The organism is Gymnodinialimonas sp. JB5-7 (assembly GCF_055693405.1).
On record NZ_JBVFUX010000012.1, the window covers coordinates 1,170,580 to 1,225,701 of the forward strand.

The following is a 55,122-nucleotide window of genomic DNA, read 5'->3' on the forward strand; positions in this document are numbered from 1 at the left end:
GGCGGCGACCCGGTCGGCCGTGACGATACCATTTGCGACTGATTGGTCTGAGGCTTCAACGACCTGAGACGCGGCATGGCCAGCGGCCAATGCAGCACCGGTCATCATCAAAAGGGCAACGGCGGAGGAAGCAGCGATAATCTTCATGGGTCAGTCCTTTGGATTCAATCATGTGAAAAGCCCGCCGATCGGCCGGCTTGTTCACAGTCACGCAAGGACAGCACCAAAGGTTTCACCACTCGTTGAAAAAGTGTCAGAGCGTTGCGGCCAGTCGAACGCCTTGGTTGATCGCGCGCTTGGCATCAAGTTCCGCCGCAACATCCGCCCCGCCGATTACATGGGGCGTCATGCCTTGGGCGATCAGAGCATCAGCCAGCGACCGTTCCACCACCTGACCGGCGCACAGCACGATGGTGTCGCACGCGATCAGTGTCGGGTTTTCGCGCGCCTCGCCGAAGCTGACATGCAAGCCCACCGCGTCGATCTTTTCGTAGTTCACGCCGGTGACCATCTTCACGTTTTTCATCTTCAGGCTGGCCCGGTGTATCCACCCGGTCGTCTTGCCCAGGCCTTTCCCCATCTTCTGCGCCTTGCGTTGCAACAGCGTCACCTCTCGGGCAGCGGGTTCCGGCAACGGCCCTTCGGGGGCCAAACCCCGCGATGCTCGGCTGGGTCCGCCACACCCCATTCCTTGCGCCACAGCTCCGGCACCTCCGTCGGGCTCGCGCCCTCATGGGTCAGGTATTCGGACACGTCAAATCCGATACCGCCCGCGCCGATCACCGCCACGCGCGGCCCAACCAGGGCCTTGCCCGCCAGCACATCCACATAGGACAGCACATTCGGCCCGTCCTGCCCGGCAATCTCCGGATCGCGCGGGCGCACGCCCGTGGCGATGACAACCTCATCATAGCCCGCCAGATCATCGGCAGAGGCTTTTTGCCCCAAGCGCAGGTCTATCTGGTGCCGCGCCATCATCGTGGCGAACCAGTCGACAAGACCCACGAACTCTTCCTTGCCAGGAATCCGCTTGGCCATATTCAGTTGCCCGCCCACCTCGGCGGCTTTATCGAAAAGCGTCACCTGATGCCCGCGCTCCGCCGCTGTCATCGCCACTGCCATCCCCGCAGCACCTGCGCCGACAATGGCGATGCGCTTGGGCGCATCCGCCGGGCCGTAATCCAGTTCCACCTCATGGCAGGCGCGGGGGTTCACAAGGCAGGAGGTCAGCTTGCCGCTGAACGTGTGGTCCAGGCACGCCTGGTTGCACGCGATGCACGGCGCGATCTCGTCCGCCCGACCCGCCTCGGCTTTGGCGACAAAATCCGCATCCGCAAGAAATGGCCGCGCCATCGAAACCATGTCCGCGCAGCCCTCGGCCAGCACCTCTTCGGCGACATCAGGCATGTTGATCCGGTTCGAGGTGATGACCGGAATACCCACCTTGCCCATCAGCTTCTTCGTGACCCAGGCAAATGCCTTGCGCGGCACGCTTGTGGCAATCGTGGGAATCCGCGCCTCGTGCCAACCGATGCCGGTGTTCAGGATCGTGGCGCCTGCCGCCTCAACGGCCTGAGCAAGCTGCACAACCTCCTCATGGGTCGATCCGCCGGGCACCAGATCAATCATCGAAAGCCGATAGATGATAATGAAATCCGCACCCACTGCCTCACGGCACCGGCGCACAACCTCCACCGGCAGGCGCATGCGGTTTTCATAGGGGCCGCCCCAGCGATCCTCGCGCTTGTTAGTATGGGTGACGAGGAACTGGTTCAGGAAATACCCTTCAGATCCCATGATCTCCACGCCGTCATAGCCCGCCTCGCGCGCCCGGACCGCCGCCGTCACGATATCGGCGATCTGTTTCTCGATCCCCTCTTCGTCCAATTCTTTCGGCGGAAAGGGGAGATCGGGGATTTCACGGGCGAGGCACTTACGCAATCGGGCGAATAGGCATAGCGCCCGGCGTGCAGGATCTGCATCGCGATCTTGCCACCAGCGCCGTGGACCGCATCCGTCACCACCCGGTGGTTCGCAATGTCCTGATCGGTGTAAAGCCCGGCTGCGCCCGGAAACACGCCGCCTTCTTTGTTTGGCGCCATGCCCCCCGTCACGATCAGCGCAACACCACCCGCCGCGCGATCCGCATAGAAGCGGGCCACGCGCGGCCAATCCTTGGTCTCTTCCAGACCGGTATGCATCGATCCCATCAGCACTCGGTTCTTCAACGTGGTGAAGCCCAGATCGAGTGGAGCCAACAGGTGCGGATACTGCGCGTGCGTCATGACGGAAAACTCCCTTGCTTGCCGCGGAGGTAATCCGATCACGCCAGCAAGGTCACGCGAAACCCCGCGTCACACGCCCTGTTTTCCTTGTTTCAGAAATACCTTGGGGAGTCCGTCAGGACGGGGGCGACGCCCCCAAAAACCAAAGACAATGCGCCGAAGGCGCGCCGCGGGATAAGGATCAATCCTGACCCGTCTCGGCACAATGGCGGCGAAACGCGCGCTTCAGCATTTCCAGCTCATCCCGCAGCAAGGCCATTTCGCCCCTTATGTCTTCATCCAGCGCAGATCCCGCCATCAACGTGACCCGGTCCAGAACCTCACCCGATGCCGTCGACCGCAGCCCGACCACTTGCACCCCATCGCTGACCACATCAATGGGCAGGTCCAGCGACACGGCCACAGCCCCCTCTTCCTCAGGGTGCGGGGCCAGTTGCGCGATCCCGATGATCTTGCCGCGATGAAGCGCTTCAATCTCGGTCTGTGTGGCACCCGTCAGAACGCCTTCGTACCGGCCACCCTGAAGTGCGGTGCAAACCAGACTCTCAGCCATGCTCAATCCCCCCAAAGGCGCTAGAAATCAGCGCGCGGTGCGCGCAACAGGGCCATGTCCCACAAGGCGATGCGGGTCATCTTTGGCCCCTCGATGATCAGATCAAGCCAGGCCTTCTCAAGCCGCTTTTCGTTGATCTTGGAATAGGCCAGATCGAATTCCGCCACGCCATTTGTTCCGTCAAATTCCACCTGCCGCACGATCTGTTCCACGTTTGGCCCGTGCTGCACATTCAGGCGCGCGTAGATCTCAACGGGCTGCTCGCGCTCGGCCACCAGCCTGATGGCGATGAAATGGTTGCGCGTCAGGCCAACCAGCGCCTCCCCCGGCAGGTCCTGAACGAAGGAGATGAAGGATCCGTCCGACCGATACACTTCCAGAACCAACCCGAATTGTGATCCCTCGACCCACATCGGCGCGCGATCTTGTACAAGGCTGAAATCGGCATGGGTGGCGTCGTGAAACACGGTGATCCCACCCGGCAGAGGCTGGGGCGAGCTTAACCCGACAACGCCGCGCGGGCGCATCTCCGCCGTCCAAGGAGCCGGGCGCACGGCCCAGTCGCATTGATCGGGCCGCTCAATCCCGTCTGTGTCCGAGGCCTTGCGCGCCCGCAGCTCTGATCGCGCCTGCGCCGACATCACGTCCAGTCGGTCGCGCAATCCGCGGATGTCACCGGCCATACGGTTCAACTCGGAACTTGGCAGATCCTTTGGGACGCGCAAGGCGCGTTGCCAGCGCTTGAGGGTCTGGCCAAGGCCAAAACCACCAAACATTCCGGGAAAATCCTGACCCATTCCGCTCATCCTTCGCACCCACACCCGCAGCCTGGCCCTGCTATAGCAGGTTTCTCTTGGCAGACGATTACCGGAATATCCGCTGAAACAGGCCGCCTTGAAAGAGGCCTCCGCCGCCTTGTGTGTCCGCCTGTGGCAGGTCTGCCGCGTTTGCGCCTGCGGCAAAGCCCGAATTGGCCGACTGCACGGCTCCGGCAAAGGCCGTTAGGGTGGCCAACGCGTCCTGGTCGCTCACGCCCTGATCGGCCAACGCCAGAACCGAAAGTGTCGCCAGGCGCGGGCCCAAATCCATGTAGGCGCGCCAGTAATCCTGTGCCACGCCTGCCACGGCACCGGCGCTGGTGTCGCGCGCATGCAGCAGGAACATCTGCCCTGCCACCCGGGTCTCAAGGATCGTCACGCTGTCAGGGTCGCCCGACCGGCTCAAAACGCCGCGTCCGGCATCTGAGCGAAAGAAGCCGTCCAGCGCGTCCAGATTACCCGTCAGGCTTCCCCCATCCGCAGAGCGTGCCGCGACCGCCGCCGTCAGCACCGCCGGCACGTCAGGCTGCGCCGCGCGGGCGCGCCCCGAAATCGCCGCGCAATTCCCCAGTAGGACAAATCCCGTATCGCCCTCGCTCCGGGTGGAGCTTGGATCGACACAAAAGCCCCGCGGCCCCGTGATCGTCACAGCGTCCGCCGTGACCTGCACCTCACGCGGGGCGGCATCGCCACCGCCCCCTAGGCTCACACACGCGGCGAGGAAGGTATAAGACCCGAGAAGGGCTGCAAACCGCAGCGCCTCAAAGATCCGCATATACGTGCTTTTCCTTCGCCGCACCGGGATGCGTGACCGCGCCGTAGCGCGCCTCACCCACCAGTTGCGCATATTTCCACAGCACGCCCGAGGCATAGATCGTCTCACGCGGGCCAGCCCAATTGGCCTTGCGCGCGGCCAGCTCTTCGTCGGACAACGCCACCGAAAGTTCGCCCGTGATCGCGTTGATCGTGATCACGTCGCCATTCTGCAAAAGCCCGATTGGCCCGGCGACCGCGGCCTCTGGCCCCACATGGCCCACGCAGAAGCCCCGCGTCGCGCCCGAGAAGCGGCCGTCGGTGATGAGCGCCACCTTCTTGCCCATGCCTTGGCCGGACAGGGCCGCCGTTGTCGCCAACATCTCCCGCATCCCCGGCCCGCCCTTAGGCCCTTCGTTGCGGATCACGATCACTTCGCCCGCTTCATAGGCGCGCGCCTTCACGGCCTCGAACGCATCCTCTTCGCATTCGAACACGCGGGCAGGCCCGGTGAAGACCTGCTGGTCTTCGCTCATGCCCGCGACCTTCACGATGGCGCCCTCTGGCGCGAGGTTGCCGCGCAGGCCCACAACGCCACCGGTCTTGGTGATCGGGTTCTGGACGGTGTGAACCACACGCCCGTCCGGCTCGCCCTGGATCTTGTCCAGCGCCTCTTCCATCGTTTCACCCGACGCGGTCAGGCAATCGCCGTGCAGAAGCCCCTCTTTCAGAAGCTCCTTCATCACAACCGGCACACCGCCGACCTCGAACAGGTCCTTGGCCACGTACTGGCCGCCCGGTTTCATATCGACGAAGTAAGGCGTGTCCTTGAAGATGTCGCAGACATCAAACAGGTCAAAGTCGATCCCCGCCTCATGGGCAATCGCAGGCAAGTGCAGCCCGGCATTGGTCGACCCCCCGGTACACGCCACCACTCGCGCTGCATTTTCCAGCGCTTTGCGTGTCACCACGTCCCGCGCGCGGATGTTCTTCTCCAGCAGGGTCATCACGGCCCGGCCCGAGGCCTCACCATATTCCTTACGCCCCTCATAGGGCGCAGGCATGCCGGATGAGTTCAGCAGCGCCAGACCAATCGCCTCGGACACACAGGCCATTGTATTGGCCGTGAACTGCCCACCACACGCGCCCGCGCTCGGGCAAGCCACCCGCTCCAACACCGCCAAGGCCGCATCGCTCAGATCGCCCGACTGGTACTTGCCCACCGCCTCGAACATGTCCTGAACCGTCAGGTCGCGCTTGGCGAATTCTTCCGGCACATCCGCGCCTTCCGGCACTTTGCCCGGCAGGATCGTACCACCGTACATGAAGACCGACGGCACGTTCAGCCGCACCATTGCCATCATCATCCCCGGCAGCGACTTGTCGCAGCCCGCAAGCCCGACCAGCGCATCATAGCAATGGCCGCGCATCGTCAGCTCAACCGTATCCGCAATCGCATCACGGCTCGCCAAAGACGACCGCATCCCTTCATGCCCCATCGCAATCCCGTCCGTGACGGTGATCGTCGTGAATTCACGCGGCGTGCCATTGGCGTTCAAAACGCCAGCCTTGGCCGACTGCGCCTGCCAGTTCAGCGCGATGTTGCACGGGGCTGCCTCGTTCCAACAGGTTGCCACGCCCACAAACGGCTGCGCGATCTGCTCTTCCGTGATGTCCATCGCGTAGAAATACGACCGGTGCGGCGCGCGCTCCGGGCCTTCCGTCACATGGCGGCTTGGCAGTTTCGATTTGTCTGGCCGGTTCTGCAACATGGCGTGATCCTCGCTCCCTGATCGGTGACTTGGCTGTGGAATAGACGCCCCGCCGCAGGCACACAAGCGCCATTGAAGGCGACGCGCGCCCGGCGTAGGATCGTGAAAACACCAATGATAACGGCAGGCCCGATGCAGTACCTCGCCCACGATACCTACATCGCGCCCGCGCGGATCAAACCGGACCTCTGGCGGCTCCTCCTCGGCATGGTGATCATCGCCCTGGTCTACGCCGTCGGCGTGGGTCTTGTGTTCGGCGGCGTCTTCGTCGTTGCAGGTCCTGCAAATGCCGAACGCTGGATGGTCGAGATGGTCGAGGCCACCGGCCCAACGGGCACGCTTCTGCTGCTGGCCACGTTCATCGGCATGGCGGCCGGGCCGATGCTTGCGGTCATGCTCTTCCATGGACGCCGGATCAGAACCCTGTTCGGGCCCCTTCCACGTACCCTGCGCCACTTCCTGATCGCCATGCTGGTCTGCGGCGCGGCCTATGCCCTGTCTTTCCTGATCCCCAATGATGTGGAGCTCGCGCCCAACCTCGACCGCGCCATCTGGCTCTCCTTCCTGCCGCTCGCCCTTGTGGGCGTGCTGATCCAGACCGGCGCGGAGGAGCTGCTGTTTCGCGGCTATATCCAGCAACAGCTTGCCGCGCGCTTCCGGGCGACCTGGGTCTGGATGGTTCTGCCCGCCCTCTTCTTCGGCTCCCTCCATTGGCAACCCGAGATCATGGGCGACAATGCCATCTACATCGTCGCCGCTGCCACGCTCTTCGGCCTGCTTGCCGCCGATCTGACCGCCAAGACCGGCTCGCTCGGCGCGGCCTGGGGCTTTCACTTCGCCAACAACACCGTGGCGATCCTGATCGTGGCGATGGACGGCCCGCTGTCGGGCCTGGCTCTCTTCACAGCGCCACTCGACCCCGCCTCGCCCGAGATCCGCCCCCTGATCCTGCTCGACATGGGCACCACAGTGGTGACTTGGATCCTGATCCGCCTCGCCGTGACACGTTTCCCCTGACCCATCCCCATTTGCATTTCCTTGCACGCCACAATATCTGGGCTTGAAGCTCAAACCACACGGCTGAGGCGCATATGAACTGGATCACCAACTACGTCCGTCCCCGGATCAACTCGATCTTCTCGCGCCGCGAGACGCCTGAGAACCTGTGGTCCAAATGCTCCGAATGCGGCACGATGCTGTTTCATCGGGAGCTCAGCGAAAACCTGAACGTCTGCACAAACTGCGGCCACCACATGGCCCTGCGCCCGCGCGAACGGTTCGAGGCGCTGTTTGACAACGGCATCTTCACCGAGATCGACGTGCCAGAACCGCTGGCAGACCCGCTGAAATTCCGCGATCAAAAGCGCTACCCCGATCGGATGAAGGCCGCCCGCACCCAAACCGCCGAATCCGAGGCGATGCTGGTCGCCCAAGGCGAAATCGGCCGCACGCCCATCGTCGCGGCCGCGCAGGATTTCAGCTTCATGGGCGGCTCCATGGGCATGTATGTCGGCAACGCGATCATCGCGGCGGCTGAGCGCGCCGTGCAACTCAAGCGCCCGCTGATCCTCTTCTCCGCCGCCGGTGGCGCGCGGATGCAGGAGGGCATCCTCAGCCTCATGCAAATGCCGCGCACTACCGTGGCCGTTCAGATGCTGAAAGAGGCGAACCTGCCCTACATCGTCGTGCTCACCCATCCCACAACCGGCGGCGTGACGGCCTCCTACGCCATGTTGGGTGATGTCCAGATTGCCGAACCGAACGCGCTCATCTGTTTCGCAGGCCCCCGCGTGATCGAACAGACGATCCGCGAAACCCTGCCCGAAGGCTTCCAGCGCTCCGAATACCTGCTCGATCATGGCATGCTCGACCGCGTCACGCCGCGCGGCGAGATGCGGGATGAGCTGATCTCCATCGTGCGGATGCTCATGGGCGAAACGCCCCCGGTCAAAGGTGATCTGCCCGCGCCGCAGGCTGAGGATGAGACAACCGAAGCCGCCACACCGCAGGCCGAGGAAATCGCGCCCGACACCCAAGGTGATGAGACCTCCGCCGAGGGGGATCGCGCCTGAGATCCGGGTGCGCCGCGCCCATCTTTGTTCCCCGAAAATGCCCGCCGGAGGCGATCTGACCTCGCCAAAAGCGCCACTGTCCCGATCCGCAAGGCACAGCCCATGACGCAGCCGCGCTCTGACGCCCTTCTCGACCGCATGATGACCCTGCACCCCAAGGTCATCGACCTGACGCTCGACCGGATGCACCGCATCCTGACCGCCTTGGGCGAGCCGCAGACAAAACTCCCCCGTTATCCACGTCGCCGGCACAAATGGCAAAGGCTCCACCATCGCGATGATCCGCGCAGGGCTGGAGGGCGCGGGGCTCAGCACCCATGTCTATACCTCCCCCCACCTCGCGCGCTTCCACGAACGCATCCGTCTGGCGGGCGAATTGATCGACGAAGATACGCTGTCGGACCTGCTCGACACCTGCCTCGAAGCCAACGGCCCTGAGACGATCACCTATTTCGAAATCACCACCGCCGCCGCCTTCAAAGCCTTCGCTGAAACGCCTGCCGACTACACTCTGCTCGAAGTCGGTCTGGGTGGCCGCGTCGACGCCACCAACGTCGTCGACCAGCCTGCGCTGACCGTGATCACCCCTGTCGACCTCGACCACCAGCAATTCCTCGGTGACACGCTGGGTGCCATCGCGTTCGAGAAGGCGGGCATCATCAAACCCCGCATCCCCGTCGTGATCGGCCCGCAAAAGGACGAAGCGCTTGAGGTGATCGAGGCGCGCGCCAGCGGCCTCTCCGCCCCGATTTTCGCCCATGGTCAGCACTTCCACGTCACGACGGAGCGGGGCCGCCTGATCTATCAGGATGAAACCGGCCTGCTCGACCTGCCGATGCCAGCCCTTGCTGGCCCGCACCAGATCCAGAATGCGGGCACCGCCATCGCCGCCCTGCGTGTGCTGGGTCAAGGCAACTCCGATGCCGCCATGACGGACGCGACTTGGCCCGCCCGCATGCAGCGCTTGCGCACAGGTCCCTTGGTAGAGGCCGCGCCTGAGGCCGAGCTGTGGCTCGACGGCGGCCACAACCCCCACGCCGCCCGCGCCATTGCCGCCACGCTCGACCCGCTGCCCGCGCGCCCCACGCACCTGATCTGCGGGATGCTGAACACCAAGGACGTCACTGGCTATATGGCGCCCCTCAAACCCCATGCCGAGACGCTCACCGCCGTTTCCATCCCGGGCCAAACCGCGACCCTGTCCGCTGAGGACACCGCCAAGGCAGCAACGGAAGCTGGCCTAAAAGCCACCACCGCCGATAGCGTCGAAGCTGCCCTCGCGTCCATCACGGCCCACACCCCGCACGCTCGCATCCTGATCTGCGGCTCGCTCTATCTGGCCGGTGAAATCCTCAAGACGAATGGCTGAGGGCAGGCATTCCACCGGTTGACCCCATCCGCTGGAAACACCACGTTCGTCCCATGCGCCTGACCCTCCCTTTTCTCGCTCTGCTCGCCGCCACGCCAGCCCATGCAGTGCAGTTCCAATTCTGCTGGACCGGGGCGAATGGCTACACCCTCGAAGGTGTCATCGAGTTTCCGGATGACTATCTCAACACCGGGATCATCACCGAAACTGATGTCACCAAGTTCCAGATCATCGGCTTCCTCGACGGCGTCGCCATCGGCTCCTGGAACATGCGGGATGCGACACCCGAGACTTCCTGGACCCTCCGCTTTGATACCGACACGCTCCGCTTCCCCACCGGCGGCATCCGCAGCGAAAATTCGTATCAGGAGTGGAACGCCAACGGCTCCGTCAACGATTGTGGTGCGGTCGATGGGTTCGGCTTCAACGGCGGGAACTACGCGCAGGATGTCTGCGTGAACAATGTCTGGGTCGAAGACAGCTCCATCGACCCCAACACCCCCTCTTCGCGCAGCCCATGGATGTGGAATTGGTCTGCGAAACAGTCGTGCCGACAAGCTGATGGAACATAGCGTCGATCTCGCAACCTGGCCCCGCGCCGCGCAATTCCATTTCTTCCGCACCTATACGCGGCCCCACTTTGCCGTCACATCCCGCCTCGACGTGACCCATTTGATGACGCAGGTGAAGCCCACCGGCGTCTCCCCGTACCGCGCGAGCCTCTACGCCATCGGCGCAGGCGTTCATGCCGTGCCCGAACTCCTCATGCGGTTCCGCGGCAACACCGTCATCCGCCACGATGCCGTGGACCTGTCCATGACCGTCCCCACCACGGCGGGCAGCTTCAACTACGCCTACGTTCCCTTCGACCCCGACTTCGCGTCATTCGACTCGACCGCCAAGGCCTTGATCGACGCGGCGGCCAATCAAACCGACCTGTCCGCCAATTCCGGGCAGCGCGACGATCTCGCCTACCTCTCCTGCATGCCGTGGCTCGATTACACGTCGCTGACGAACGCCATGCCCGGCCCCGACGACTGCATCCCCCGCATCGGCTGGGGCAAGATCATCCAAGACGGGGACCGCCACACCATGCCCATGACGTTAGAGGTGCACCATGCGCTGGCCGACGGCGCCCATGTCGGGGCCTATTTCGAGGCTGCGCAAAACGCGCTCGACACGCTTCCGGTCACCCGATCCGCCTGACGAAAGCAACCCTTTGCCGATCCCGCCCCGTCTGATCTGCATCAAACCCTGGTCGGCATTTCTGCGTTAACCTTCTCCCAACTAACAAAAGGGAGCAGGATCATGAAACGCCACGCAGTCATTGCCACCATCCTTTTGGCGGCCTGCACACCCACCCTCGACGATCAGGTCAGCGTCACCCGTGGCGCGCAGGTCTTTTCCGAAAACTGCGCTGCTTGCCATGGCACAAATGCGCGGGGGTCGTCCGATCTGCCGACAGCCACAGGCGACGCGCCTGACCTGACCCTGATCGCCCAACGCAACGGCGGCACCTTCCCTGAGATCGAGACGATGGCCACCATCTACGGCCCCGCCTACCACCAAAGCCGCGGCACCATCATGCCAGAGTTCGGGGCCGATGATCTCGGGCCGCTCATCGTCGTTGAAGTCGAAGACGGCGTCGGAACCCCGATCCCCGCCGACCTGATCGCGCTTTCCGAATACCTGCAATCCGTGCAACGCTGACGTCCAGTAACAAGGGCAAAGCACGAAAGGCGCGCGCAATGGATTGGACCGGTCTGTTTTCCATCTTGTTGGCGTTTTTCGTGGTCGCCGTCTCCCCCGGGCCGGCAACCCTTGCGGTCAGCACGATCTCGGCCAGCCATGGCCGCAAAGCCGGTGCGCAATTCGGAATGGGTCTTGGGTTTGGCCTCGCCTTTTGGGGCATCATCGCGGCCACGGGCCTGGGCGCGGTTCTGCAAGCCACCACAAATCTCTTGGTTGCCATCAAGATCGCGGGTGGCTGCTACCTACTATGGCTGGCCTATGGCGCGGCCCGCTCGGCCCTACGCCGGGATGTCGACCTGCCAAAGGCCGCAGATGTCGCGCCATCGGGCCGCTGGCTTCTGCGCGGCTTGATCCTGAACCTGTCCAACCCGAAAGCGGTCGTGGCTTGGATGGCCGCCCTGGCTGTGGGTTTGCGCCAGGATGACGGTTTAGTTGCCGTTGCCCTGGCAACGGGCGGCTGCGCCATCATTGGGTTTGCGATCTACGCGGCCTATGCGGCCCTGTTCTCGCTCGCGACCATCCGGGCGGGCTATGCACGCCTGCGCCGCTGGATCGACGGGGCCGTCGCCGGATTATTCGCCATTGCCGGGTTGGCCCTGCTGCGGTCGGCGTTGCAGCGCGGGGCCACTACGCCCTAGCGCATCACTCTTCTTTCGCCCGAACGGCTTCTCGGGCGCCGCCTCGAACTGCACCGGCAGGTCATCGAACAACCCGCCCTCCGCGCCGCCCCAATCCCGCATCCACGGCAATGGGTCTGCCAGCGCGCCACCGCCGGTCCATTCGAAATATCCCAACTCACCGGCCGCCGGGATCGGGTCACAAGGCACCGGGTCGCGCAACAGCAAACCGGCCTCACCCCCGAACCACGGGCTGTCGCTTTGCGTGACGATCTCCACCACCTCGACTGTCCCGATGATCGCCCGCCGGGGCAGCACATCGGGGCGCGGTACGCGCACCCCATCCCGCGCCCATCGCCAGACGAGGTAGTCGTACTCCGCCTGCTTCATGCCAATCGCCGCGTGGATCGCGATGCGGCCCGGCACCATCCGCCCCGCCCGGATCGACCCGAGCGAACGGTTTTCGACATCCTTGCCGCCGTGGATGATCGCCCAGGCAGACGGTTGGCGAACGGAAAGGGCGGTAGGAGATATCGGCGGCGTCATAGATCACAGATAGCGCGGCGGCAAACTCTGACCAAATGGACGCTTTTTTCAGGAAAATTGTGACCAGTTGGACGCAACTGTGACCATTTGGTCAGGGTTTACGGCATTCTGGCGATCACTTAAGCACATGCTCAGGTAAGAAATTCTTTAGTCAAGCGCTTCCCCAATCGGCCCCCTGCATCTCCCGCAGACGGCTTGCAGTACGTTCGAACTCGAACGCGCCGGTTCCCTCGGTATATAGCGCCTCAGGCGCGGCTGCGGCGCTCGCCACCAGCCGGACTTGCCCCTCGTAAAGCGCATCAATCAGCGTGACGAACCGCTTCGCCTCATTCGCCTTTTCACGGCTCATCTTCGGGATGTCTTCCAGAACCAGAACCTTCGCTGCACCGACCAAAGCGAGGTAGTCGGCAGGCCCCAGCGGCTTGCCGCACAGGTCGTTGAACGACGCGCGCGCCTGCCCTGCCCAAAAGCGCGGGATCACCACCTCGCGCCCTTTCACTTCCAACATCAACGCCTCTTCCTTGCCGCCGGTCAGATCGCTCCAGATCAGGTCAATTGACGCTTTCGCACTGGCGTCCGCGGGCGTGAACCACACCTGCTCTCCAGCCAAACGATCCTGCCGATAATCCGTGTCAGCGGCCAGTTCGTGCACCTCCAGCCGCGCTTCCAGAAGGGCAATGAACGGAAGGAACAATTGCCGATTTAACCCATCTTGATAAAGGTTTGCGGGGTGCCTGTTCGAGGTTGTGACAATCACGACCCCAGCTTCAAACAGCCGCTCGAACAGGCGGCCCACGATCATGGCATCGGCGATATCGGTGATTTGCATCTCGTCGAAACACAGCAACTTCAAATCGCGCGCGATGTCGTCGGCGACCGGCTTGATGGCATCCTCCACACCCGTCTTGCGGGCCTCGTGCAGGGCAGCCTGAACCTCTTGCATGAAGGCATGAAAGTGCACCCGCCGCTTGCCCGGAACCGAGGCGTGCTGAAAGAACAGGTCCATCAACATCGACTTGCCGCGCCCGACTCCGCCCCACAGGTAAAGACCCTGCTTGCCCATCGGCTCGGCCTTGCGGAATCGCGCGAGGAAACCAGTGCGTTCGGGGCCTCCAGGCGTTCGCGAACTTGCTCCAGCAGGTCGATGACCAGACGCTGCGCCGGATCGGGCCGAAGAAGGCCTTCGGCAACGCGGGTGTCATAGATGGCGGTCAAATGCTGCGACATGGGGTCAATCTGTATGCAAGAAGGGCGAGTTTGCCCATAGAAATCAAGATGATCAGGAAATGTGAACCCTCGGGTCAAAAGCTCTGATTTGACCATTTGGAATGCCCCCGCCAAAGTGCCCAAAACCGTGCCAGGGACGCCAAAAATGGAACGCACAGATCGCCTTATCACGCCCGTTCTGATCGGCGGTTGTGCCATCATCCTGATCAGCTTCGCGATCCGCGCGAGCTTTGGGCTGTTCCAGATTCCCATTGCGGAAGAATTCAACTGGCTGCGAGCCGAATTCTCGATGGCCATCGCCATCCAGAACCTCGCCTGGGGCATTGGCCAGCCGATTTTCGGTGCGATTGCCGAGAAGATCGGCGACCGTAAAGCCATCGCTCTGGGCGTGGCGCTTTATGTCATTGGGTTGGTTGTTTCGGCCTATGCGATCACGCCGGGGCAGCACCAAATTCTTGAAATACTTGTAGGATTTGGCATTGCGGGCACGGGCTTTGGCGTAATCCTCGCCATGGTCGCTCGTGCCGCGTCGGATGAACATCGCTCCCTGACGCTCGGTATCGTGACAGCTGCCGGCTCAGCCGGGCAAGTCGTGGGCCCACCGGTGGCGGAGGCGCTTTTGAGTGCGTTCCCCTGGCAAACGGTGTTCCTGATATTCGCTGGCATGATCTTTGCGTCGCTTCTCTTCCTTCCAATGCTCAAGGCGCCCGAAAAGCCCAGCACACCCGAAGCTGATGAAACCCTTGGGCAGATTCTGGGCAAAGCATTTCGCGACCCGTCCTTCACATTGATCTTCATCGGCTTCTTTTCCTGCGGCTATCAGCTGTCTTTCGTGACCGCTCATTTCCCCGCGTTCATCACCGAGTACTGCGGCCCCATCGCGCCCGGCGGCGTGCTGCACACCATGGGTATCACGACCACGACTGCCCTGGGCGCAATCGCGATTTCGTTGATCGGGCTTGCGAATATCGGCGGTACGCTGTTCGCCGCCTACCTTGGCAAAACCTATTCCAAGAAAAATCTGCTGGCGCTGATCTATACCGGCCGCACTATCGCAGCCGCCGTCTTCATCCTGATGCCGATCACACCCACATCGGTTATCATTTTCTCGGTCATCATGGGCTCGCTCTGGCTCGCCACTGTCCCGCTGACGTCTGGCCTTGTCGGCTACATCTATGGGCTGCGGCATATGGGAACGCTTTATGGCATCGTCTTCTTCAGCCACCAACTCGGCAGCTTCGTAGGTGTCTGGTTGGGGGGATTCATGTACGACATCTACGGCAACTATACCGTCGTGTGGTGGGTGGGTGTGGGCGTCGGCGCGCTGAGCGCGATTGTGCATCTTCCGATCAAGGAAATCCCATTGGGCAAACGTACGCCAATGGCGGCCTAACGCGCTTTGACCGCATCCAGGATGTAACGCGCCACCATCAGATCCAGATGCGCGCCGCCGCCGTTCTTGCACAATGTGATTTCGTCGTCAGACCCACGCTCGAACCGATCCATGTCGTAGTAGTCGCCCACGACGTCGGACTCGAAGAACACGCCTTCTTCCAGCGGGATCTTCAACTCACCGATATGGCCGAAGGTGGTGGCGCGACTGTCCACGAAGACCCGCGCGCGGCGCAAACAATCGTCGTCCGCCTCCCGCATGTCGGGCCGGTAGGCGCCGATCAGGTCGATATGCTGGCCGGGTTGCAGGCATTTGCCCTTGAGGATCGGTTGCGTTGTCATCGTGCCGGTGGCGATGATGTCAGCGGCTTCCACGGCCTCCCGCAGGTCCAGCGCGATAGAGACGTCGGGGAAGTCCGCGCGGATATGGGCGACGTTGGCGAGGGTCCGGTTCCAGATGGTGAATTCAGCATCTGGAAACGCCGCCGCATAGGCTTGTCGAATGGAGCGCACCACATTTCCTGCCCCAATCAGAAGGATCTTCTTGCTGTCGGGCCGCGCCAGTTTCCGTGCGGCAAGCAGACTGTCGCCCGCCGTTTTCCACTTGGTCAGCAAGTGAAAGTCGATGATCGCCTCTAGCGTGCCGTCAGTGTCCGAGAACAAGCAAACGCCGCCATGGATGACAGGCTTTCCGTCGTCCTTGTTGGCCGGGAAGATCGTGGCCGTTTTCACCAACTGTCCCAGCCCATCAATCCAGGCCGCGCGGGACAAAAGCGTATCATCGCCCCGGTAGAGGAATGTGTCGTCGATCTGAGCCTGCGGCATCTGGTGGCCGGCCTCAATCGCATCGCTTAGTGCGATCCAATCCAGCTTTTCCTCGGCCTCCGGTCCGATTATCAAGGTCATGCCTGTGCCTCCTCTGTGCTCAGCAGGCCTTCTTTTACCAACCTGTCTGCCCATCCTTGCGGCCCGTCGAACAGATGTGTCTGCCATCCGCACGCCGTTGCGGCCTCGATATTATCCGTCCGGTCGTCAGCGAAAAGGAGGGTCTCTGGCGATAGGCCACAATCCGCCTCGACCTGGGCATAAATCTCGGCGTCCGGCTTGGTGATTCCCATATGGCCCGAGATGTAGGAGCGGTCGAATTCGGTCAGGAACGGGTAGACTGGCGTGGCGATGTCAAAGGTCTCGATCCCGAAATTCGACAGAGCGAACACGGGCACGCCGCGATCGCGCAACGCCCGCAGTAGGGCGACGGAATGCGGGATCACGGGGCTGGCCATGTGCAGCCAGTCGTCGTGCCACAGCATGATCTCGTCGTGCCAATCGGGGTTCGCGGCGGCGCAGTCTTTCACCACTGCGTGAAAATTCTCACCCCGATCCACCCGGTCGTTCATCGCATGCAGATCAACCGCTGTGAACATAGCGCGGCGGCGGTCTTCTCCGATCACACGGTCATAGTGCCGCTCAGGTTGCCACTCGATCAGCACATTGCCGATGTCGAAAATGACCGCCTGAACGCCCATCAGACGGAGTAGAGCGCGTCGGCGTGGAAGGCGATATGTTCTTCCATGAAGCTCGACACGAAGAAGTAGGAATGATCGTAGCCGGGCTGCATCCGCAGCGTCATCTGCTGGCGACGTGCGGCGGCGGCATGGGCCAGCGCCTCGGTCTTGAGCAGGTCGCCGAATTGGTCATCCGCGCCGGTGTCGATCAGCATCGGGCCATCGAAGCCGGCGGCATGCATCAGAAGCGTCGCATCGTGGGGCGCCCAAAGGTCTTCGTCTGCGCCCAGATATGCGCCGAGTTGTTTGCGCCCCCAATCGCTATCGGTCGGATTGCAGATCGGCGCAAAGGCCGAGACCGAGGCGAACCGTTCGGGAAACCGCATTGCAATGGTCAGCGCACCATGCCCGCCCATCGAATGGCCCGTGATTGCCTGGCGCGCTGGGTCGAGGGCGAAGTGCTCAAACACCGCGTTGGGCAGGTCTTCGGTGATGTAGTCCCACATCTGGAAATGCTGTGCCCAAGGCGCCTCGGTCGCGTTCACATAGAAGCCCGCGCCTTGGCCCAAATCATAGGCCGCGTCATCTGCCACGCCGTCGCCGCGAGGCGAGGTGTCGGGGAAAATGAGGGCAATCCCTTGCTCAGCCGCCCATCCTTGGGCTCCGGCTTTGTTCATCGCGTTTTCGTGGGTGCAGGTCAGGCCCGACAGATACCACAGCACCGGCACAGGTCCGAATTGCGCCTCTTCCGGCAGGAACAGGCCAAAGGTCATATCGGTCTGCGTGGCGTTGGAGGCGTGGCGATAGACACCTTGTGTGCCGCCAAAGGCCTTGTTCTCGGAAATCGTTTCCATCTGCTCGGGTCCCCCACATGTTTTTTACTGCCTAACGCGGGGTGGGGCGGCACGCAATCCTTACGTGCCGGCCTTACGTGCCGGTGAGCGGGGCCAACCAGGCGATCACGGCGGATACGGTCAGGATCGACACAGCGGTCGAGATCAGGATCGCGGCTGAAACGCGCTGTGGCGCAACCCCGTAATGCTGCGCAAGGATGTAGACATTGCCCGCAACCGGCAGGGCGGCGGCGGCAATCATCACGCCCGCATCGTAATCTGGCACGTCAAATAGGTAGAGCGCGGCTACCGCGACGGCGGCCGGGTGCAAGACAAGCTTGCAGAAGGTCAGCCAACCCGCGACAGACATCCGCTCTGCTGATTTGCCAGCCAGCGAAGCCCCGATGGCAAACAGCGCGCCAGGTGTTGCGGCGGCACCAAGGATGGCGAGGAATTCGTTCACCGGCCCCGGCACGGTCCACCCGGTCGTGGACCAGGCAAGGCCCAGAACGATGGACACAATCATCGGGTTTTTCAGAAGGCCGATCCCGACGGTGCGCAACACTCCAAGGGACATCCGCCCGTCGCGGCTGCCCGTCACGATGATCACAATGAGGCTCGAAAAGACAATCAGATCGACCGACAGCACAAGGATTACGGGGCCTGCCGCCGCCTCGCCCAGAAGAACGACAAGCATCGGAATGCCAAGAAAGCCCACATTGCCGATCACGGCGCACTGTGCCTCAAACGCGGCCTCGGTCACCGGGCGTTTGCGCGCCATCGCGACGATGGTTGCGAGAAGATAGACGACGATACAGCCCGACAGATACGCGCCGACAAATTGCCAATCGATGATCTCGGCCAGCGACAGGTTCGCAGCGAACCGGAACAGCATGGCCGAAAGCGCAAAGTAGAAGACGAACTTTGTCAGGTAGGCCGCAGCCTCGGACGTGAAGAACCCGGTGCGGCAAGCCTGAAACCCCAACGCGATCAGCGCAAAGAAGGGCAGGGTTTTCAGGAAGATGTCGACCATGGCTCAGCGCTAAGCCACAGGCCCTGCGCTGTCCAGATGCCAAACCTGACGAAACGTCCAGCTTGCCGAAACTGAACTGGTTAGTTTACAATAGGTGTCAGGAAGGGAAGACGACTCATATGAATGCCGAGACGCAGATCAAGAAAGGTCGCAAGTTCGACCAGGTCATCGCGGGTGCGCGCGCTGTCTTCATGCGGGAAGGCTTTGAAGGCGCGTCTGTCGATGAAATCGCGCGCGATGCCGGTGTGTCGAAGGCCACGCTCTATTCCTACTTTCCGGACAAACAGCATCTGTTCCTCGAAGTGCTCAAACTGGAATGCGACGCCCAGTCTGAGGTTGAGGTTCTGTTTGAGCAGACCGGCCTGAGTGTTGAGGAAAAGCTCTGCGTGATCTGCAAGAAGTTGATCACCTTCTTCCTCAGCGATTTCGGCCAGGACATGTTCCGTGTGTGCGTAGCCGAGGCGAAGCGGTTCCCCGAACTGGGCGAGACATTCTACCTGAGTGGCCCGAAGCATTGGGGCGAAAAGATCGCGGGGTTCCTCAGCAGCGACAAGGCACGCGCCGTTCTGGATATCGAAGATCCGTTTCTGGCCGCCGATCAGCTTGCGCAGCTCTGCCGCACGGACCTGATGTTGAAAGTCATGTTCGGGATCGAAAAGAACCCCGCTGAGGCCGAGATCGACCGCATCGTTGATGAGGCGGTGCGCACGTTCCTGGCCCGGTATCGCCGCGCACCAAAAGCTGCGGGTTAATCCAGCCGCCGCACCAATAGCTGATTGCCGGCGCCGCGCTTCACTTCCATCATCTTCAGGCTTTCGACGAGATCGCTCAGCTTGCGTTTGCCATAGGTGCGCGTATCGAAATCGGGGTTTGCGGCTGTCATGTATTGGCCCAACTGCCCCAGCGAATACCAATCGTCGCCCTGCTCGATGGCATCCATGGCGCGGAAGATCAGATCGCGCGCTTCGTTGATTGGGCGCGCTTCGGGCTTGCCGTTTGACTTCTCTTCCCCTTTGGCGCCTCGGGCAAGATATTCTCAATAAAGATGAAGCGTTTGCAGGCTTTGCGGAACGCTTCGGGCGTTTTTTGCTGGCCAATTCCGTATACGTCCAAACCCTGTTCCCGGATGCGGCTGGCCAGACGCGTGAAATCACTGTCGGACGAGCAAAGCACGAAGCCGTCGAACCGGCCAGAATGCATCAGGTCCATTGCGTCGATCACCAATGCAATGTCTGAGGCGTTCTTGCCCACCGTGTTCGCGGGCTGGTGAAAGGGCACGATCCCATATTCGGCCTGAACGTTCGACCAGCCCTTCATATGGGATGAGCTGAAATCACCGTAGATGCGCCGCACCGATGCCTCACCAAAACCAGCGATTTCATCAAAGATCGCCTTTGCGTGTTTGTGGCTCGTATTGTCGGCATCAATCAGGACGGCAAGAAGCGGTGTGTCGTTGGCCATGTCTGCTCCGGTGTTTTGCGGCAGCCTGACATAGCTGTCCGCAGATCACCACCCACCGCCCGGACCCGCCGGAAACGCAAAAGGCCATCCCGGATGGGACGGCCTTTCAGGTCGCGCATCGGCGCTAGCGGTCTACTTCGTTGCAGCCGGGGCAGGTGTCGCCGGTGCCGCGCCGCCGGGTACTCCGTTTCCGTCGACAACTTCATCCCAGATATCGCCAAGGCGATCCGCGATGGTCTCACGCGCGTCGCTGTCATCGTCATAGTTGTAGACGACCAGGAACGGCTCAACAAAACCGCCATCTTCGGCGCAGATGAACAAGCCGTCGACGACTTCGCCGCGAAGATCGTAGCCGCCGATGGTCCAGTTTGAACGGCCGGTGAAACCGTCGCCACCGAAGCGCGCGCGGTAGGTGTTGAAGGTTGTCTCTGCGTAATTCATGCAGGTGTCCAGATCGCCGATCGACGAGAAGTCGGTCACGGTCCAACCTTCGGCGTGTGCTCCGCCTGCGGCGGCAAAGGAAAGAGTTGCTGCAATAAGCGTCTTTTTCATTTGGGGTCCTTTCAAAATGTCTTTCTTGGGGAAGGGTTAGTAAACGACCACGGACCGGATCGACTTGCCTTCATGCATCAGGTCGAAGCCATCGTTGATCTGGTCGAGGTTGAGGGTGTGGGTGATCATCGGGTCGATCTCGATCTTGCCGTCCATGTACCAATCGACGATCTGCGGCACGTCTGTCCGGCCACGGGCACCACCAAAGGCCGTGCCGCGCCAGGAACGTCCGGTGACAAGCTGGAAGGGCCGCGTCGAGATCTCCGCGCCTGCGGGCGCCACGCCGATGATGATCGACTCGCCCCAGCCCTTGTGCGCCGATTCCAATGCGGCACGCATAACTTGGACATTGCCTGTGGCGTCGAAGGTGTAATCGGCACCACCGCCGGTCAGTTCGACAAGGTGGCCCACAAGATCGCCCGAAACCTCGGAGGGGTTCACGAAATCGGTCATGCCGAAATGGGTGGCCATCTCGACCTTGCCAGGGTTCAGGTCAACGCCAACAATCTGGTCTGCACCTGCAAGGCGCAGGCCCTGGATCACGTTCAGGCCAATACCACCGAGCCCGAAGACAATCGCGCGGCTGCCGATCTCGACCTTGGCGGTGTAGATCACGGCGCCGATGCCCGTGGTCACGCCGCAGCCGATATAGCAGATCTTGTCGAACGGCGCGTCCTTGCGGACTTTCGCAAGCGAAATCTCGGGCAGAACCGTGTGGTTCGAGAAGGTCGAGCAGCCCATGTAATGCAGGATTGGCGTGCCGTCGAGCATCGAGAAGCGGCTGGTGCCGTCGGGCATCAGGCCTTGGCCTTGGGTCGCGCGGACCTTCTGGCAGAGGTTTGTCTTGGGATGCAGGCAGTATTCGCATTCCCGACATTCCGCGGTGTAAAGTGGGATGACGTGATCGCCGGGTTCCAGCGAAGTGACGCCCGGCCCGACCTCAAGCACGACGCCCGCACCTTCATGGCCCAGAATCGCGGGAAACAGGCCTTCGGGGTCCGCGCCCGAGAGCGTGAATTCATCCGTATGGCAAATGCCGGTGGCCTTTATTTCCACCAGAACCTCACCGGCCTTCGGGCCTTCTAGGTTCACTTCCATAACTTCGAGTGGCTTGCCCGCTTCAAGCGCGACGGCTGCACGTGTCCGCATTTTTCCTAGTCCTCCCACAGACTTGCTTTGACCTCAGACTGTGACAATCTGAAAGCCAAAGCAACGGAGGATAGCATGACCCGGTTTACGCTTTTGCCTTTCATTTTCGTGATCGCCGCGTGTCAGCCGGTCGAGACGGGCTTCGGCCCGGGTTTCGATGACCCCAACGCTTGCGGGGCTGAAGCGGTCCAGGGGCTTGTGGGTCAGCCGCTTGGCGCGGCAAGCAGCGTCACTGCCCCCGGCGGCGTGCGGCGGATTGGCCCCGCTGATCTGGTAACGACGGATTACAACCCGAGCCGTATGAATGTCTCGCATGATGGGGCCACGATCACGCGCATCAGTTGCGGTTGAGGGTCAGGTTAGGGTTGTCCTTACCCTACGCGCTCGTGAGTAGTATTTCAGCCGTCCCCAGGCCATGACATCTCCAGATTTTAAATTTCGGAGATTGACAATGACCCCTTCCTTCAAGGCGATTGCCGCCGCCCTTCTTGTGACCCTCACCCCGCTGGCTGCCAGCGCACAATCCATTGGCATTGGCCATACCGGCCCCGGTAGCTGGCATAACGGCATCATCGGTGGACCGGCCATTGGTGCCCCCATCACGCCAGGCGTCGTTGGCGGTTGGACTCCTCCCGGCCAAGGCGTGCCCACGCCAGTGCAAGGTCAGGATTGTGGGGCGGCCCACGCGCAATTCCTTGTGGGGCACAATATTCAAAATACGCCAGTTCCTGGCGGCGCGCGTGTGATCGGCCCGGGCACGGTCGTGACATTCGACTACCGCACGGATCGTCTGAACATTGCCCACGACAACCATGGCACCATCACGCGCGTCTATTGCGGGTGATCTGATCGGCCGTCTTTCAGGTGTGGGCGGAATTTTCGGCCCACATCCAAGGATTGGGGGCGATACCGCATCAAACAAATGATTACGACCTGCAATTGCTTGTTCACATCGAGGATTTTCAAATGCCCGTTTCCAGAACGATCGCCACCGCGGCTTTTATCGTTGCACTGACCACTTCCATAGGTGCGGCGCAGGGAACTGCGCCAGAGGCCGCTCCCGTAGAAGCGACCCCCTGCGGGGCGGAGCATTTTCAGGACCTGATTGGCACCCATGTCAGCGCGACCGCGCTGCCTGAGCATGGGGTCTTGGTCCGACCCACTACGATCCGTGCAACGATCTATCTACCCGAACGGCTCAACATCGGATTGGACGAAACCGGCTATATCGCGACTGTCTATTGCGGGTGATTGGGCACTGGCACGCCGCGCCTTGCGCTTGGGGGTGATTCCCCTATATCCGCCTCAACAGCGGCGTCGGACACTCCGGCACCACCGACACTTTCAGCGGGCCGCACGGCCCGCTTTTTCGTTTTAGGCACCTATGTCCGATCTGATCGCAAAGACGCCGCCATCGACCGTCGCATGGCCGAAATCCTGACCCCGGTGATTGAAAACCTGGGGTTCGAGGTTGTGCGCATCCGCGTGATGGGCGGCAAGACGAACACGCTGCAAATCATGGCCGAACGCCCCGAAGGCGGAATCGAGGTGGATGAATGTGCCGAGATCTCTAATGCCATTTCCGTGGTGCTCGACGTCGAAGACCCGCTTGAAGACGCCTATGCGCTGGAAGTTTCCAGTCCCGGTATTGACCGGCCCCTGACACGTCTGAAGGATTTTGAGACCTTCGAAGGCTATGAGGCCAAGATCGAGACAACTGACATGATCGACGGTCGCCGCCGCTTCAAAGGTGTGATCGCGGGTGTTGAGGGCGAAGATGTCCTCCTGAACCTCGACGTGAACGGCGAGACGCAGACCGTGGGCCTGAATTTCGATTGGCTCAGCGACGCGAAACTCGTCCTGACCGACGACCTGATCAAAGAGATGCTCAAGCAACGCAAAGATGCGGGCATCATCGACGAAACCCAATTTGACGAAATCGAGGAAGAGCCCTCGACGCCTGAGGAGTAAGACCCATGGCCATCACATCAGCCAACCAGCTGGAACTGTTGCAAACCGCGGAAGCCGTGGCACGCGAGAAGATGATCGACCCCAATCTGGTGGTCGAGGCGATGGAAGAGAGCCTCGCCCGCGCTGCGAAGTCCCGCTACGGCAGCGAGCTTGATATCCGCGTGTCCATCGACCGCAAGACGGGCCGCGCGACCTTCACCCGCGTGCGCACCGTGACTGATCCGGAAATCCTGGAAAACGACAAGGCTGAGATGCCGCCGGAGGAAGCGACTGCGTTGATCAAGGGCGACCGTCCGAACGTTGTCGTCTTCAATGCCAAATCGCACATCTACGACGAAGAAGGTGAGCTGATTGAGACCAAGGACGTGAAGCGTTTCGTCCTGCGTGCCCCTACGGAAACGGACCGCATCCTGACCGAAGGCATCGACCAGAACGTTGAGCCTGTCCTCGGCGACATGATCGCCGATGAGGTTCCACCGGTCGAAATGGGCCGCATCGCCGCGCAGTCGGCCAAGCAGGTGATCCTGCAGAAGGTTCGCGAAGCCGAGCGTGACCGTCAGTACGAAGAATTCAAGGATCGCGCGGGCACCATTATCAACGGTGTCGTCAAGCGTGAGGAATACGGCAACGTCATCGTCGATGTGGGCGCGGGCGAAGCGCAGCTGCGTCGCAACGAAAAGATCGGGCGCGAAGCGTATCGCAACGGCGACCGCATCCGCTGCTACATCAAGGATGTGCGTCGTGAGAATCGCGGCCACCAAATCTTCCTGTCCCGCACTGCGCCGGAATTCATGGCCGAGCTGTTCAAGATGGAAGTGCCGGAAATCTATGACGGCATCATCGAGATCAAGGCTGTGGCCCGTGACCCCGGTTCGCGCGCCAAGATCGCTGTGATCTCCTACGATGGCGGCATCGACCCTGTGGGTGCCTGTGTTGGTATGCGCGGCTCCCGCGTGCAGGCGGTTGTGAATGAGCTTCAGGGCGAAAAGATCGACATCATCCCGTGGAACGAAGACGCGCCGACGTTCTTGGTGAACGCGCTCCAGCCCGCCGAGGTGACGAAGGTTGTTCTGGATGAGGACGCCGGCAAGATCGAAGTCGTGGTGCCGGATGAGCAGCTTTCGCTGGCCATTGGTCGCCGTGGCCAGAACGTGCGTTTGGCAAGCCAGCTGACAAACCTCGATATCGACATCCTCACCGAGGAAGAGGAATCGAAGCGCCGTCAGGCAGAGTTTGAAGAGCGCACGAAGCTGTTCATGGACACGCTCGACCTAGACGAATTCTTTGCGCAACTGCTGGTGTCCGAAGGCTTCACGGCTCTTGAGGAAGTGGCTTACGTGGAACTCGATGAACTGCTCGTGATCGATGGCGTCGACGAAGACACGGCGAACGAGCTTCAGGCCCGTGCCCGTGATTATCTGGAAGAACAGAACAAAAAGGCGCTGGAACACGCGAAAGAACTGGGTGTGGAGGAAAGCCTCATTGCATTTGAAGGCCTCACGCCCCAAATGTTGGTGGCCCTTGGCGAGGACGGCGTGAAGACGCTGGACGATTTCGCAACCTGCGCAGATTGGGAACTGGCCGGTGGCTGGACAACTGTTGATGGTGAGCGGGTCAAGGACGACGGACTTCTGGAACCCTTTGATGTAACGCTTGAGGAGGCGCAGAACATGGTAATGACCGCACGTCTTCAGCTTGGTTGGGTGACCATCGAAGAGCTTGAGGCACAAGCTGCTGCCGAGCTTGAGACTGCTGCAGAGGAGGCGGCAGAGGGCTAACGCCCTCTGGCCCGCGCCCGCGCCGATGAGCCGCGGTGGCCGACATAAGGACCGGAGTGATGGTCCTGAACGCAAGTGCATCGCCACGGGTGAGGTCGCGCCGAAGCGCGGCCTGATCCGGTTCGTGGTGGCACCTGACGGGCAGATCGCGCCGGATATTCTGGAGCGGCTGCCCGGGCGAGGCATCTGGGTCAGCGCGGATCGGGCGGCACTTGAGCTTGCAGTGAAGAAGAACCTCTTCTCACGGGCCGCCAGGCAACAGGTTCAGGTGCCTGAAGATCTGGTGGACCGGGTCGAGGCCGCATTGGCGCGCCGATTGACAGACCTGATCGCGCTCAATCGCAAGGCCGGTGGGGCGGTCGCGGGCTTCGAGAAAGTGAAGGATTGGCTGGCCACGAAGAAGGTCGCGGTATTGCTCCAGGCCTCCGACGGGTCAGAGCGTGGAAAATCAAAACTCTGGACCCCGGAAGGGGCCCGGTATTTCAGCGTCCTGACCGCCCAGGAATTGGGTTTGGCATTCGGACGCCAAAGTGTGATACATGGCGCGCTTGCCGCTGGTGGACTCGCCCCCCGTGTTGTAGAGGGTGCGGCGAAACTCCAGGGACTGCGCATTGCAGACGGTGGCCAGACCACCGGGAAAGACGAAAAAGACGCATGAGCGATCAGGACGGAAAAAAACCTTTGGGCCTCTCTGGTGGGGCTCGGTCAGGCCGCGTGAATCAAAGCTTCTCGCGCGGGCGGACGAAGTCTGTTGTTGTCGAGACCAAGCGCAAGCGCGTGATGGTGCCCAAGCCCGGTGCCCAGTCTGCTGCTGCCCAGAATGCTGAAGGCGGCAAGCGTGAGAAGTCGGTCCCCGACGCCGAGATGGAGCGCCGTCTGAAAGCCTTGCAGGCCGCCAAGGCCCGCGAAGCGGAAGACGAAGAACGCCGTGTCGCGGAAGAGCGAGAGCGCGAAGAAGAACGTGCCCGCCGCCGCGCCGAGGCTGAGGCCAAGGAACGCGAAGAGCGTGAGCGCGAAGAGGCGCTTAAGGCCAAGGAAGAAGAAGACGCCCGCCGCAAGGCTGAGGAAGAGGCACGCCGCAATGCGCCGCCGCCCGCTGCTGCGGATGCGGCCGCCGCCGGTGCAGGTGCTGCTGCAGCACCGCGTGGCGGTGCCAAGCAAGCCCCGGCCCGCCGTGAGCCTGAGCGTGACAACAAGCGCAACGACCGTGGCGGTCGCGGCAATGACGGTGGTCGCCGCTCGGGCAAGCTGACCGTGAACCAGGCGCTGTCCGGAGGTGAAGGCGGCCGTCAGCGCTCCCTCGCTGCGATGAAGCGCAAGCAGGAACGTCAGCGCCAAAAGGCCATGGGCGGCTCGGTCGACCGCGAGAAGGTCACGCGCGACGTGCAGGTGCCGGAAACTATTGTTGTCTCAGAACTCGCCAACCGGATGACCGAGAAGGTCGCCGATGTGGTTAAGGCACTGATGAACAACGGCATGATGGTTACCCAGAACCAGGTGATCGACGCTGATACTGCCGAACTGATCGTCGAGGAATTCGGCCACCGCGTGCAGCGTGTGTCCGATGCCGACGTCGAGGATGTGATCGACGCGGTGGAAGATGCCCCGGAAGATCTGCAGGCGCGTCCGCCGGTCATCACGATCATGGGTCACGTCGACCACGGCAAAACCTCACTTCTGGATAAGATCCGTCAAGCGAATGTCGTCTCTGGCGAAGCCGGCGGGATCACCCAGCATATCGGCGCTTATCAGGTCACGACCGAAAGTGGCGCCGTGCTGTCTTTCCTCGACACACCCGGCCACGCCGCGTTCACGTCGATGCGGGCCCGGGGTGCGCAAGTGACGGATATCGTGGTTCTGGTTGTTGCGGCGGATGACGCCGTGATGCCCCAGACGATCGAGGCGATTAACCACGCCAAGGCAGCAGAAGTGCCAATGATCGTGGCCATCAACAAGATCGACCGTCCCGCGGCCGATCCGATGAAGGTGCGCACCGATCTGCTTCAGCATGAGGTGATTGTTGAGGCGATGTCGGGCGAAGTGCAGGACGTCGAAGTGTCGGCCATGACCGGCCAGGGCCTTCCTGAACTTCTGGAAGCCATCGCGCTCCAGGCCGAATTGCTGGAATTGAAGGCCAACCCCGATCGTGCCGCTCAAGGTGCCGTGATCGAAGCACAGCTCGATGTGGGCCGCGGCCCGGTCGCCACCGTGCTGGTCGAAAATGGCACGCTCAAGCAGGGCGATATCTTTGTCGTGGGTGAGCAGTGGGGTAAGGTCCGCGCGCTGGTCAACGACCAGGGTGAGCGCGTCAAGGAAGCCGGTCCTTCCGTTCCGGTCGAGGTGCTTGGCCTCAATGGCACGCCTGAGGCTGGTGACGTCCTCAACGTGGTTGATACCGAAGCGCAGGCGCGTGAGATCGCGGAATACCGCGAGCAAGCCGCCAAGGACAAACGTGCCGCCGCCGGTGCTGCCACGACTCTCGATCAGCTTCTCGCCAACGCAAAGGCCGATCAGAACGTGGCTGAGTTGCAGATCGTTGTGAAGGCAGACGTTCAAGGTTCCGCCGAAGCAATTGTTCAGGCGCTTGAGAAGATCGGCAATGACGAGGTCCGCGTTCGGGTCCTGCACTACGGTGTGGGCGCGATTACGGAATCCGATATCGGCCTCGCAGAAGCTTCCGGCACGCCGGTCATTGGCTTCAACGTCCGTGCCAACGCGCCCGCGCGTGCATCAGCCAACCAGAAGGGCGTGGAGATCCGCTACTACAGCGTGATCTACGACCTTGTTGATGACGTGAAAGCCGCTGCTTCCGGCCTGTTGGGGGCCGAGATCCGCGAGAACTTCATCGGTTATGCGACGATCAAGGAAACCTTCCGCGTCACAGGCGTCGGCAATGTTGCCGGTTGTCTGGTCACCGAAGGTGTTGCGCGCCGTTCCGCCGGTGTGCGCCTGCTGCGCGACGATGTTGTGATCCACGAAGGCACTCTGAAAACGCTCAAGCGCTTCAAGGATGAAGTGAAAGAGGTTCAGTCGGGCCAGGAATGTGGCATGGCGTTCGAGAATTACGATGATATCCGTCCGAACGACGTCATCGAGATCTTCGAACGGGAAGAGGTTGAGCGCTCGCTCACCTAACCCCGTTCCATCCCAGACCACAAAAGGGCGCCCCACCGGGCGCCCTTTTTCGTATGAAAACGCCCCCCACCGTTTCCAGTGAGGGGCGCGTCCGGGGAGAGAAACCGGAGAAGTCTTACTCGTCCTCAAGCGAGGCTGCGCGCAGGCGGTCGAAGATGTCTGCGCCGTAAGCGGGCTGGCCGTTGACCAGCGTCGCGCCGTTCACGCCGCGCAGGTCGGAGGCGACGTCTTGCGTGCCGTTGAGGACGCTGAAGGTGGTGCCAAGCGCGCCGTTGGGCGAAACCGACTGGCCAACACCGTTCACGTTGGTGCGCTCCAGCGCGCTGTCTTCAGACAGGTTGAAGTGCTGGATCGCGGCGACGGAGGCTGCGGATTGGGCGAAGGCCGGGGCGGCAACGGTAGCGGCGACGGCGGCGATAAGAGCGATCTTTTTCATTGTACTGGTCCTACTCAGTTTTGTGTGTGTGGGCCTGATTTGGGAGGGGGCCCGGGGTTGGTTTGGTTTCGGTGGAGAGCCTCTGTGGCCGTCCGATGAGATGAATATGAGGGGGAGTGGCCTCGCATTCCATACACGGAAGCGCGAGAAATAGCGGATATAGGTGCGTATGTGCACAGACATGCTCAGGCCCTGCACGAACCCCACGCCCGCGTGAACGCCAGTCGCGGGGGCGTGAGAAACGGGCATGGGGTTTGAAATATTTGGAAGATTCGGTGCGGCTCAGGCCGACTCGCCGGATGCCTGCCTGGGGTTAAGCCGCCAAACAGCAAGGTTCAGCGCTCCGGCAACCGTAACCCACAGAAGGTAGGGTGCCATCAACCAGCCCGCCAAAGCATCAAGCGCGAAGAAGCTTATCATGGCGCCGCATACTGCCAGCCAAAGCAAGACCAGCACGACCATGCCGGCCCTGATCCGCTCCAACCCGAAGAACACGGGCGTCCACAAGGTGTTCAGGGCAATCTGCATGGCCCAGAACCCCATGGCGTGGGCGTTACCGTCCAACACCGCAACGCGCGCGGCCGCAACGGCGGAGGCGATGTAGAGGATCGTCCAGGCGACGGGAAACAACCAATCGGGCGGGGTCCAGCTTGGCTTCGATAATGCGCGGTACCATGGCCCGGGCGGAAACATCGACCCGGTCGCGGCAGCGGCGCAGCAGGCGCCAAGAAACAAAAGGAACACAGACCAATCCATAGGACTTACCTATCGCAAACCGCTGGAACGTCCACCCAGCCTTACTGCCGCAGGCGTTCACTCAGCCCGAGGGTGGGCAGTTCGCCGGTCAATTGTGCCTCGTAGATGGGCAGGCTTTCGATCACACGCATGATGTAATTGCGTGTCTCCGAGAAGGGGACATCTTCGATCCAATCGATGATGTCTTCGGCGTCACGCGGATCCCCGAACCGATCCACCCAGGACCGCACGCGACCAGGGCCTGCGTTATAGCCGACCGATACAAGGATCGGGTTTTCATCGTAGGCTTCCAGCAGTCCGGCAATGTAGTTCGATCCCAGCAGCACGTTATAGGCGGGATCGTTGCGCAGACGGGAAAGCGAAAAGTCGATGCCAAGTTCGCCCGCCGAATCCTGGCCAGTGGCAGGCATGACCTGCATCAGCCCCAGGGCACCGGCCCCGGATTCAACAACTGGGTCAAACTCACTTTCGCGGCGCGCGATGGACAGGGCAAAGGCACGTGGGATGGGCAGCGAAACGTCCTCAAGATCGGCCAGTGGATAGTAAGCCCGGAAGATCTCATGCCCTGATTGCGCGGCGCGTTTGGCCACGACGAGGGCGAAATGCGGCTCTCCCAGATCCAGCATCAGATCGCCCATCATACCTGCCTCGCGCTCGTCCAGACCTTCCGTGATGTGGGTGAAGAACCGTTCGGCCAGTGCGCGCTGATCAGCCGTGTAAAGCAGCATTGCGGCATGGAAGACGGGCAGGTTCGTGAACTCGGCCGTTGCCCAATTCCCGTAGTCGCGGTCGCCCAGGAATTCGGGGTTCACAGGGTAACCGCCACGCTCCTGCGCCAGCTGACCATAGAAGCTGGACTGGTACTGCGCCCCAAGGGCATAGGCCTCAGCCGCCGCTTCTGCGTTCCCGGCGGCCTCATGGGCACGCCCAAGCCAATAGCCTGCCCGGCCGACCGAGATGGGAGAGAACACAACTTCCCGGAAATCGCCAAAATGCGCGATGGCGCGGTCGTAATTGCCAAGCTGGAACGCGCAATACCCAGCGATCCATTCCAGATCGGAGAAACGACGATAATCGACAGACGCGTCAATGCGGTGGGAGGAGGCAAAGCGATAACAGGCTTCGTGGTTGCCTTCCCGCATGACATCCCGTGCCAGATCAGACCTGCGCCGGCCCCAAGCCTCGGGGCGCCCCAATCCATCGGCGCTTTCGGAATGTTCCATCATCAATTCGGCAGCCGTGTCCCAATACCCTTCGGCCATGCGCCAGAGGAAGCGTTCATAAGACAGGCCCGGATGGCTTTGCAGCGAGGTAGGCACACGGTCGATCAATTCATTCACACCGGCGCGTCGGTCGCGCAGCGCAAGGCGGGCCTCGGCCATCGCAACCCAACCTTCAGGCACCAGCGAGAACATGGCGCGGGCGCGATCCTCTGCATTTTCCCACAGCAGATGATCAAGGCGCGCGATATGATGGTCTTGTGTCAGGATGGAGCCATAGGCGCGGTTCAGTGCCTGCGCGTGCGGTCCCGTCATCACAAGTGAGGTCCAGGCGCGAATAACCTCTGCCTCGGCAGCGGCGCGATTGCCGGTCTCTTCCAAGGCGCGGGCATAGGCGAGCGCGCCTGCGCCCGTTTGCGGCAATTCATCCGCAAAGAAGTCCAGCACGTTCTGTGGATCGCCTCCGTCTGGGATCGAAGGTTCTCCCTGGCGGCGCAGGTAGGGCAGACCCGGCCAATCCGGGTTTCGCTCCACAAAGGATATGTATTCCCCGAAATCCCCTTCGCCGCGACGCAGACGTGTCCACGCCAACAGATCCAACGCGATCGGGTCTTCGATGTTCTGTGCCGCTTCAGACCCACCGGCTAGATCACCACGATTGTAGGCCTCCAGCGCGGCGGCCAAAGCCTCGGGGTCGGTTTGCGCAGAAAGGGTCGCGGGTGCGGTTCCGAGAACGGCAATCAGGCACAGGGATATCAGGCGTCGCATTGTGGCGGCGTCTCCAGTTTCGTCAAATCCCCCGGGCAGGGAGGATAGGGCAGTTATCCACAGACGCAACTCACGAACTTGGCAATTCCGCGTGGGCGGCGTATTGGGGCGACACTTCGCAATGAAATCCACATGGAAACAAAGGACGCGCGTGATGTTCCGAGGCTCTCAGGTTGCTCTGGTCACTCCGATGGCAAATGGTGCAGTGGATTTTGACGCGCTCAAACGTCTGGTGGAGTGGCACGTGGCGGAAGGCACGCACGGCCTTGTGCCCGTGGGCACGACCGGTGAAAGCCCAACCCTGACCCATGAGGAGCATGAGGCCGTGATCCGCTGCGTTGTGGAAACGGCTGGTGGGCGTATTCCCGTGATGGCCGGGGCAGGGTCGAACAACACGGTTGAAGCCCTGCGGTTCGTCGAATTCGCCAAAGAGGTGGGCGCAGACGCCGCCCTTGTGGTGACGCCTTACTACAACAAGCCCACGCAGCGCGGGCTCATCGCCCATTTCAGCGCGCTGAATGAGGTCGGCATCCCGATCTATATCTACAACATTCCGCCGCGCTCAGTCATCGACATGACGCCGGAGACGATGGGGGAGTTGGCGAAGCTCGACAATATCGTTGGCGTGAAGGACGCCACGGCAGATCTGAGCCGGGTGCCAAAGACACGCCTGACCTGCGGAACGGACTTCATCCAGCTGTCGGGTGAGGACCCAACCGCTGTTGGCTTCAACGCCCAGGGCGGGCATGGCTGCATCAGCGTTACCGCCAATGTCGCGCCAAAGCTGTGCGCCGAGATGCAGACGGCCACGCTGTCCGGCGACTACGCAACGGCGCTGGAGTATCAGGACCGTCTTATGCCCCTGCATGCTGCCATCTTCGCTGAACCTGGCCTTGCCGGGGCAAAGTACGGCCTGTCCGTTCTGGGGCATTGCAGTGACGAGGTGCGCTTGCCGCTGACCGATGTGACGGCAGAGACGAAGGCGCAGATCGAAGCAGGGATGCGCCACGCGGGCCTGATCAACTGACATGGCACTGCGTGAGGGCGAAACACGGCTCCCATTCGATCCTGCAGATCGGGCGGATGCCAGCCTCACCTTCATTGGTCATATCCGAAGCGACTGGGGGCCGGGCACGGCCCCAAGAACGTCCGGCAGGCACGGGAGACAAGTCAGGGTGCCCGCGTCGAGCTGCTCGAAGGCTATGTCGCAGCTTTGACTGGGCTTGAGGTCGGCCAGGCCGTCCAACTGCTTTATTGGGTGGATCGCGGCGAACGGAACCTTGCCATCCAATCCCCCAAACACGCAGACGGCCCGCTCGGCACCTTTAGTCTTCGCAGCCCGGTCCGCCCAAATCCCATTGCGTTGGCGACCGTTGTCATTACCTTGCTCGATGGCCACACCATCGGCATCGACGCCATAGATGCATGGGATGGCACGCCCGTCCTCGACATCAAGCCATGGATCGCAACGGTCGATGTCCCACCGGGCTGGCAGCCGTAGCCGCAAGCGCCTATATGCGAGCGCATGGCCAAGAAACCTGACAATGAAAACTACAAGGTGATCGCTGAAAACCGGCGTGCGCGCTTCGATTACGCAATCGAAAGCGATCTTGAGGTTGGGATGATCCTGGAAGGGTCGGAGGTCAAAAGCCTACGCGCGGGTGGGTCGAACATCGCGGAGAGCTATGCGGAAGTGAAGGACGGCGAGCTGTGGCTCGTGAACTCCTACATCGCGCCCTACAAACAGGCGAAGACCTTCCAGCACGAGGAAAAGCGGCGGCGCAAACTGCTGGCCTCCAAACGGGAACTTTCCCGGCTTTGGAATGCCACGCAACGCGAAGGCATGACGTTGGTGCCGCTGGTTATGTACTTCAACCACAAGGGCTTCGTGAAAATGAAGATCGGCGTGGCGAAAGGTAAGAAGAACCAGGACAAGCGCGAAACCTCGGCCAAGCGCGATTGGAACCGGCAGAAGCAGCGTTTGCTGAAACAGAACGGCTAGCGTTGCTGGGAAAACAGGCAGCCTTTCCCCCTGCCGATCATTTCTTATGCAAGTTACTGCACCTTCCATGGGGCCACCCTCGGCCCCAACAGGAGGGGAAGCACTCATGGAACTCATCATCTCACTGATCGCAGGCGCGGTTGGCGGCAACGCTGCTGGCGCTGTGGCACCTCGGATCAACCAGGGCACGATCATCAACTCTATCGCCGGTATCGTCGGCGGCGGCTTGGGTGGTACCATCCTTTCGGCCGTGGGCCTTGGCGGCGTGGCAGAGGCGGCCGCTGGCGGTGGCATGGATATCGGCGCAATCGTGGCGCAGGTCGCCGGTGGTGGCGTTGGTGGCGGTGCGGGCCTCGCGATTGTCAGCGTCATCCGCAACATGATCGGGCGCTGATAGCCCCACGCCCCAAGGCGCAGGCCTTGGGGCAACACTTGCACGGCTGGCCCCGCAGGCGTAGGCGTATCCTGTTCAAAACGAAGACGGGGATGCATCATGGCTGGCGTTATCATGGGTGACGATCCGAAGACCTTAGTCTCAACCGATTGGTTGGCCGCACACCTCAATGATCCTGATCTGCGGGTCATCGACGCGTCCTATTACCTGCCAGACATGGGCCGCGACGCGAAAGCGGAATATGGCGCCGCCCACATCCCCGGCGCGCGTTTCTTTGACATCGATGAAATCTCTGATGCCCGTTCCGCGCTGCCGCACATGGTCGCCCCGGTCGAGAAGTTCATGTCGCGGATGCGCGCCATGGGCGTGGGCGATGGTCATCAGGTCGTGATCTATGACGGTGCGGGCCTGTTCTCTGCCGCCCGTGTCTGGTGGAACTTCCGCCTGATGGGGAAAACCGATGTTGCCGTTCTGGATGGTGGTTTTCCAAAGTGGCAGGCCGAAGAGCATCCGGTTGAGGATATGCCGCCCGTCGTGCGCGACCGCCACATGACGGTGCAGCGTCAGGCGCATCTGGTGAAGGACGTCACACAGGTGGCCTCGGCCAGCAAATTGGGTGATTGGCAGATCGTCGATGCGCGGGGTCCCGGCCGCTTCAAGGGTGAAGAGCCTGAGGCGCGCGACGGCCTCCGCTCTGGTCACATTCCGAATTCCAAGAACGTCCACTACGCGACCCTTTTCAACTCCGATGGCACGATGAAGGAAGGTGACGCCCTGCGCGCTGCGTTCGAGGCCGCAGGCGTGGATGTGGACAAACGCATTATCACCACTTGTGGCTCCGGTGTGACGGCGGCGATCCTGATGCTTGGCCTGACCCGTCTCGGCAACCTCGATGTGTCGCTCTACGATGGCTCCTGGGCGGAATGGGGTCAGTTCGAACAGTTGGCGGTCGAAACCGGATGAGCGTGATCCCAGCGGGCACGGAGCTGCCCTTCACGATCACCTATCTTGAGATGACGACGCGCCCCGATTTCGCCGTCCCGCAGCTTGACGGCGATATCCGTCTGGAACGCGCGATTGATCCTCCGGTGTGGTATTTCCTGTCGCTCTACGATGCGGTTGGGCGGGAATACGAATGGCAGGATCGCTTCGATCAGGCCGAAGAAGACCCGGCGGCTTTGCAAGCCTTTGTGCGAGACCCCGACGTGGTGATCTGGACGGCCATCCGAGGTGGCTGGCCCGCCGGATTCTTCATGCTCGATTGGCGCGAGGCCGGGGTCTGCGACCTCGCCTATTTCGGCCTTGTCCCACAGGCCGTTGGCACAGGCCTGGGGCGGCCCTTGTTGCAAACGGCGATTGCCATGGGCTGGGACCGTGACGGTGTCGAGAAAATGACAGTCAACACCTGTACGCTCGACCATCCTTCGGCTCTGCCGCTCTACCAGAAGATGGGGTTTATGCCGGTGCAACGGGAAGAACGGACGCGTGTCCTTGTTTATGACCGGAAAGGGTGAACGACTATGTTCGAAACCTTGAACACGCCTCAGCCGGACAAGATCTTTCGCCTGACCGGCGCCTTTGCGACGGATCCAAGGCCCGAAAAGGTGGACCTTCTCGTAGGCCTTTATCGCGATGCACAAGGGCAAACTCCGGTGATGGAGGCTGTCGCGCGAGCCGAGCGTCAGATCATCGAGACACAGACAACGAAAGCTTATTTGGGCTTTGGGGGCGACCCGGGTTTTTTGGACGGAATGCGGAAGCTCTTGTTGGGCGATGCGGTGCCGGAGGGGCGCGTTGCCGGGATTGCAACGGTCGGTGGTACAAGCGCGCTGCGGCAATTGTTCGAGATGGTTCGAACCCACGCGCCTGGCGCGCGCGTGTGGGTCTCGGACCCAAGCTGGCCGATCCATGAAGCGATGACCACGTCCATGGGGTTCGAAAGCTGCACCTATCGCTATCTGGATCGGGCGACCAACGGGCTTGATCGGTACGGGATGCTGGAAGATCTACGCCGCGCGCAGGCAGGCGATGTGATCGTGCTCCATGGATGTTGCCACAACCCGTCTGGGGCTGACTTGAGCCTCGCCGATTGGGAAGAGGTCGTCGCGATTTGTGCCAAGACCGGGGCCATTCCGCTGGTCGATGTTGCCTATCAGGGGTTCGGAGACGGGTTGGTCGAGGATATGGCCGGCACGCGCCTGCTGGCTGAGCGTTTGCCGCATGTGATGATCGCTGCCAGCTGCTCGAAAAGCTTCGGGCTGTATCGCGATCGGGCCGGGGCGGCCTTTGTGGTGACGAGTGCGGGACAGACCCGCGACGCCACGCAGGGGCATCTCGTGGTCACGAACCGCAACGTCTATTCCTTTCCGCCGGATCATGGGGCGCGGATTGTGCATGTGATCCTGCATGACGCTGCTTTGCGCAGTTTGTGGGAGGCAGAGCTGACCACGATGCGCGAAACGATCCAAAGCAATCGACGCGCATTGGCCGACGCCCTGCGGGCCGAGACGGGATCGGACCGATTTGGCGCCCTGGCGGCGCATCGAGGGATGTTCTCGTTGATCGGGGCGACGCCAGAGGAGGTCGCGGCGCTGCGCGACGATCACGCGGTCTATGTGGTGGGTGATGGGCGGATGAACGTCGCGGGGCTGCGGGCCGAGGCCATTCCTCACGTCGCGCGTGCAATGGCAGCGGTGATGGGCTGAGGGGCTTTACAGCCCTGTGAATCCAGCGTATCCGGCGCGCCTGCGCTGATGCGCCAAGTCTCCGACTACCTTGTAAAAACGGAAGAAATTCAATGACTAAGCTTCTGCCCGGCATCCTTGCCATGGCGGCCATCGTGGTCGCGTCGAATATCCTTGTGCAATTCCTCTTCGGCCAATGGCTGACCTGGGGCGCGTTCACCTACCCGCTTGCCTTCCTTGTGACTGACATCATGAACCGCGTTTATGGGGCTTCCATGGCCCGGCGCGTTGTTTTTGTTGGCTTTTTGGTGGGCGTTGTGTGCTCGCTGATCGGGACGCAGATCATGGGTGAGTTTGGGCCTCTGGTGACGTTGCGTATTGCGCTGGGAAGCGGGATCGCGTTCCTGACGGCGCAGTTGCTGGACGTGGCGATCTTCGATCGGTTGCGGAACGGGAACTGGTGGCAAGCGCCTGTTATTTCTAGCTTAATTGGGTCGAGTCCGTCGACACGGCTCTGTTCTTCTTCATCGCGTTCTCGGGCGCTTTGACCACGGTTCTGCCGGGGGACGTGGCCTGGGCGAATGAGGTTTTGCCGATCCTGGGCGTTGGGCCGGAAGCCGCTTTGTGGGTCAGCCTCGCCATCGCGGATTGGGGTGTCAAACTTGCCCTCGCTTTAATCGCGTTGATCCCCTTCCGCCTCATCACACGGCGGTTTGTGGCACAGGTTGCGTAATTTCTTTTGACATCCACAAAATCTGTGGCAGGCTGGGGATAACAGCAACCAATCGAAAGGAGGTGATCCAGTGTCTAGAAAGGTATTGGAGAAGTGTGACGGGACAACTTGGGAGGCGCGCCTCTAGGGCAAACCCTTGGGCGCAGCGCCCATCCCAAGGTGGTATATCCTAACCGATCCCACCTCCTGAACTTTCGAAAGGGCTGCTCGTATCGGGCAGCCCTTTTTCGATGGAATATGCGTTCAACTGAACGGAGATGCGTTCACTTGAGCAGAGTTTTTGCGAAAAATGCGTTCATCTGAGCAGATATCAATGTGTTCAGCTGAACGGGTTTAGATGTGCTCAGCTGAGCAGAGTTTGATGAGGATGCGATGCCCCTGCGCGTGACGGATACGATCACAATCGAGGATTGGGAAATCACGGAGCAGTTCGTCCGCGCCTCGGGGCCGGGCGGGCAGAATGTGAACAAGGTGAATACGGCGGTCGAGCTGCGGTTCGAGGCGGCGCGGTCACCGGCGTTGAGCGACGCGGTGAAGTCACGGCTGCGGCGGATCGCGGGGCGGCGGTGGACGAAGGACGGGGCGGTGGTGTTGCAGGTGTCGGAGGAGCGGAGCCAGGCTCGGAATAGGGAGATCGCGCGGGAGCGGTTGGCGGAGCTTGTGCGGCGGGCGCTGGTGGCACCGAAAAAGCGGCGGCCAACGCGGGTGTCGCTGAACCAGAAGCGCAAGCGAGTGGAGGCGAAGAAACGGCGCGGCGAGGTGAAGGCGCTGCGGGGGGCGGTGGGGGAGGAGTGAGGAGGGCGGGGTTCAACCCGCAGGAGGGAGGCGCGGCTGGACAAGCCCCGCCCTACGGCTGGTGACGCCGGGGCTGCGGCGGACGCTGGCGGGGAGCCATGTGGTGTTCTTCCGCGAGGACGATGCTGTGGTGACGGTGGTGCGGGTGCTGCATCAGCGGATGTATGTAAGTCGAGAGGATGGTTTGCTTCTTTTTCAAGCTCAGTTTCTCAACCTTCCCAAAGTTCGTTTTCCCGCCAATTTGCCGGAAAACCCGCTGACAAGAGAGTCAACCGCGGGGAGGCAGGGAATGTGGCGATATGGTTTACGAACCGGTGCTTCCAAGAGGTTCTCGGGTTGGCGCTCAGAAGCATGAACCTTGCGATTGAAGCAACCGAATAGAGACGTTGGTTCACATCGGGGATGGATTGAAGGTGCTTCAAAGGACCCGGTAGGTCAATCCCGACCAGTGTTGGCTGGTTGATCAAGGGCTTATTCCATAAGCGAGCATGGTGCGCACAGATGTTTCGTGTAAACGAAAGTGAATGCGACCATGACCGAAGGTAATTGGGCTTTATGCCGTTGTAATTCGTCCCAATCTTCATGAGGTCAACATTAGTCATGCCATAAATGAGATGAGACAACGGACCGAAGTCCAGCAGTTCGACAGCAATCCAAACGGGCATATCGTCGTTTGGATATTTTGTCCTAAAATGCTTCGCGAACTGGTCTTTGGATTCGCTGGCTCGCCTATCTAGACGCTGAAGCCATTCCCTGTGTTTGGTCGGGCCACCCCTTGTGCGTGGTTTGGCGAAATCTCCCCTAAAATGCTTTAAGTCTCTATGTGCTTTCGGATCATGACTTCCAAGAGCCAAGGCAACTTCCGTTCTGAGAGAGACCTCAAGCCGCTCCAGAGCATCCAACATGATTAGGCGCAATCGACCATCAAAAGTGTAAAGGTCGGTTGCTTCTTTGAAGGTGGTTCCCTCAAGGAAGTTGTCGAGAACCTCGCCTGTTTGCGCGTGCCTTTCCCTCATAGGGTGCCAATACGCACTCAATCGATAGTAGCCAATGCGCTGGAGGTATTCCGAAGCTTTGGCAACATCGTCGATTTGCATACCCCTATCCCTGAGGAGTTGGATCTGCTGTTCGATTGTGAGGTACGGTTTAGAGTACAAAAAAGGCCATCCCTTGTGCCGAGGCAACAGAGGGGACAGCCGTATTGCACCCTATGTGCGCACACTTTTCCTACTTTGCAAGTACTGACACAATTCGTGAATCGCGTTCAGTAACAATACAAGACTTGAAAAATTCATAAAAAACAACGTACTTTCTTTAACTCGCCTAAACCACCACCTCCACCCTCTCCTGCTCCCCAACCCCAAACACCCGCTTGTAGCGCTCGATCTCGTCCCCCGGCCCCATGGCCTTTTCGGGGTTGTCGCTCAGCTTGACGGTCGCTTTCCCGTTCGCCGCCACAGCTTTGCAGACCAGTGAGAACGGCGCCAGGGCGTCGTCGTCCACCAGCCCCCGGAAGTCATTTGTCAGCAGAGTGCCCCAGCCGAAGCTGACGCGGACGCGGCCGGCGAATTGTTTGTGGAGGGTCTCGATCTTGTCGACGTCCAGCCCGTCGGAGAAGATCACCAGTTTTTCGCGGGGGTCTTCGCCGCGGCTTTTCCACCAGTCAATCGCGGTCTTGGCTCCGGTGGCGGGGTCGCCGCTGTCGATGCGGATGCCGGTCCAGCCGGCGAGCCAGTCGGGGGCGTTTTCCAGGAAGCCGTTGGTGCCGTAGGTGTCGGGGAGGATGATGCGGAGGTTGCCGTCGTGCTCCTCGTGCCAGTCGGAGAGCACGTCATAGGGGGCGTTGGCGAGTGCGGCGTCATCGGGGGCGAGGGCGGCGTAGACCATGGGGAGTTCGTGGGCGTTGGTGCCGATGGCCTCCAGATCGCGGTTCTTGGCGATGAGGCAGTTGGAGGTGCCCGCGAAGCTGTCGCCGAGGCCCTCGCGCATGGCTTGGACGGCCCAATCCTGCCAGAGGAAGGAGTGGCGGCGGCGGGTGCCGAAATCGGCGATGCGGAGGTCGGGGGTTTGCTGCAGGCGTTCGATCTTTTCCCAGAGCTTGGTCATGGCGCGGGCGTAGAGGACCTGCAGCTCGAATTTGCCCATGCGGTTGAGGACGGCGCGGCCGCGGAGTTCCATGAGGACGGAGAGGGCGGGGATTTCCCAGAGCATGACTTCGGGCCAGCTGCCTTCGAAGGTGAGTTCGTACTGATCGCCCACGCGTTCCAGGTGGTAGGGCGGCAAGTTGCAGGTCCTCGAACCACTCCATGAAGGCGGGCGAGAACATCTGGCGTTTGCCGTAGAAGGTGTTGCCGCGCATCCAGGTGGACTCGCCGCGGGTGAGGCGGAGGGTGCGGATGTGGTCGAGTTGTTCGCGCAACTCGCCTTCGTCGATCAGGTCGGCGAGGGGGATCCGGGTTGTGCGGTTGATGAGGGAGAACGTGACCTGGGTGTCGGGTTTGTTGCGGAAGACCGACTGGCACATCAGGAGTTTGTAGAAATCAGTGTCGATGAGGGACCGGACGATCGGGTCGATCTTCCATTTGTGGTTCCAGACGCGGGTGGCGATGTCGACCATAAGCTCTCTCTCCGGTTGCAGGGTGTTTAGAGCAAGAGCTGCGGGCCGGGGCAAGCCGCCTGTTTTGCACGCAACGGCGTTGCGAATGGGCCATTTGCTGCCGGTTTTTCGGGGTTTTTGCCCTATTTTTCGGTTTCGCGAGAAATGAATGGATCGGTTTTCGAGCCGTGACTAGCGTTGATGCATGTGGCCCGAGGCAGAGGCACACGCTCGCCAAGCCCGGTGTCACGACACAGACAATCGCAACAGACGCGGGGGACAGCATCATGAAATTAGTCATCGGACTTGATGGCCAAAGCTCGGGGAAGAAAGCCCTCGACTTTGCCAGGAGTATCGCCAAGGCCAGCGAGGCGTGCGAGCTGATCGTCGTCTACGTGATCGAATGGTCGCCTTTCTCGTTCCAGACGGCGGAAGAGAATGAGCAGCGGCACAAGCGGCGTGAGGAAGAGATTGCGATTGCGATGGAGCGGGTGGTGGAGCCTGCCGTCGCGTCGTTGAAAGCGGCGGGGCATGACGCGCGTGCCATCGTGCGCCACGGGGATGTGGCCGACACGATTGACGCGGTCGCCCATAGCGAAGGGGCGACTCAAATCATCGTCGCGCGCTCCAGTGCCGGGGGCTTTTCCTCGCGCATCTTTGGAAGCTCAACTGCCAATCTGGTGATGAACGCGCGCGTTCCCGTCACCGTCGTCGCGTAAGGAGCCGGGACCATGAGAAAGCTATCATTCTGTTCTACTGGCGATCGTGGCCTATCTGGCCGTCGCCCTGCCGTCCTTCGCGCAACAGGCAGCAACCACGCTTGATGAGCGTGTGAACGCGGCCTTTGCAAATGCGACAGGCTGGTTCGTGAGCTTCATCTTTGCGCCCATTCCGGGCACCAATTTCAGCTGGATCGTGCTGTGGCTGGTCGTGGGGGCGACCGTGTTCACGATCTACTTCGCCGCCGTGCAATTCCGCTTCTTCGGCCATGCGATTGCTTTGGTCAAAGGCGATTACAGCGACCCGAACAATGCAGGTGAGGTCAGCCACTTCCAGGCGCTGGCGACCGCGCTGTCGGGCACGGTTGGCCTGGGCAACATCGCGGGCGTTGCCGTTGCCGTGGGCATTGGTGGGCCGGGAGCGACATTCTGGATGATCCTGGCGGGCCTTCTGGGCATGGCGTCCAAGTTCACCGAATGCACGTTGGGCGTGAAATACCGCAACGAATACCCGGACGGGACCGTTTCGGGTGGGCCGATGTACTACATCTCGAAAGGGTTCAAGGAGTTGGGCCTTCCGGGCGGCAAGATCCTGGCCGTGCTGTTTTCGATCTTCTGTATCCTGGGGGCGCTGGGCGGGGGCAACATGTTCCAGGCCAACCAGGCCCATGCGCAGATCACTCAGATCACGGGCGATTATCCCGGCTGGATCACCGGCCTTGTCTTCGCGGCCATTGTCTTTGCGGTCATCGTGGGCGGGATCAAATCCATCGCCAAGGTGACAGAGAAGGTCGTGCCGTTCATGGGCATCCTTTATGTCGGCGCCGCACTGGTCGTGATCATCGTCAACTACGACATGATCGGCTGGGCCTTTGGCCAGATCTTCGTCGGCGCCTTCACGGGCCTTGGCGTTGCCGGTGGCTTGATCGGCGCGCTGATCCAGGGCTTCCGGCGCGCGGCGTTCTCGAACGAGGCGGGCGTGGGTTCGGCGGCGATTGCGCACTCGGCCGTGAAGACGAACGAACCCATCACCGAGGGCTTCGTTTCTCTGTTGGAGCCGCTGATCGACACCGTCGTGATCTGCACCATGACCGCGTTGGTGATCATCATCAGCCAGCAGCTTCTGATCGATGAAGCCACCGGCCTTTACATGCTGAACGAAGCGGGCACCGCGGTGGCCACGGTCGACGGCAATAGCGGTGTCGCGCTGACCTCGGCGGCGTTCGGGTCCGCGATATCGTGGTTCCCCTATGTGCTGGTTCTGGCGGTGGTGTTGTTCGCCTTCTCGACCATGATCTCATGGTCCTACTATGGGTTGAAGGCGTGGACCTATCTGTTTGGCGAAGGCAAGACGACGGAGCTGATCTTCAAGCTGATCTTCTGCGTCTTCATCGTCATCGGTGCAGCTGCGAGCCTTGGGCCTGTCATCGACTTCTCGGACGCTGCGATCTTTGCGATGGCTGTGGTCAACATCTTCTGCCTCTACTTCCTGATGCGGGTCGTAAAGGCCGAGTTGACGTCTTACAGCGCACGGCTGAAGTCGGGTGAGATCAAGAAGTTCACGCACTAAGGCGAGCTGATCTGGGATTGGGAGAGGCCGCGGGGGACCCTGCGGCCTTTTTCGGTTTGCGGCGAGCGGGAAAAAATCATCGTTCACATGGGGATATTGCCCCAAAGACTTGGCGTTCGTGCAAAGCTAGGCAGAACGCACTGCAAGCTTGTTGAAGGACCCTTTCCCATGCGCCCCGTTTACCTGATCGCCCTCCTTTCCATGACGACGACTGCGGCCTTTGGGCAGACGGCGATTGACCGCTGCACCGGCCTTTTGGACGCGGAGTTGATCGACCGATCCTCGGTCAGTGAGACGCGCCAGACGATCATGAACGAATTCAGCAGTTTCTGTTCGCAGGAGGGATCGTTGAGTGCGGCGTTTGAAAGCACGAGTTTCGGGTTTCAGGGCGCGATGCAGCGGGGGCGGAATTCGGGCTCAGGCGGGTTAAGCTATGACAACACTAGCGGCACAACGGAGGAATGGTTTCGCAATGTCTGCGATCAGGGCTCCAGCGCGTTTTCGGATTTTCTGGAAACCGATACGTTTATCTCATCCGGCGCGGGGGTGACGCAGCAGTACAATGAGTGTGTGGCCACTTTGGTCGGCGCGGGCCAGACCTTCCTGACCGGTGAGCTGAGCGAGACCGGCGTACTGGAACGGTTCACGGTGCAGTTCCGGTATGAAGCGGGAAGCTCTGGCCCGCGCACGGTGACGCTTTCGGGCATGTCGGGTGATCCGATTGCCTGCTTTGGCGATGCCTCGGACACGGATCCGATCAGCCGGGAGAACACCATCGAGTTTAGCGGCGAGCGGTCCATCACCTGTGAATTGCCTGGTGGTCAGACGGCGGCGGGCGGGACGTTCCGCTTTACCTCGCCCAATGGGCCGTCGCGGGAAGTGCCCTACAGCTATGTGGCGCGAGATTTGGTGGCGGAGATGGAGGCGCGGATTTCGGCGGATTATGCCGCGCGCGTCGAGGCGGCGGTGCCTGCGGGGCAGGTTTCGATGTTTGCGTTGGAGGCGTGCCCGGCGGGATGGCGGCTGCACGAGGGGCTGGCCGGGGGGCGCGTGGCCGTCGGCGCGATGGATGGGATCGGTGCGGAGGTCGGTGCGGATAGTGTAGAGATCCCGCGCGAGGCCCTGCCGCGCCAGCCGCTGCGCCTTCCAACGGGGAGCACCCCGGGAGACCCCGGGACTTATGGCACGTCCAGAAATCCCAATGCCATTGCGGTGACGGGACAACAGGGCAATTACGGATCTGCTGTGCGGTTGACCGACTATATGGGTTTGGGGGAGCCGCTTGAGCTTCCCACCCCACCCGGCATCGCGTTGCTGCCTTGCGTGCGGCAGTAAGGTTTTGGGACGGGCCAGCCTTTGCCAGCCCGTCCCTTTACGCGCTTAGGCCGTGACGTTTGCGTCGTCGGGCTTGTGCAGGCCGACCACCAGCAGAACGGTTGCGCCGAGAATCCAGTAGTAGGCGGCCTCAATCCCCGTGAAGCCGAAGACGAACGGGGCTGCGACGAAGACAAGGCCCACGGCGCCGTCGACGGCAAGGTGCAGCTTGTAGGGCAGCACGCGGATCAGGCCCAATTGGTGATCTGTCAGAAGCGTCAGGATGAAGGCGGCGACGCCCGTGGTGACGGAGAGGTAGAGGGCCACGGGGTTGATGGAGCCGATGCCAAGGATGAAGGGTATGATGATCAAGCCAAGGGCGACGGGGTAGTCGAGATAGGCGTGCAGGGATTTGGTGATGAACCGCATGGGAGCGTTCCTTTCAGGGGAGGGTCAGGAGTTCGACAGCGCGGCGACGCCGAGGGGGACGGAGAATTCATCGCACCAGATGTAGACCTCGTTGAAATCGGCGAGGTTCAGGCCCTCGGGCACGAGATAGGCTTGCAGGCCGTTGATGCTGGTCAGATCACCCAGATCGGAGGCGGCGACATATTCGCCGTCGATCCCGAAGCCGACGCTGGGATCGGGGGCGCCATCGAGGCTGAAATCTGCATCCAGAATGACGACGGCGCCGCCGCCTGCGGTTTCAACGATCGAGACGCCACCGGTGGTGATGTGATCGCTGAGGCCCGAGAAGGAGCCAGTGGCCGTGATGCCGTCAGCGGAGGCGGCGGTTGCGAGGGTTGCTGCGGCGATGCCAAGGGCGAAGCCTGCGAAGATGAGCTGTTTCATGGGTTATTCTTTCTGTTTCCGATTGAGCGAAGTGTTTGTTTCGTGGTGCGTGCCGGGCGGTGAGTCGCCCGGTCTAAAAGAATGATTAGAGTTAGGAACCATTCGGTACAAAACACAAAAGAGTGATTGTGGACTGATCGGTTCCATATTATGTGCGGGCGTTGAAGGAGACAGAAATGGCGCGCCCCAGAGAGTTTGATGAATTGCAGGCCACCGAGGCCGCGATGAACGTGTTCTGGGAACACGGTTATGACGGTGCATCCATCGCGCTGTTTGCTGGACGGCATGGGGATGACGAAGGGCAGCCTCTACAAGGCGTTCAACGACAAGAAATCGCTCTTCCTGACGGCGATGGCCCGCTACGAGGCGGCGCAGGTGGCCCCGGCGATTGCGATCTTGCGGGACGAGGCGGAGCCGGATGGACGCAAACGCATCGCGCGCGTCTTCGAGAGCGTCGCGGATGCGGTGCGCAATGGGGATCGGCGCGGGTGCTTGTTGTGTTCAGCTGCGGCTGGTCCGTCGTTCGACGATCCGGAGATTGCCGAAGTGGTGGACGGATTGTTGGACGAGATGCGCAAAGCATTTGAGGTGGCGCTGGGCTGTTTCATGTCACCGGCGCAAAGCGAACCGATGGCGCGTGTCTTGCAGACGCAATATGTCGGGCTGCGCATTTTGGCGCGCGCTCAGGTGCCAGCTGAAGATCTGGACCGCAGCGCGCGCGCTGTGCTCGCCATGTTGGGCGAACGCCCCGTGATCTAGCCCGCTTTGGGTGTATTGACCCGCTTGCTGAGTTTTTCGTGGCTTTCCACCCGCTCGGAATAGCGATCCAGAAGGTAGTCGCGGTTGGAGCGGGTGAGGTGGGTGAATTTCACCAACTCCTCCATCACGTCGACGACGCGATTGTAGAGGGGCGAGGGCTTCATGCGCCCATCCTTGAACTGGTCCCATGCCATTGGGACGGAGCTTTGGTTCGGAATGGTCACAAGGCGCATCCAGCGGCCGAGGATGCGGAGTTGGTTGACGGTGTTGAAGCTTTGGCTGCCGCCGTTGACTTGCAGGACCGCCAGCGTCTTGCCCTGCGTGGGCCGCACCCCGCCCATCGACAGGGGAATCCAGTCGATCTGGCTTTTCATGATGCCGGTCATTGCCCCATGGCGTTCGGGGAGACCCAGACGAAACCGTCGCACCATTCCGCATTGCCGCGAAGTTCCGTCACTTTGGGGTGGTCCATGGGCGCGCCGTCGGGCTGCGGCAGGCCATCGGGGTCGTAAATCCGCGTCTCCGCGCCCAGGCGCCGGAGGAGCCTGTCGCATTCGTGGGCCAGCGCTTTGGAATACGAGACGTCGCGCAAGGACCCGTAGAGGATCAGGAAGCGCGGAGGTGTGGCCGGGTCGTATTCGGGGAAGAGCTTGGCCGGATCGAGCGCGTTGAATTGCGCCTCGTTCAGGGCTGGGAAGGTCTCATCAGTCATGGCGGGACTTTTGCGAGACCGGTGCCGAGATGCAACCGCCTAGCGCCCCGAATTGGGCGGTTTGCGCGTGACGGCCTCGACCAACTGGGCGACGGCGCGGGAGAGGCGGCCATCGGTCCAGCCGCGCAGGTAGTAGTAGCCCGCTGTTGCCCCCACGGCGGCACCGGCGGCGTCCACCATCAGATCGCCCATCGTGTCGTCGAGACCGGATTTCTGCATGTTGAGGCCGAAGATCTGGTCCATGCCATATTCAAACATTTCCCACAGCGCGCCGATCGCGAGTGCGAAGGAAAAGGCGAAAAGGGCGCCGATGGCGCGGGGACAGGGCGCGAGTTTGTCGCCGCGTACGAGGACGACGACCAGCACGGTCCCGACCATGCCGAAGCCCACCGCCGAGCCGGAATGGGCGGCAAGATCCCACCACCAGAGCCGTTCGTAGAAATCGAAGGCCTCTCCCAGAAAGACGGTGGCGGTGATGAAGATCGTGACGGCGGCAATGAAGCCCGCAGGCAAGCGCACGCCTGTCCAACGGCTGCTGAGGATGGGGATCAGGGTAAGGGTCACGGTGATGAGGGCGATGAAGACGAGGCTCCATTGCGCTTCGAACACACCCCAAAAGGCGACGAGGAGCAGGAGGCTCCAGACCGCATAGGTGATGGGGTGTTGGCGTTCGATCACTTGGTTTGCGCCGCTGATTGTGGGTTCTGCATTAGGGTGCGCCGCGAGAGAGCCCTTGCCAAGGGCGGCGTGAGCGCGTTGGTGGGGACGGTGTGGGCGAGAGGACGTCATGAGCGGATTGTTTCTGGTTGCGGTGCCGGGGCTGGAAGGCCCGTTGGAAGAGGAAGCGCTGGCGCTTGGCTTTGATGGTGTGCGGCGCGTGGCCGGCGGCGTGGAGGTGGATGGCGGGCTGGCCGAAGCCGCGCGCGCGAATGTTGAGATGCGCTGTGCCGTGCGGGTGCTGGCGCGGGTGGCAGAGTTTCGGGCGATGCATCTGGCGCAGTTGGACAAGCGGTCGAAGAAGGTCGCCTGGCGGGATTGGCTGCGGGATGATGTGCCGGTGAAGGTGGAGGCGACCTGCCGGAAGTCGAAGATCTACGTGAACAAGGCGGCGGTACAGCGCGTGGAGGGCGGGCTGAAAGCGGCGGGGATTGCGATTTCGAAGGAGGCCGAGATCGTGGTGAAGGTGCGGATCAACGATGATCTGTGCACGATCAGTCTGGATACGACCGGCGAGGCTCTGCACCGACGCGGGCACAAGGAATTCGTCGGCAAGGCCCCGCTGCGGGAGACGATGGCGGCAGGATTTCTGCGGGTCATGGGATTTGACGGAACGCAGGCCGTGGTGGACCCGATGTGCGGGTCGGGGACGTTTGTGCTGGAGGCCGCCGAGATCGCCATGGGGCTGGTTCCGGGGCGCAGTCGCAGCTTTGCCTTCGAGCAAATGGCGCGGGTTGAGGGTGCGGATTTTGCATATTTGAAGAACAAAGATGGGCGGGATGGTGCATCCGGGGGCGTGCGGTTCTTTGGGTTCGATCGCAATGATGGCGCCATTCGCGGCGCGCGCGGAAATGCGGAGCGGGCGGGGGTTGCCGGTATGGTTGCGTTTGAACGCGCGGCGGTGAGCGATCTGGTGCCGCCCGAGGGCCTGACCTCTGGTCTGGTGATGGTCAACCCGCCCTATGGAGGGCGGATCGGGGACCGGAAGCTTCTGTTCGGGCTTTACGGTGCGCTGGGAGGCGTGCTGGCGGAGCGGTTTGCCGGCTGGCGTGTAGGGATCGTGACGAGCGATGGCGGCTTGGCGAAGGCGACGGGGCTCACGTTGGAGGCCTATGGGCCGGTGGATCATTCGGGGACGAAGGTGAACCTCTACCACGCGCAGCTTTAGGGGGCGTTTGGGTTCAGTTCCTGTTGCCAGTTGGCAATGGATTCGACTGGGTAGACCAGTTGCAATGTGGTCAGGGCGAGGCTGTCGCGGCCGATGAAGGCGGCGGTGAGTTCGAGCAGGGCCACTAGAGCGAGGGTCACGGGCACGCGCAAATGCCAGGCGGCAAAGAAGCCGCCCATCATCCAGACATAGTCGGCCACCGCGTTCAGGATGCTGTCGCCGGTATAGCCCTGGTTGACGGTCGTGGCGCGGAACTGGCCGAGAACCCAATCGGTATGTTCGATCACCTCCCACCCGATGCCGGTGATGATGGCGGTGGCGAAGAGCACGTTGAAGCCAAGGCGCGGGAAGGCCAGGCGCCCGATGAGCGCGATCAAGACGCCGTGCAGGATGTGGGAGAGTGTGTACCAATCTGCGATGTGCTGGGAATTGCCGCTGTCCCAGATGGAGCCGACCCAAAGCCGGATCTCACCACAGGTGCAGATCCAGGGCTGGCCCCAAAAGGCGAGAACAAAGGCGATCAGGGGAATGCCAGCGGTGGCGGCGAGGGGAAGGGTCGTTCGGGTCACGTTTGCGATCTTCGTAAGGAACTTGCCTTTACAGCAAAGTCAGAGTTGACGTTGACGTAAAGGTTAGGTTTTCCTTACGCACCGGTTCAGGCGGCGGTTGCCCAGAGGAGGCGCCACCAAAGGGTTTCGTCGACGAACAGGATGTCGAAGACGTTCCAATCCTCCTCAACGATGACGGCATGTTTGGGACGCGCGAAGGTCAGGTTAAGGGCGTCTTTGAGACTGGGCAGGTAAAACTTGGCCATATCATTTGTGGCGAGGTTCTTGGGCTGCGGGTCTGGTGGAAGTGTGACGTTGCCTTCAAGGTCTTCCACGGCAAGTGTCCGGTCGAAGAACGCGGCGAAACTGTCGGCGCGTTCGCGCGACAGCCATGCGGCGCAATAGGTGGCCTCGGCATTTGGGTGGTACCTATAGGCCCAATTGAGATCGCCGATGGCGCCGGTATCGAGAGGCTCGAGTTCTTTCATCCAATTCCGGGCGGTACACGGTTTCGCATCTGGGCTGCGCTTAACCGGGCGATTCCAGCGCGATTTGGGGAGCCTTGGGCTGCGCATCGACATGGGGTGATCGCCCTTTAGCTGACCGGGGTGGCGAGTGTGATGGTGCCGTATTGCTCGAACGTGAAGCCCGGAAGCGGGCCAATATGGTAGACGCCCATCGCGGTGCCGCTGTTGCCGTCGAGGTCTAGGGACATGGTGAAAGACGTGGTTGTGCCGTCATCAAAACCCGAGCGGCTATCGAGCGCGATAGTGCCCGCAAAGAGGATGCATTCGTGCCCCTCGGCGCAGGCGATATAATTGTCGTCCGTCAAGGGTGGTGCGCCGCGCGCGACGACATCCCCAAACAGGTTCACATGGTCGAACGTGATGGTGAGGCCGTATGTGCCGTCGCCGTTGCGGGTCAGATCGAAGGTGAGCGCAGACCGCACGCCGACAGTCACGTTGTGAGCGCCGCCCGTATAGCTTTCGGTTTGCTGCGCGTCGGCGAGCACGGGGAGAAGCAAGGTCGCCAGCAGGGTGAGGCTGAATAAAAACGCACGCATCAAAAAGACCTTTCGCGGGCAATGGATCGTCTGAATTGCGTGAAGCGTAGCAGAGGCCCCGTTGCCCGGTATAGGTGCGCGGTTTCTATTGTTTTGGGAAATAATCCTCGCGCGTGCCCTCACGATACACATCCGCGGTGCAGCAATGCAGGCCGCCGCCGAAGGCATAGGCGTCGCGGAGGTCGACGGGGACGACCTCCATCCCGAGCTTGTCCATCTGTTCCATCTGGTAGACCTCGGACGCCTCGACGCAGACGGTTTTTGGGTCGAGGACGAGGACGTTCATGGAAAGCCAGGTGGAGGAATAGCAGAGCGGCGGGGGTGCGTTGTGGGCGGGCTGCGCGGCGTCGACGATTTCCCAATCGTTGTCGTTGAACAGCTTGCGCTGATCTTCGGGGAGGCGGCGCTGCGGGTTGTTGAGGATCAGGCCCGGGCGCAGCGGCGTGAAGGTCGCATCGATGTGGATCGGGTAGGGGTCGCCGGGGAAGTTCACCGTGTGCACGCGGTGATCGGGGAAGTGGCGCGCGAGCCATTCGATGCCCTTGAGGTTGGTGGTGAAGCCGTGCTGCACGACGAGGTCGCGGCCGAAACGGAGGACGTCAGCGGCGTCGAACAGGGGTTCTTCTTCGGTCGTGACGAAGAACTTCTCAGCCGCCCATTGAAGGCGCTTTTCGACGCCGATTTTGTCCGACTGAGGTAGTCGGGGTGGTAATCGGCATCGGTTAAGCGGGGCTTGGGCGCGGCCTCATGCCGGAAATTGGGGTCTTCCTCCCAGTATTTTTGCATGAGAGGACGGTAGTTGAGGTATTCGAACCAGCGGCAGCGATACGACATCGTTGCTTCAAGAATTTCTGAACCGACAGTCAGGAGCACGTCGCGGGGCGGCATGCAGCCGAACTGACTGTCGGTATGGAAATCGGGCGTTGTTGACAGGCGAGCGAGTGCTCGATAGATGTCGGGGCGATCGACACGGATGCCGCGGTCGGTCGAGCTGTTTGGCGAAACTTGTCCAGCAAGCTCGTTCGCGCGATCAATCGTCTCCTGCGGACGGCGGCCCCACTGGCCGCGCATGTCGCTGTCCTCAGGCACCTTGGCGTCGAGCGCGGGTTCTTCGGGCGGGATGTGGCAATCATCAGCCCGGCCCACGATGACGTGGCGCAAAGGATCCCATTCGTTCCAGCTGTTGACGATTGTTGTGTCGGGCGACCAAGCCATGGAGCTCTCCTTCGCGTACAGGGGGAGAGGGACCTGTCCAATCTCCCGATCAGATGTCCCGGCGTGCAGGAGGGTGAAAGGATTGGGACGGCCCGTACCGGCGACGCCATCGCCGGAAATCCGTGGATTTGCTAGCATAGGATTTTGCGCCACGACACCACTTTGATCGATCGATTGGGGCGCGGCGCTTTAGGCCCCTGAATGCATGCAGGAATAGAGCGTCGCGTTCACGAAATCTGTGCCTTGCATCAGCACAGTTGCACGGAAGGTTTCGCCCTCTGGCAGTGCCATCAGTGTGGCGTTTGTTGGCAGGGCAAGTTGGCCGTTATTGGCTGCATTGGTGCGGATCCAGTGGGCCTCCCCTCTTCGGTTTCGCGGAGGAGGATGTAGTCCTCTTCGAACTGCCATCTGTCGTCGCCCTGCACATCGACGGTGACACCCAAAGCCTGCCCGTTTGGGGTGAGGAGGTAGATCATCTCCATCCGACTGTTCACGAACTCCGGATCACCGCGGAATGAGATCACGTCGCTTGGTTGGCAGGTAAAGGTGGTCGCGGACAGCGGCGTTGCCATGGATGCTGCCAACAGGACTGCGGTTGCCTTATGCCTCAAGGTTCACGCCCTCTGCTTGCATGCCTTCATGCGCGGCTGCGAGGGAGCCATTGAAGTCGATTGCGCGGCAAAGATCCGTGCGGACGGTGACGGTGAAGCCGAGCTTTGCGGCATCGACGGCGGAGAAGTTCACGCAGAAATCGGTGGCGAGGCCAACAAGCGTCAGGTCGGTAATGCCGCGCGTCTGCAGGTAGCCTTCGAGGCCGGTGGGCGTTTTGTGGTCGTTCTCAAAAAACGCGGAATAGCTGTCGATCGCGGGGTTGTAGCCCTTGCGGATGATAAGGTCGGCGCGGTGGGTGAGTGAGGTCAGGGTGGAACTGCGCGCCGATGGAACCCTGGATGCAGTGGTCGGGCCAGAGGACCTGGGGGCCGTAGGGCATTTCGGTCAGGCTCATGGGTTCGGCATTGTGGGTGGAGGCGAAGGAGGAATGGCCCGCCGGGTGCCAATCCTGCGTCAGGATGACGGCAGGGAAATCGGCCATGAGGGCGTTGATGCCGGGGACGATCACGTCGCCTTCGGGCACGGCAAGTGCGCCGCCGGGGCAGAAGTCATTTTGCACGTCGATGACGAGGAGGGCTTGGGTCATGGGGTTGCTCCTTTGACCGGCAATTTACGCTTTTTACGCTTTGGATGAGTGGGCGCAATCTGTTGTCTTGTTGTCACGACACGAATCATCTTACCATGGCACCATGAAAAAGATCGAACGAATGCAGACGGGCCTGCGGTTGGAAAAGCGCATGGTGAAGGTGCTGAAGGGCACGGCGGAATATCTGGATATTTCCATGAGCGAGTTGGTGGAGTGCATGGCGCTGCACGCGTTCGACGGAAAGCTGGTGTTCGGCGAGGAGACGCGTGGGAAGATCGAGGCGTTGCGAGAGGTCTATGGGTTGGAGCTGACCTCGGCTGACGCCCATGGGCTGGAGGAGGAGTTTCAGTGAGTTACGACCACATGCTCGATACGATCCTGTCCGGGGAGATCCCGTGCACCGGGTTCAGCCATGCGGATCATCTGGGGACCGCCCATGCAGCGCTTGCGGCGGTGGGAGTTCTTCGAGGCGGCGCATCGCTATCGCGGATGGGATCCGGGCGTCGGCCACGGCGGCGGGCGCGCCGGAGAAGTTCAACGCGACGTTGACTTTGGCTTTCCTGTCGCTGGTGGCCGAGAGAATGGGCGACGAAGATAGCGAGACATTTGTGGCGGAGAATGAGGACCTGACGATGGAGACTGTGCGGCGGGCCGGGTACGATGCCGGGACGGCTAAGCGCATCCGAAGGCGCGGGACGGTTGGATTGTTGCCAGTGGGCGGTGTGATAGAAAAAGAACGTGCCGTTCCGGGCATAGGATAACGTGGTCTATTGATGCCGCTCTGAGATTCTAAGCGTATGGAGCGCGACTAGCGGTGCGAAGTGGACGATAGTCGTGGACGAGATCTCGGTCGCGGCACGAAGCATTGATGCTTGGCTTCGATGCTTCTGTTGCCTGCTGTTGTTCGGCGCCATTGGCGCATATTTCCATGTGTCTGCGACGATCCCGGAAAGACGGAGCCGGGCATAATCGCACTCGAGCCGCTCATCGCGGTTGCAGTATTTTGTGCGATGCGAGTCCTGCGACCTGGCGGGGTGCGCTTTTCACATGATGCATTGCCGAACGCCGCTAACCGACTGGCGCTTGGTTGGCTGGACCAAGACGAAATCCGCTTACAGGTCGATTAGCAATGCTTCAGTCGTGTTCGACCCGGGCCTGCCAGATGACGAGATCAGGTCAACCGCTGCAGACCTGAGCAAGCGTCTTGGCAGCGTTTGAATGAGCATTGGAATTTGCGGATCGAGGGTGGTCCTACACGATCAGTGCGATTATGTTGCCAAGCGGGACGTGGTTCTCGCAGACATTCGCACAAACAGATCATGCGCTGGGAGGTCGAGATTGCGACGGGGCGGAGGCGTGCGATTAAGCCGCGCCGCATGTTCACCGTTGCTGCCCTCTACCATTTCGCCAAAGTGCCGGACCCTTCTGCCGTGAAGGGACCGTTGGCGGAGGTTGCGTGCAAGACTGGGGTGAAGGGCTCGTTGTTGATCGCGCCGGAGGGGATCAACGGGACAATTGCGGGGTCACGGGACGGGATCGATGCGGTGCTGGCGCGTATTCGGGCTTTGCCGGGGTTTGCCGCGGTTGGAGTGGAAGGAGAGCCATGCGAACGAGCCTCCGTTCAACAAGCTCAAGGTGCGCCTGAAGAAAGAGATCGTGACGATGGGGGCGCCGGGGTTGGATCCGACCTCGGTCGGGACCCATGTGGACCCTGCCGATTGGAACGCGTTGATCAGTGCGCCGGATGTGGCGGTGATTGATACGCGGAACGATTACGAGGTGGCGATTGGGACGTTCGAGGGGGCAGTGGACCCCGAGACGACGAGCTTTCGGGATTTTCCGAAATGGTGGGACGAGAACAAGGAGCGGTTCGGGAACAAGCGGATCGCGATGTTCTGCACGGGCGGCATTCGGTGCGAGAAATCAACGGCGTTTCTGAAGGCGCAGGGGGTGGAGGATGTGTTCCACCTGAAGGGCGGTATCCTGAAATATCTGGAAGAGGTGCCGGAGGAAGAGAGCCTGTGGCAGGGCGGATGTTTCGTGTTCGATGAACGGGTGGCCGTGGGGCACGGGTTGGAAGAGACGGAGCATTTCCTGTGCCGCGCGTGCCGGCGGGCTTTGGTGCCCGAGGATCGCGCGCGGGCAGAGTTCGAGGAAGGAGTTTCGTGCCATTTGTGCTTGGCCGAGCATTCCGAGGCAGACCGCGCGCGATTCCGGGAACGGCAACGGCAGATCGAATTGGCGAAGGCGCGCGGAGAGACGCATCTGGGGGGATGACGGGAGACGCTCGCTTGCAGCGTCGCCCCTCCCGCCCTCCCGTAGGATTAAAA

At 61.4% G+C, this 55,122-nt stretch carries 52 protein-coding genes and 12 pseudogenes (1 of these 64 only partly in view); 34 read left to right on the forward strand and 30 right to left on the reverse strand.

Features of this window, described 5'->3' with window-relative positions; translation table 11 throughout:
- From ACZ1HK_RS14170 to ilvD, 6 genes and pseudogenes are all read right to left on the reverse strand, one after another.
- Positions 1 to 147, reverse strand: partial view of a DUF7282 domain-containing protein gene (locus ACZ1HK_RS14170; protein WP_472629235.1) — the start only. Its footprint begins 273 nt before the window's first position; 147 of the gene's 420 nt are visible here — the first part of the coding sequence; its start codon is at positions 145 to 147; the stop codon falls past the left edge of the window.
- Between the two features lie 106 nt (positions 148 to 253).
- A pseudogene (locus ACZ1HK_RS14175) lies at positions 254 to 2,285 on the reverse strand (FAD-dependent oxidoreductase).
- 181 nt (positions 2,286 to 2,466) lie between these two features.
- Entirely contained in the window at positions 2,467 to 2,838 is a 372-nt protein-coding gene (locus ACZ1HK_RS14180; protein ID WP_472629236.1) for a hypothetical protein, read from the reverse strand.
- Positions 2,839 to 2,858: 20 nt separating this feature from the next.
- Complete coding sequence (locus tag ACZ1HK_RS14185) at positions 2,859 to 3,635, reverse strand: DUF6478 family protein (RefSeq protein ID WP_472629237.1); 777 nt, start codon at positions 3,633 to 3,635, stop codon at positions 2,859 to 2,861.
- A gap of 67 nt (positions 3,636 to 3,702) precedes the next feature.
- Complete coding sequence (locus ACZ1HK_RS14190; protein WP_472629238.1) at positions 3,703 to 4,431, reverse strand: hypothetical protein; 729 nt, start codon at positions 4,429 to 4,431, stop codon at positions 3,703 to 3,705.
- Positions 4,418 to 6,181: a dihydroxy-acid dehydratase gene (gene ilvD, locus ACZ1HK_RS14195; RefSeq protein WP_472629239.1), complete on the reverse strand. Its 1,764-nt coding sequence runs from the start codon at positions 6,179 to 6,181 to the stop codon at positions 4,418 to 4,420. The genes ACZ1HK_RS14190 and ilvD overlap by 14 nt, the downstream gene beginning before the upstream one ends.
- 102 nt (positions 6,182 to 6,283) lie before the next feature.
- Here ilvD and ACZ1HK_RS14200 point away from each other — a divergent pair, with 102 nt between their 5' ends.
- The 7 genes and pseudogenes from ACZ1HK_RS14200 to ACZ1HK_RS14230 all read left to right on the forward strand — a co-directional run bounded on the left by ACZ1HK_RS14200 (position 6,284) and on the right by ACZ1HK_RS14230 (position 12,012).
- Positions 6,284 to 7,198, forward strand: coding sequence for a lysostaphin resistance A-like protein (locus ACZ1HK_RS14200; RefSeq protein WP_472629240.1), 915 nt, complete (start codon positions 6,284 to 6,286; stop codon positions 7,196 to 7,198).
- Positions 7,199 to 7,272: 74 nt separating this feature from the next.
- Positions 7,273 to 8,253 (forward strand): acetyl-CoA carboxylase, carboxyltransferase subunit beta, encoded by a 981-nt coding sequence (accD, locus tag ACZ1HK_RS14205; RefSeq protein ID WP_472629241.1) that lies wholly within the window; start codon positions 7,273 to 7,275, stop codon positions 8,251 to 8,253.
- 102 nt (positions 8,254 to 8,355) lie between these two features.
- Positions 8,356 to 9,622, forward strand: a pseudogene (locus ACZ1HK_RS14210) (bifunctional folylpolyglutamate synthase/dihydrofolate synthase).
- A 53-nt stretch (positions 9,623 to 9,675) separates the two neighbouring features.
- Entirely contained in the window at positions 9,676 to 10,194 is a 519-nt protein-coding gene (locus ACZ1HK_RS14215; RefSeq protein WP_472629242.1) for a hypothetical protein, read from the forward strand.
- Positions 10,184 to 10,828, forward strand: coding sequence for a CatA-like O-acetyltransferase (locus ACZ1HK_RS14220; RefSeq protein ID WP_472629243.1), 645 nt, complete (start codon positions 10,184 to 10,186; stop codon positions 10,826 to 10,828). The genes ACZ1HK_RS14215 and ACZ1HK_RS14220 overlap by 11 nt, the downstream gene beginning before the upstream one ends.
- 102 nt (positions 10,829 to 10,930) lie before the next feature.
- Complete coding sequence (locus tag ACZ1HK_RS14225) at positions 10,931 to 11,332, forward strand: c-type cytochrome (RefSeq protein ID WP_472629244.1); 402 nt, start codon at positions 10,931 to 10,933, stop codon at positions 11,330 to 11,332.
- Between the two features lie 38 nt (positions 11,333 to 11,370).
- Complete coding sequence (locus tag ACZ1HK_RS14230; protein ID WP_472629245.1) at positions 11,371 to 12,012, forward strand: LysE family translocator; 642 nt, start codon at positions 11,371 to 11,373, stop codon at positions 12,010 to 12,012.
- Here the strand turns inward: ACZ1HK_RS14230 and ACZ1HK_RS14235 are convergent.
- Both ACZ1HK_RS14235 and zapE read right to left on the reverse strand, forming a co-directional pair.
- Positions 11,947 to 12,537 carry an ASCH domain-containing protein gene (locus ACZ1HK_RS14235; protein ID WP_472629246.1) on the reverse strand — a complete coding sequence of 197 codons (591 nt, stop codon included), beginning with the start codon at positions 12,535 to 12,537 and terminating at the stop codon, positions 11,947 to 11,949. The genes ACZ1HK_RS14230 and ACZ1HK_RS14235 overlap by 66 nt on opposite strands.
- Before the next feature lie 151 nt (positions 12,538 to 12,688).
- A pseudogene (zapE, locus tag ACZ1HK_RS14240) lies at positions 12,689 to 13,764 on the reverse strand (cell division protein ZapE).
- A 145-nt stretch (positions 13,765 to 13,909) separates the two neighbouring features.
- Between zapE and ACZ1HK_RS14245 the strand changes: the two are divergent.
- Complete coding sequence (locus tag ACZ1HK_RS14245; RefSeq protein WP_472629247.1) at positions 13,910 to 15,157, forward strand: MFS transporter; 1,248 nt, start codon at positions 13,910 to 13,912, stop codon at positions 15,155 to 15,157.
- Here ACZ1HK_RS14245 and ACZ1HK_RS14250 read toward each other — a convergent pair.
- From ACZ1HK_RS14250 to ACZ1HK_RS14265, 4 genes are all read right to left on the reverse strand, one after another.
- Entirely contained in the window at positions 15,154 to 16,062 is a 909-nt protein-coding gene (locus ACZ1HK_RS14250; protein ID WP_472629248.1) for an ornithine cyclodeaminase family protein, read from the reverse strand. The two genes, ACZ1HK_RS14245 and ACZ1HK_RS14250, sit on opposite strands and share 4 nt — an antisense overlap.
- The gene (locus tag ACZ1HK_RS14255; RefSeq protein WP_472629249.1) at positions 16,059 to 16,682 is read right to left on the reverse strand and encodes an HAD family hydrolase; all 624 of its coding nucleotides are present in this window, start codon (positions 16,680 to 16,682) and stop codon (positions 16,059 to 16,061) included. Before ACZ1HK_RS14255 ends, ACZ1HK_RS14250 begins: the two co-directional genes overlap by 4 nt.
- Entirely contained in the window at positions 16,682 to 17,515 is an 834-nt protein-coding gene (fghA, locus tag ACZ1HK_RS14260; RefSeq protein ID WP_472629250.1) for an S-formylglutathione hydrolase, read from the reverse strand. Before fghA ends, ACZ1HK_RS14255 begins: the two co-directional genes overlap by 1 nt.
- 73 nt (positions 17,516 to 17,588) lie before the next feature.
- Positions 17,589 to 18,527, reverse strand: a complete 939-nt coding sequence (locus tag ACZ1HK_RS14265; RefSeq protein ID WP_472629251.1) for an AEC family transporter — start codon at positions 18,525 to 18,527, stop codon at positions 17,589 to 17,591.
- A gap of 119 nt (positions 18,528 to 18,646) precedes the next feature.
- On the opposite strand from ACZ1HK_RS14265, the gene ACZ1HK_RS14270 reads away from it, so the two are divergent.
- The gene (locus ACZ1HK_RS14270; protein WP_472629252.1) at positions 18,647 to 19,279 is read left to right on the forward strand and encodes a TetR/AcrR family transcriptional regulator; all 633 of its coding nucleotides are present in this window, start codon (positions 18,647 to 18,649) and stop codon (positions 19,277 to 19,279) included.
- Here the strand turns inward: ACZ1HK_RS14270 and ACZ1HK_RS14275 are convergent.
- The 3 genes and pseudogenes from ACZ1HK_RS14275 to ACZ1HK_RS14285 all read right to left on the reverse strand — a co-directional run bounded on the left by ACZ1HK_RS14275 (position 19,276) and on the right by ACZ1HK_RS14285 (position 21,689).
- A pseudogene (locus tag ACZ1HK_RS14275) lies at positions 19,276 to 19,988 on the reverse strand (NYN domain-containing protein). The gene ACZ1HK_RS14270 and the pseudogene ACZ1HK_RS14275 overlap by 4 nt on opposite strands.
- 132 nt (positions 19,989 to 20,120) lie before the next feature.
- A complete protein-coding gene (locus ACZ1HK_RS14280) occupies positions 20,121 to 20,540 on the reverse strand; it encodes a hypothetical protein (protein WP_472629253.1) in 420 nt (139 codons plus the stop codon).
- A gap of 36 nt (positions 20,541 to 20,576) precedes the next feature.
- Positions 20,577 to 21,689, reverse strand: a complete 1,113-nt coding sequence (locus ACZ1HK_RS14285) for an S-(hydroxymethyl)glutathione dehydrogenase/class III alcohol dehydrogenase (RefSeq protein WP_472629254.1) — start codon at positions 21,687 to 21,689, stop codon at positions 20,577 to 20,579.
- 75 nt (positions 21,690 to 21,764) lie between these two features.
- On the opposite strand from ACZ1HK_RS14285, the gene ACZ1HK_RS14290 reads away from it, so the two are divergent.
- From ACZ1HK_RS14290 to infB, 7 genes and pseudogenes are all read left to right on the forward strand, one after another.
- Entirely contained in the window at positions 21,765 to 22,040 is a 276-nt protein-coding gene (locus tag ACZ1HK_RS14290) for an I78 family peptidase inhibitor (protein WP_472629255.1), read from the forward strand.
- A gap of 100 nt (positions 22,041 to 22,140) precedes the next feature.
- On the forward strand, positions 22,141 to 22,533 hold the full coding sequence (locus ACZ1HK_RS14295; protein ID WP_472629256.1) for an I78 family peptidase inhibitor: 393 nt from the start codon (positions 22,141 to 22,143) through the stop codon (positions 22,531 to 22,533).
- Positions 22,534 to 22,655: 122 nt separating this feature from the next.
- Positions 22,656 to 22,940, forward strand: coding sequence for a hypothetical protein (locus ACZ1HK_RS14300; RefSeq protein ID WP_472629257.1), 285 nt, complete (start codon positions 22,656 to 22,658; stop codon positions 22,938 to 22,940).
- 133 nt (positions 22,941 to 23,073) lie between these two features.
- A pseudogene (rimP, locus tag ACZ1HK_RS14305) lies at positions 23,074 to 23,660 on the forward strand (ribosome maturation factor RimP).
- Between the two features lie 5 nt (positions 23,661 to 23,665).
- Positions 23,666 to 25,438: a transcription termination factor NusA gene (gene nusA, locus ACZ1HK_RS14310; RefSeq protein ID WP_472629258.1), complete on the forward strand. Its 1,773-nt coding sequence runs from the start codon at positions 23,666 to 23,668 to the stop codon at positions 25,436 to 25,438.
- A gap of 25 nt (positions 25,439 to 25,463) precedes the next feature.
- The gene (locus ACZ1HK_RS14315; protein WP_472629259.1) at positions 25,464 to 26,096 is read left to right on the forward strand and encodes an RNA-binding protein; all 633 of its coding nucleotides are present in this window, start codon (positions 25,464 to 25,466) and stop codon (positions 26,094 to 26,096) included.
- Entirely contained in the window at positions 26,093 to 28,573 is a 2,481-nt protein-coding gene (gene infB / locus ACZ1HK_RS14320; protein ID WP_472629260.1) for a translation initiation factor IF-2, read from the forward strand. The genes ACZ1HK_RS14315 and infB overlap by 4 nt, the downstream gene beginning before the upstream one ends.
- A 115-nt stretch (positions 28,574 to 28,688) precedes the next feature.
- Here the strand turns inward: infB and ACZ1HK_RS14325 are convergent, their stop codons facing one another.
- The 3 genes from ACZ1HK_RS14325 to ACZ1HK_RS14335 form a co-directional block, all read right to left on the reverse strand.
- The gene (locus ACZ1HK_RS14325) at positions 28,689 to 29,009 is read right to left on the reverse strand and encodes a hypothetical protein (RefSeq protein WP_472629261.1); all 321 of its coding nucleotides are present in this window, start codon (positions 29,007 to 29,009) and stop codon (positions 28,689 to 28,691) included.
- Between the two features lie 282 nt (positions 29,010 to 29,291).
- Positions 29,292 to 29,765, reverse strand: coding sequence for a tryptophan-rich sensory protein TspO (tspO, locus tag ACZ1HK_RS14330; RefSeq protein WP_472629262.1), 474 nt, complete (start codon positions 29,763 to 29,765; stop codon positions 29,292 to 29,294).
- A gap of 41 nt (positions 29,766 to 29,806) precedes the next feature.
- Positions 29,807 to 31,753 (reverse strand): lytic transglycosylase domain-containing protein, encoded by a 1,947-nt coding sequence (locus ACZ1HK_RS14335; protein WP_472629263.1) that lies wholly within the window; start codon positions 31,751 to 31,753, stop codon positions 29,807 to 29,809.
- A 154-nt stretch (positions 31,754 to 31,907) separates the two neighbouring features.
- Between ACZ1HK_RS14335 and dapA the strand changes: the two genes are divergently transcribed.
- From dapA to ACZ1HK_RS14385, 10 genes and pseudogenes are all read left to right on the forward strand, one after another.
- Positions 31,908 to 32,780 (forward strand): 4-hydroxy-tetrahydrodipicolinate synthase, encoded by an 873-nt coding sequence (gene dapA, locus ACZ1HK_RS14340; protein ID WP_472629264.1) that lies wholly within the window; start codon positions 31,908 to 31,910, stop codon positions 32,778 to 32,780.
- Positions 32,781 to 32,873: 93 nt separating this feature from the next.
- Positions 32,874 to 33,254 (forward strand): TrmO family methyltransferase domain-containing protein, encoded by a 381-nt coding sequence (locus ACZ1HK_RS14345; protein WP_472630840.1) that lies wholly within the window; start codon positions 32,874 to 32,876, stop codon positions 33,252 to 33,254.
- Positions 33,255 to 33,278: 24 nt separating this feature from the next.
- Positions 33,279 to 33,755, forward strand: a complete 477-nt coding sequence (smpB, locus tag ACZ1HK_RS14350; protein ID WP_472629265.1) for an SsrA-binding protein SmpB — start codon at positions 33,279 to 33,281, stop codon at positions 33,753 to 33,755.
- Positions 33,756 to 33,861: 106 nt separating this feature from the next.
- Positions 33,862 to 34,149 carry a hypothetical protein gene (locus tag ACZ1HK_RS14355; RefSeq protein WP_472629266.1) on the forward strand — a complete coding sequence of 96 codons (288 nt, stop codon included), beginning with the start codon at positions 33,862 to 33,864 and terminating at the stop codon, positions 34,147 to 34,149.
- Between the two features lie 114 nt (positions 34,150 to 34,263).
- Positions 34,264 to 35,112, forward strand: coding sequence for a 3-mercaptopyruvate sulfurtransferase (gene sseA / locus ACZ1HK_RS14360; protein WP_472630841.1), 849 nt, complete (start codon positions 34,264 to 34,266; stop codon positions 35,110 to 35,112).
- Entirely contained in the window at positions 35,109 to 35,663 is a 555-nt protein-coding gene (locus tag ACZ1HK_RS14365; protein ID WP_472629267.1) for a GNAT family N-acetyltransferase, read from the forward strand. Before sseA ends, ACZ1HK_RS14365 begins: the two co-directional genes overlap by 4 nt.
- Positions 35,664 to 35,669: 6 nt before the next feature.
- Positions 35,670 to 36,854 carry an amino acid aminotransferase gene (locus tag ACZ1HK_RS14370; protein WP_472629268.1) on the forward strand — a complete coding sequence of 395 codons (1,185 nt, stop codon included), beginning with the start codon at positions 35,670 to 35,672 and terminating at the stop codon, positions 36,852 to 36,854.
- Positions 36,855 to 36,946: 92 nt separating this feature from the next.
- A pseudogene (locus ACZ1HK_RS14375) lies at positions 36,947 to 37,566 on the forward strand (queuosine precursor transporter).
- 372 nt (positions 37,567 to 37,938) lie between these two features.
- A complete protein-coding gene (gene arfB, locus ACZ1HK_RS14380) occupies positions 37,939 to 38,361 on the forward strand; it encodes an alternative ribosome rescue aminoacyl-tRNA hydrolase ArfB (RefSeq protein ID WP_472629269.1) in 423 nt (140 codons plus the stop codon).
- A gap of 25 nt (positions 38,362 to 38,386) precedes the next feature.
- A pseudogene (locus tag ACZ1HK_RS14385) lies at positions 38,387 to 38,512 on the forward strand (hypothetical protein); the annotation flags it as partial.
- 58 nt (positions 38,513 to 38,570) lie between these two features.
- Here the strand turns inward: ACZ1HK_RS14385 and ACZ1HK_RS14390 are convergent.
- Together ACZ1HK_RS14390 and pncB are read right to left on the reverse strand one after the other, a co-directional pair.
- Entirely contained in the window at positions 38,571 to 39,458 is an 888-nt protein-coding gene (locus tag ACZ1HK_RS14390; protein WP_472629270.1) for an Abi family protein, read from the reverse strand.
- A 226-nt stretch (positions 39,459 to 39,684) separates the two neighbouring features.
- Positions 39,685 to 40,978: pseudogene (pncB, locus tag ACZ1HK_RS14395) on the reverse strand (nicotinate phosphoribosyltransferase).
- A gap of 266 nt (positions 40,979 to 41,244) precedes the next feature.
- Here pncB and ACZ1HK_RS14400 point away from each other — a divergent pair.
- The 3 genes from ACZ1HK_RS14400 to ACZ1HK_RS14410 all read left to right on the forward strand — a co-directional run bounded on the left by ACZ1HK_RS14400 (position 41,245) and on the right by ACZ1HK_RS14410 (position 44,581).
- Positions 41,245 to 41,676 (forward strand): universal stress protein, encoded by a 432-nt coding sequence (locus tag ACZ1HK_RS14400; protein WP_472629271.1) that lies wholly within the window; start codon positions 41,245 to 41,247, stop codon positions 41,674 to 41,676.
- Between the two features lie 46 nt (positions 41,677 to 41,722).
- The gene (locus tag ACZ1HK_RS14405; RefSeq protein ID WP_472629272.1) at positions 41,723 to 43,246 is read left to right on the forward strand and encodes an alanine/glycine:cation symporter family protein; all 1,524 of its coding nucleotides are present in this window, start codon (positions 41,723 to 41,725) and stop codon (positions 43,244 to 43,246) included.
- Between the two features lie 168 nt (positions 43,247 to 43,414).
- Positions 43,415 to 44,581: a hypothetical protein gene (locus ACZ1HK_RS14410; protein ID WP_472629273.1), complete on the forward strand. Its 1,167-nt coding sequence runs from the start codon at positions 43,415 to 43,417 to the stop codon at positions 44,579 to 44,581.
- A gap of 45 nt (positions 44,582 to 44,626) precedes the next feature.
- On the opposite strand, the gene ACZ1HK_RS14415 is transcribed toward ACZ1HK_RS14410, so the two are convergent.
- Positions 44,627 to 44,989, reverse strand: coding sequence for an SPW repeat domain-containing protein (locus tag ACZ1HK_RS14415; protein WP_472629274.1), 363 nt, complete (start codon positions 44,987 to 44,989; stop codon positions 44,627 to 44,629).
- 24 nt (positions 44,990 to 45,013) lie between these two features.
- Positions 45,014 to 45,412 (reverse strand): DM13 domain-containing protein, encoded by a 399-nt coding sequence (locus ACZ1HK_RS14420; protein WP_472629275.1) that lies wholly within the window; start codon positions 45,410 to 45,412, stop codon positions 45,014 to 45,016.
- A gap of 249 nt (positions 45,413 to 45,661) precedes the next feature.
- Between ACZ1HK_RS14420 and ACZ1HK_RS14425 the strand changes: the two genes are divergently transcribed.
- A complete protein-coding gene (locus ACZ1HK_RS14425) occupies positions 45,662 to 46,171 on the forward strand; it encodes a TetR/AcrR family transcriptional regulator (RefSeq protein ID WP_472629276.1) in 510 nt (169 codons plus the stop codon).
- Here the strand turns inward: ACZ1HK_RS14425 and arsH are convergent.
- Both arsH and ACZ1HK_RS14435 read right to left on the reverse strand, forming a co-directional pair.
- Positions 46,168 to 46,883 (reverse strand): annotated as a pseudogene (arsH, locus tag ACZ1HK_RS14430) (arsenical resistance protein ArsH). The gene ACZ1HK_RS14425 and the pseudogene arsH overlap by 4 nt on opposite strands.
- Before the next feature lie 39 nt (positions 46,884 to 46,922).
- Positions 46,923 to 47,561, reverse strand: coding sequence for a DUF2238 domain-containing protein (locus tag ACZ1HK_RS14435; protein WP_472629277.1), 639 nt, complete (start codon positions 47,559 to 47,561; stop codon positions 46,923 to 46,925).
- A 109-nt stretch (positions 47,562 to 47,670) separates the two neighbouring features.
- On the opposite strand from ACZ1HK_RS14435, the gene ACZ1HK_RS14440 reads away from it, so the two are divergent.
- Complete coding sequence (locus ACZ1HK_RS14440; RefSeq protein ID WP_472629278.1) at positions 47,671 to 48,768, forward strand: THUMP domain-containing class I SAM-dependent RNA methyltransferase; 1,098 nt, start codon at positions 47,671 to 47,673, stop codon at positions 48,766 to 48,768.
- On the opposite strand, the gene ACZ1HK_RS14445 is transcribed toward ACZ1HK_RS14440, so the two are convergent.
- The 6 genes and pseudogenes from ACZ1HK_RS14445 to pncA all read right to left on the reverse strand — a co-directional run bounded on the left by ACZ1HK_RS14445 (position 48,765) and on the right by pncA (position 52,792).
- Positions 48,765 to 49,337 (reverse strand): DUF2585 family protein, encoded by a 573-nt coding sequence (locus tag ACZ1HK_RS14445; RefSeq protein ID WP_472629279.1) that lies wholly within the window; start codon positions 49,335 to 49,337, stop codon positions 48,765 to 48,767. The genes ACZ1HK_RS14440 and ACZ1HK_RS14445 overlap by 4 nt on opposite strands.
- Before the next feature lie 86 nt (positions 49,338 to 49,423).
- A complete protein-coding gene (locus ACZ1HK_RS14450; RefSeq protein ID WP_472629280.1) occupies positions 49,424 to 49,804 on the reverse strand; it encodes a hypothetical protein in 381 nt (126 codons plus the stop codon).
- 107 nt (positions 49,805 to 49,911) lie between these two features.
- Positions 49,912 to 50,379 carry a hypothetical protein gene (locus tag ACZ1HK_RS14455; protein WP_472629281.1) on the reverse strand — a complete coding sequence of 156 codons (468 nt, stop codon included), beginning with the start codon at positions 50,377 to 50,379 and terminating at the stop codon, positions 49,912 to 49,914.
- Positions 50,380 to 50,464: 85 nt separating this feature from the next.
- Positions 50,465 to 51,594 (reverse strand): annotated as a pseudogene (locus ACZ1HK_RS14460) (serine/threonine protein kinase).
- A 290-nt stretch (positions 51,595 to 51,884) separates the two neighbouring features.
- Positions 51,885 to 52,166 carry a hypothetical protein gene (locus tag ACZ1HK_RS14465; RefSeq protein ID WP_472629282.1) on the reverse strand — a complete coding sequence of 94 codons (282 nt, stop codon included), beginning with the start codon at positions 52,164 to 52,166 and terminating at the stop codon, positions 51,885 to 51,887.
- Positions 52,167 to 52,194: 28 nt separating this feature from the next.
- A pseudogene (pncA, locus tag ACZ1HK_RS14470) lies at positions 52,195 to 52,792 on the reverse strand (bifunctional nicotinamidase/pyrazinamidase).
- A gap of 121 nt (positions 52,793 to 52,913) precedes the next feature.
- On the opposite strand from pncA, the gene ACZ1HK_RS14475 reads away from it, so the two are divergent.
- From ACZ1HK_RS14475 to trhO, 3 genes and pseudogenes are all read left to right on the forward strand, one after another.
- Positions 52,914 to 53,144, forward strand: a complete 231-nt coding sequence (locus tag ACZ1HK_RS14475; RefSeq protein WP_472629283.1) for a hypothetical protein — start codon at positions 52,914 to 52,916, stop codon at positions 53,142 to 53,144.
- Positions 53,145 to 53,373: 229 nt separating this feature from the next.
- Entirely contained in the window at positions 53,374 to 53,553 is a 180-nt protein-coding gene (locus tag ACZ1HK_RS14480; RefSeq protein ID WP_472629284.1) for a hypothetical protein, read from the forward strand.
- Between the two features lie 615 nt (positions 53,554 to 54,168).
- A pseudogene (gene trhO / locus ACZ1HK_RS14485) lies at positions 54,169 to 55,069 on the forward strand (oxygen-dependent tRNA uridine(34) hydroxylase TrhO).
- Positions 55,070 to 55,122 lie beyond the last annotated feature (53 nt).

Coding starts and splice junctions, on each gene's coding strand:
- ACZ1HK_RS14180 (WP_472629236.1), bottom strand. CDS start 2,838: ATGGCTGAGAGTCTGGTTTGCACCGCACTTCAGGGTGGCCGGTACGAA.
- ACZ1HK_RS14185 (WP_472629237.1), bottom strand. CDS start 3,635: ATGGGTCAGGATTTTCCCGGAATGTTTGGTGGTTTTGGCCTTGGCCAG.
- ACZ1HK_RS14190 (WP_472629238.1), bottom strand. CDS start 4,431: ATGCGGATCTTTGAGGCGCTGCGGTTTGCAGCCCTTCTCGGGTCTTAT.
- ilvD (WP_472629239.1), bottom strand. CDS start 6,181: ATGTTGCAGAACCGGCCAGACAAATCGAAACTGCCAAGCCGCCATGTG.
- accD (WP_472629241.1), top strand. CDS start 7,273: ATGAACTGGATCACCAACTACGTCCGTCCCCGGATCAACTCGATCTTC.
- ACZ1HK_RS14215 (WP_472629242.1), top strand. CDS start 9,676: ATGCGCCTGACCCTCCCTTTTCTCGCTCTGCTCGCCGCCACGCCAGCC.
- ACZ1HK_RS14220 (WP_472629243.1), top strand. CDS start 10,184: ATGGAACATAGCGTCGATCTCGCAACCTGGCCCCGCGCCGCGCAATTC.
- ACZ1HK_RS14225 (WP_472629244.1), top strand. CDS start 10,931: ATGAAACGCCACGCAGTCATTGCCACCATCCTTTTGGCGGCCTGCACA.
- ACZ1HK_RS14230 (WP_472629245.1), top strand. CDS start 11,371: ATGGATTGGACCGGTCTGTTTTCCATCTTGTTGGCGTTTTTCGTGGTC.
- ACZ1HK_RS14235 (WP_472629246.1), bottom strand. CDS start 12,537: ATGACGCCGCCGATATCTCCTACCGCCCTTTCCGTTCGCCAACCGTCT.
- ACZ1HK_RS14245 (WP_472629247.1), top strand. CDS start 13,910: ATGGAACGCACAGATCGCCTTATCACGCCCGTTCTGATCGGCGGTTGT.
- ACZ1HK_RS14250 (WP_472629248.1), bottom strand. CDS start 16,062: ATGACCTTGATAATCGGACCGGAGGCCGAGGAAAAGCTGGATTGGATC.
- ACZ1HK_RS14255 (WP_472629249.1), bottom strand. CDS start 16,682: ATGGGCGTTCAGGCGGTCATTTTCGACATCGGCAATGTGCTGATCGAG.
- fghA (WP_472629250.1), bottom strand. CDS start 17,515: ATGGAAACGATTTCCGAGAACAAGGCCTTTGGCGGCACACAAGGTGTC.
- ACZ1HK_RS14265 (WP_472629251.1), bottom strand. CDS start 18,527: ATGGTCGACATCTTCCTGAAAACCCTGCCCTTCTTTGCGCTGATCGCG.
- ACZ1HK_RS14270 (WP_472629252.1), top strand. CDS start 18,647: ATGAATGCCGAGACGCAGATCAAGAAAGGTCGCAAGTTCGACCAGGTC.
- ACZ1HK_RS14280 (WP_472629253.1), bottom strand. CDS start 20,540: ATGAAAAAGACGCTTATTGCAGCAACTCTTTCCTTTGCCGCCGCAGGC.
- ACZ1HK_RS14285 (WP_472629254.1), bottom strand. CDS start 21,689: ATGCGGACACGTGCAGCCGTCGCGCTTGAAGCGGGCAAGCCACTCGAA.
- ACZ1HK_RS14290 (WP_472629255.1), top strand. CDS start 21,765: ATGACCCGGTTTACGCTTTTGCCTTTCATTTTCGTGATCGCCGCGTGT.
- ACZ1HK_RS14295 (WP_472629256.1), top strand. CDS start 22,141: ATGACCCCTTCCTTCAAGGCGATTGCCGCCGCCCTTCTTGTGACCCTC.
- ACZ1HK_RS14300 (WP_472629257.1), top strand. CDS start 22,656: ATGCCCGTTTCCAGAACGATCGCCACCGCGGCTTTTATCGTTGCACTG.
- nusA (WP_472629258.1), top strand. CDS start 23,666: ATGGCCATCACATCAGCCAACCAGCTGGAACTGTTGCAAACCGCGGAA.
- ACZ1HK_RS14315 (WP_472629259.1), top strand. CDS start 25,464: ATGAGCCGCGGTGGCCGACATAAGGACCGGAGTGATGGTCCTGAACGC.
- infB (WP_472629260.1), top strand. CDS start 26,093: ATGAGCGATCAGGACGGAAAAAAACCTTTGGGCCTCTCTGGTGGGGCT.
- ACZ1HK_RS14325 (WP_472629261.1), bottom strand. CDS start 29,009: ATGAAAAAGATCGCTCTTATCGCCGCCGTCGCCGCTACCGTTGCCGCC.
- tspO (WP_472629262.1), bottom strand. CDS start 29,765: ATGGATTGGTCTGTGTTCCTTTTGTTTCTTGGCGCCTGCTGCGCCGCT.
- ACZ1HK_RS14335 (WP_472629263.1), bottom strand. CDS start 31,753: ATGCGACGCCTGATATCCCTGTGCCTGATTGCCGTTCTCGGAACCGCA.
- dapA (WP_472629264.1), top strand. CDS start 31,908: ATGTTCCGAGGCTCTCAGGTTGCTCTGGTCACTCCGATGGCAAATGGT.
- smpB (WP_472629265.1), top strand. CDS start 33,279: ATGGCCAAGAAACCTGACAATGAAAACTACAAGGTGATCGCTGAAAAC.
- ACZ1HK_RS14355 (WP_472629266.1), top strand. CDS start 33,862: ATGGAACTCATCATCTCACTGATCGCAGGCGCGGTTGGCGGCAACGCT.
- sseA (WP_472630841.1), top strand. CDS start 34,264: ATGGGTGACGATCCGAAGACCTTAGTCTCAACCGATTGGTTGGCCGCA.
- ACZ1HK_RS14365 (WP_472629267.1), top strand. CDS start 35,109: ATGAGCGTGATCCCAGCGGGCACGGAGCTGCCCTTCACGATCACCTAT.
- ACZ1HK_RS14370 (WP_472629268.1), top strand. CDS start 35,670: ATGTTCGAAACCTTGAACACGCCTCAGCCGGACAAGATCTTTCGCCTG.
- arfB (WP_472629269.1), top strand. CDS start 37,939: ATGCCCCTGCGCGTGACGGATACGATCACAATCGAGGATTGGGAAATC.
- ACZ1HK_RS14390 (WP_472629270.1), bottom strand. CDS start 39,458: ATGCAAATCGACGATGTTGCCAAAGCTTCGGAATACCTCCAGCGCATT.
- ACZ1HK_RS14400 (WP_472629271.1), top strand. CDS start 41,245: ATGAAATTAGTCATCGGACTTGATGGCCAAAGCTCGGGGAAGAAAGCC.
- ACZ1HK_RS14410 (WP_472629273.1), top strand. CDS start 43,415: ATGCGCCCCGTTTACCTGATCGCCCTCCTTTCCATGACGACGACTGCG.
- ACZ1HK_RS14415 (WP_472629274.1), bottom strand. CDS start 44,989: ATGCGGTTCATCACCAAATCCCTGCACGCCTATCTCGACTACCCCGTC.
- ACZ1HK_RS14420 (WP_472629275.1), bottom strand. CDS start 45,412: ATGAAACAGCTCATCTTCGCAGGCTTCGCCCTTGGCATCGCCGCAGCA.
- ACZ1HK_RS14425 (WP_472629276.1), top strand. CDS start 45,662: ATGACGGTGCATCCATCGCGCTGTTTGCTGGACGGCATGGGGATGACG.
- ACZ1HK_RS14440 (WP_472629278.1), top strand. CDS start 47,671: ATGAGCGGATTGTTTCTGGTTGCGGTGCCGGGGCTGGAAGGCCCGTTG.
- ACZ1HK_RS14450 (WP_472629280.1), bottom strand. CDS start 49,804: ATGAAAGAACTCGAGCCTCTCGATACCGGCGCCATCGGCGATCTCAAT.
- ACZ1HK_RS14455 (WP_472629281.1), bottom strand. CDS start 50,379: ATGCGTGCGTTTTTATTCAGCCTCACCCTGCTGGCGACCTTGCTTCTC.
- ACZ1HK_RS14465 (WP_472629282.1), bottom strand. CDS start 52,166: ATGGCAACGCCGCTGTCCGCGACCACCTTTACCTGCCAACCAAGCGAC.
- ACZ1HK_RS14475 (WP_472629283.1), top strand. CDS start 52,914: ATGCAGACGGGCCTGCGGTTGGAAAAGCGCATGGTGAAGGTGCTGAAG.
- ACZ1HK_RS14480 (WP_472629284.1), top strand. CDS start 53,374: ATGGGCGACGAAGATAGCGAGACATTTGTGGCGGAGAATGAGGACCTG.